Genomic DNA, 57671 nt, shown 5'->3' with positions numbered 1-57671 from the left:
GTCACGGTTTGGAGTGGTGGGAAATCGATCTCACTTGGATGACGATTCGAGTTCTACAAATTCTTGGGTTGGCCAAAAATGTTAAGTTAGCGCCAAAGCAATAGGAATTTATTGTAAATAACCTTACAATCTCAAAGCCCTTCTTCATGAAGTTAAGCGATGAAGAGGGGTTTTGATTTTTAATTTTTTGGATATGGTTACAATAAAAATGCTAAACGATCGCATTGCGTCAATATGTTCGGAACTTTCCAACAAAGCCATCTCCGCATCGAGTTAGAAGCTAATGAAAGTACAATCCGAGATAGCTTGCTCAATACGAGCAAACTGAAACAATGGCTTTTTCCCCAGCGTTTTTCTCCAGGATTGCCAGAAAAATTACATTCAGGATTAGTTTTTACGAGCTGGATAGGACCATTTTCTATCCATCACCAAGTAGAAGTGGTAGATAAAAACTATTTGCGCTTGTTATTGAGTCAGGGAATCGATGGATATCACGAATGGTCTTGGGGAGAGGGATGGGTACAGTCTCGCTTAGAAGGAATTTCTCTGCTGCCGTTAAATTTGGGACAAACTTTAAGTTTGCTTAGATTGCGTGAATTTGTTTTAGGCGTTGAATAAGTCAAGGCGATTTCATTCTGACTCGATCTCATCAAGAAAGAAGTTTCTAGGGACCCAAATATAAAGTCCTCTAAGACTTAGCTATTGCAAAAAAAAATTGGTTATCGCGACCAACAAGTAAATTTCTCTAAAAATTCATGGCTTAAGCAATAAAAAGCTTTAGCACCGGGAGATTGAGGTTCCGTTAAAACGACGGGTTTATATTCTTCAACAGCTCTTGCCACCGCAATGTTAAGCGGAATTTCTGTCTGAAAAATTGCTCGATCGCCAAAATCCTCGCTCAATCTACGTCTGATTTTTTCTCCCATATTACTAGCATGTCCTAAAGAAGTGAAGATAATTCCTAGTAAATTAAGGCGAGAGCGATCGCGATCTTTGAATTGCTGAATTCGACCTTCTAACATGCCAACTCCTATTACTGATAAACATTATATGTAGCTATATTATCGATTTGTTATGTGCTGCAACGCTTGTCCTACAGAAAGTTGGAGTTGGGAAAATTTATTGCGACACAGACATTTAAAATCAATCGAGGTTCGATGCTTTTATCAAGATCTGTTCGTCAGGGAGAATCAGCGAAAGTTTTCGCAAGTCAAGCTTAGCGTTGCAATTTCTATCGATTACTAGAAAAGATAGCCCCTTAAGACGTAGCATAATAGAGATAAAATCTTCACGAGAGTAACCGTAGGGGAGAAAAAATGGCGGTTAAATTACGCAAGCCGATTTTAGTCGCAGGCATCGGCATATCTATCCTACTCTGGCTGTGGGATGGTCTTCACGAAGAAATGCTCGAAGTGGGCGAGTGGGGCATTTTAGGAGCGATCGCGTTGGGAATGGGTTCTTGGATGCTACAACAAAAAGCCTCTCGCAGCAAATCCCTACAGTTACTTTCGCCTCTAAAACGAGAAATCGTCGATCGGGCAATCGCTCAAGCTGAAGCAGCGATCGCAGCTTTGGCAACAGAAGCCCCGGATCGAGATATCTCCTCCTTAAGACAACAAGCCGCTCAATTGCCCGAATCGTTTAAGCGGCAAACATTACGACTAGCGATCGCCGGCGGAAAGAAAGTCGGCAAAACCACCTTAAAACAAATTCTGGAAAGCCAAAAGATTGCCGAAAATCTCCAATGGGTAGAAACAGCCGCTTTCTTATCCGAAACGGATACAACCGATGCTGCCGCCAAAGAAGTTGCCTTAGCGTCTGACTTAGTATTATTCCTAACAAGTGGAGATTTAACCGAGTCAGAACGACAAATCATAGAGCAACTGAGAGGATCCCATCAGCAAATCGTCCTGCTATTTAACAAACAAGACCAATACCTTCCCCAAGAACGGGAAGAAATCTTACAACAATTGCAGCAGCGAGTCAGAGAGATTCTCCCCCTTGAAAATGTTATCGCGATCGCTGCCGCTCCCAACCCAGTGAAAGTTAGACAACATCGAGACGATGGTTCCGTACAAGAATGGATGGAAAACCCACCAGCAGAAATCGGCGCGTTGCGCGATCGCCTCAAGCAAATTCTGATGCAACAAAGAGAACAACTGATCTGGGGAACGACTTGGCGAGAAGCAATGGAGTTGAAGCAACAAGCCAAAACAATTCTCAATGAAGTCAGACGCGATCGCGCCATTCCCGTCATCGAACAATATCAGTGGATTGCCGCTGCCGCCGCCTTTACCAACCCCGTTGCTGCCCTCGATTTATTAGCAACGGCTGCAATTAACGCTCAAATGCTAGTCGATTTGAGCGACATCTACCAGCAAAAATTCTCCCTCTCCCAAGCAAAAGCGGCTTCTGGCACGATTGGCAAGCTGATGGTGCAGTTAGGATTAGTCGAACTGTCTACCCAAACGATCGGCAGCTTACTGAAAAGTAATGCCATAACCTACGTTGCCGGCGGTGCGGTACAGGGAATCAGTGCCGCCTATCTGACTCGCCTGGCAGGGTTAAGTCTGACCGAATATTTCCAAGAACAAGAAATCGGTATCGCTTCAGGAGACGGTTTGAACCCAGAAAAATTGGCACAAAAGCTCAAACAGGTATTCGAGCAAAATCAACGGGGCGCACTTCTACAAGGTTTCGTCAAAGGTGCGCTAGCGCGTTTGTTTCCCGAATCTCCCCAAACGAAAACGGTGGCTTCCTAACGCCAATTTTTTGGGGAATTTTTCTTCGTAGTGCTTGCTACGAACAGAAATCCAGACAGTTTCCTAGCATACTGAAAGTAACCTGAGTTGAGATGCAGCAATTAAGATTGCTCATCAAACCCAGATATTTGCCAGCTTAGCGATCGGCAAATAACGAACTCTGGGTAACGCAATGACCTATACAATCGTGACTGAGTGTATCGCCTGCGATGCTTGCCGTCCTCGATGTCCGACAGAAGCGATCGCGAGAAGAGAAAATCTCTATCAAATCGATCCCTATCTCTGCAATAACTGTCTGGAATATTATCCCGATCCGCTGTGCGTAGTGCTATGTCCGACTCTCCATCCGGTTCCCTTAGAAATCGATCCGTCCTTTAAAATTAAGAGGAAAAAATGTCGTTGGTCGGACAAAGAAAACCTCGCTAGCCCAGAACTATTTTCAAATGGAAAAATAACTGCGATCGCGGCAGCGAGGGTCATTTGGGAAGCTTGCAATCTCCTGGCTCAATCGAGTTCGCTTCCTTGGCTAACCGAACCGGATGGAAAAGTTTCCTACAGCCAGCCATTTCGGTATGGCAAGGGAAAGATCCGCTTCCGCATAGCCGAAAATTTAGAAGACGAATGTCCCAATTCCCTTGGCGGCGACGCAGCTTGGCGAGCGATCGAACTATTTAATCTTAGAGCGGCTTGCATGCACCTCATCTATGCTGCTTGTGCGACGACTTTGGAACGTCCTTGGGAAGAAGCATTCGTCATTGACGACAGACAGATTGAAGCTTATTTAAGATTAGACGAACGTAAAGACCTATCCAGACACGACAAACTAGCCCTAATTAAATTTCTAGCTCGGCAACCCTGCCAACTGCTCGCTTCTATTCGCTTTCCCCAACAGGAGCGCCTCAGAGCCTTTACAGTAGAAGAAAGCCGACTCTGGCACCTACTGAGCATCGAACATCGCTTTCAAGAAGATGCCTTTGGCAACAAACACGTCATCGGGCTTCGGTTTAGGATTAGGGCAGGTCAGTGGGCGAAATATTTCCTCAATCCCCAAGGAGCAAAAGAAAAGACTGCCTTTTATCAATCTGCCATCCTACCTAAATCGCTCTTGGAAAAAGTCATGAGCCTTTGGCAGAAGCACCAAGGAGCGGCTCGCATGATGCTCTGGCTGCTATTTAAACTTCAGCAGGAACCAGAAGAAGCGATCGCTGTTTCAACCCTAATGAAAGTTGGCTATGGCGAGGAGCCAATTGCACCAACTAATAAAAAACGCGATCGTCGCGCGCAGCGCCTACAAACTTTTGAAAACGATTTAGAAGTCTTATACGAACGCGGTTTTAAACCCGTTTTCGATCCGGCAACCTATGCCCCAGAAATCCAGCCGCTTTGGGCTAAATTACTCGATATTCCCGAAGATAGCGAAGCCGATCTCGACTTTTGGATCGATGATGCTAGCAAAGATAGGCGAATCACCGATCCCGCTCCTCGCCGAAAATGGGAGCGGCTGATGAATGCTTACATTCTCAAGTTTGAATTGCCGACGGAATTCGCGCGGGGAATAGCTGAGTTTGAAGCTCAAAAAAAAGAAACTGCCACAGAAAAAGCGAAGCGCAAAATACAGCCCGACCTAACTGGAGAAGCAGTGATAGCCGCTCGCAACAATAAAGGCTGGAGCCAAAGACGTTTGGCAAAGATGATGGGCAAAAGCCAAAGTTGGGTCAGGGATATCGAACACAAGCGCTTTGAAATTAAACCAGCAGATCGAGAGCGATTGAGAGAAATTTTGGGATTGTAGCGACTTTAAGCAACTTTTCGGTAATACAAAAGGATGTAGCAAAAGCTTAGCGCGATCGCAGTTTCATTTCATTGACATAACTCATTGAGGATTGCTATTGCCAGTAACGAACAAATTTCCGAAAACAAAAATCCTTAACGTTATTCTTAGTCAGCTCAACAATGTTGATTTTAGTGACTTTTTCTGCCTAACTATCTTCACCTTAAGCTACAGTAAAAGTACCTAGATAAAATCCCCGCAAGTATACCGCGATCGCTGACGATGACAAGGACGTAAAAATTTTTAAGGTAGACAAGAAAAATTTTCTTGTCATCGCTAAGGATTGTTGTTATAAATTTATTCAGTCAAGCTAAAAAGCTAACAACAATTTTCGGAGACACTTAGAGATGAATTGATAAGTAGAATAGAGATAGGAGTAAACCCTAGAAATTCTTGAAGAAAACCCTATTCTTTACTTTATTTCTTTAAGGAAATCTTCCAGGCGTGCGAACTTCTAAAAAAGTTAGTGGTGGTTTTAAAAATGGTTTGGGCGATCGACAATCGAAACGAGAATTGAAAGTTGAATCAAGTATAAACATCGAAAAACTGTTAGTCGCAATTGATTAATAACTTATTTAAATTAGAGACTCGAACCAACCGACTAACCTGTTATGAACGAGCTAAAAACTTTAAGAAATCAAGACGCAAAGATTAATAGTCAGAAAGAACTAGCTCTTTTAAATAAATTGGGGTGTTGGAATTTTATCCTGCTCCCCGAACAACTCGCGACTACTTAATATGACTAACTGCCGAGTATGAATGGCAATAAGCTACTGACACGATACGCTGCTGGGGAACGGGATTTTAGCAGAATAGATTTACACGGAGTCGATCTAGCGCAGGCAAAACTCAGCGGAGCCAATCTCATTCGAGCCAATCTGTCTGGGGCACTATTAAGAGGTGCTAACTTGAGCGGTGCATTTCTGGTAGTAGCCAGCCTAGATCGAGCCGATCTCCGAGAAGCTTGTCTGATTGTAGCGAATTTGAGCGGAGCCGACCTCAAGGAAGCTAACCTAAGCGGCGCTAACTTGAGCGAAGCCGTCTTGACGGGTGCCGTTTTGCAAAGAGCCAACCTGTCGGGTGCGAAGCTGCGAGGGGCAATTCTCGCAGGAGTAAACCTAGCAGAATCCAATCTACGAGGAGCCAATCTGCAAGGAGCCAATCTCTACGGTGCCGACTTGCGAAGAGCCGATCTCAGGAATGCCGATCTCAGTCGCACCAACCTGCGCGGAGCCAACCTCGAAAGAACGATTATGCCAGATGGTACGATTCATTGGTAACAAGTAAAAAAATGAATGTCGATAACCTATTGAAGCAATATGCAGCCGGAGAAAGAAATTTTGAGGGGGTCGATCTCACGGGAACGTGCCTCTATCGCGCTAGACTGAGAGGAATTAACCTCAAAGGTGCCAACTTAGTTGGAGCTAATCTCAGCGGAGCAGATCTAGTAGAAGCAGATTTGAGCGAAGCTAACTTGATTGGTGCTAACCTGAGCGGAGCTAACTCGATCGGCGCCAACTTCACTCATGCAGATATCATCGGAGCCAATCTCGGCGGAGCCAAACTAGCTGAAGCTAACTTGGCGAAAATTACATTGAACGGCAGCAATTTGAGCGGTGCTAATCTCAGTGGCGCTAATTTAAGCGAGGCATCCCTTAAAGGTGCTAATCTGAGCGGAGCGGTTTTGAGTGCTACTCTGATAGCAGCCAATCTAGCAGGGGCTAACTTAAGTAACGCAAGTTTGGTTGAGGCTAACCTAAGCGGCGCTAATTTAAGAGGAGCCAATCTAGCTGGTGCGAACTTATCCAAAACCAACCTGCACGAAGCCACGCTAGCTGGAGCCAATTTATACGGTGCCAGTCTTGCCGAAGCCGACTTGAGCCAAGCTAATTTGTATGGTACTAATGCTAGCAAGGAAAGTCTTCAGGAAGCTAATCTCCAAGGAGCCACCTTACCGGATGGTACGATCGTATAAAAGTTCAACGGCTAGCAAATTAAGAAATGGTATTAGATCCTGCTGCCAACCCGCAGATCGCTACGCCACTACTCGATGCTTTACGGGTTGAAGTTCAATCCCCGACTGTCCCCTTCTACACGCCAGGACACAAGCGGGGTCGAGGAACGTCAGATAGGATTACCGAACTGTTTGGTCGCCAAATCTTTCAATCGGACTTACCAGACTTGCCCGGACTGAGTTTATTTGCACCCGACGGCGCGATCGCGAAAGCCCAGAATCTAGCAGCAGAAGCCTTTGGAGCCGATCGCACTTGGTTTTTAGTCAATGGCTCAACCTGTGGCGTAATGGCAGCGATCGTGGCAACCTGCGCCCCAGGAGATAAGATTATTCTGCCGCGCAATATCCATCAATCTGCGATCGCGGGACTAATTGTTTCTGGCGCTCATCCCGTCTTTGTCGTGCCAGAATACGATCCGGTTTTGGATTTAACCCACAACGTCGCGCCCGAAACGATTGCCGAGGCACTAGAACAACATGCGGATGCTAAAGCGGTGATGATAGTCTCTCCAACTTACCAAGGCGTTTGTGGAGATATCGCCGCGATCGCGCGACAAGTTCATAATTACGGCATTCCCCTACTGGTTGACGAAGCCCATGGCGCTCATTTTGCCTTCCATCCAGCCCTACCTACTGCGGCGCTAGCAGCGGGGGCAGATTTGGCGATACAATCGACTCACAAAACTCTATCTGCCATGACTCAGGCATCGATGTTGCATCTCAAAGGTTCGCGCATCGATCCGGGAAGAGTCAGCAAAGCGCTACAACTATTACAGTCCAGCAGCCCCAGCAATCTCCTCTTAGCTTCTTTAGATGCCGCCAGACAACAAATGGCAACCCAAGGCAAAGCTTTGCTGGAACGCACTATTCGGTTAGCTGACGAAGCGCGATCGCGTATCGAGCAAATTCCTGGATTATCAGTTCTACAGCCAAAACCAACGAGAACGCTGGGTTTTTACGCCCTCGATCCCACCCGCCTGACAGTTACCGTCTCTGGCTTGGGCATCGATGGTTTTACGGCTGACGAAATCTTCTACGAGCAATTAGGAGTTACTGCCGAACTGCCAACCCTACAACATCTCACTTTTATTATTACTTTGGGAAATACAGCCGAAGATGGCGATCGCTTGGTCGATGCATTTAAGCATTTATCTGAGGAATGCAGAAGCAAGGGCACGGGAAAGATTGAAGAACAAAGCTTTCAAAAATTCGCTCCTCCCCCAAACTCCATGCCTGTATTATCCCCCCGCGCTGCTTTCTTTTCTCCTACCGAAACCGTACCCATTGCTCAAGCAGTTGGTCGCATCAGTGCGGAAACGATTTGTCCCTATCCGCCGGGAATTCCGATCCTGTTGCCCGGAGAAGCGATTACAGAAGATGCGATCGCGTCGTTACAAAAGATTGTTGATGCTGGCGGGTTCGTTAGCGGTTGTGCGGATGCTAGCTTGCAGACGTTACGGGTTATTAGCCAGTAACCAGTAATTAGGAGCGTACCTAGTTTAAATCTTAGCTCTTGCATTCTTGACGACTCCCCACGCCTCCACTACGCTTCGCTTCGTTAAAGGCGGGGATTGCGGTTCCCAGTCATGCATCATCAAAAGGAAGCGGATCGACTTCTTCTACATAATCTACTCCTCTGTCCTGGTTTCTCCTGAATATCTTGCATCGTTACATTAGCTTCTTTCTGAGCTTTAAGCAAATTGTATCCCTTAGACATAAAGAAATTTATTCACCGCTGTAAATCCCATTTAATCCTATTTCCGTCGATATAATACTCAGTCGTTTTAGTCATTGCCACTCAGAAATCTGTTGACTTTTTGAGTATATTGAGAAGATTGGAATCTATCTGTAATTTAAATCAATCGGGAAGTCGCAATCGTATAATATTTAAGGATTACCAACAAAACCAAATAGTTTGGCAAATCCGCCCAATATTGCGATAATTAACGCTACGAATACACCGCGATTGATAAAATCGACGCTATCAATTCGTTTGCTTAATCCATCGACTTTTTCATCAAGGGCATTAATTTTTCCGGTTAATTTGTCTTCCGATCCGGTTAGCTTCTCTTCTAGTCTGGCTTGCCCTATTTCCATCCTGTTAAGCCGTTCGTCCATCTTGTCGAATTTTGCCTCGAACTTTGCATCCATCTTGTCCAGTTTCTGGTTAATTTGTTCGAGAGCTTTGCTGAGTTCGGTCGTAATTTGTATCGGTGTGTCGGGCATGAGCGCCAAACTCCTATTAAATGCAAAAATCTTGCTTAATTATCTGCGAGATTGTTTCTGGGCGGCTAAAAATGCAATTGCACGAAAAAGAGTCGTGGCTGAAAAGAAAATCGATATAATCTCGCAGCATTTGACAGGAATTAAAAATAATTCTGAGAGATTTGCTAAAGATCCCGACATAACGCGATCGAAGTTGGGCAGTTCTTTTTTAAAGTAAGGAACTTGATAGATAAGCGATTCTCATTCGATTCCTTCTCGATAGGCTGTTTGGGAAGATTCTCCTTTTAAGAGGTTAATATCAATGCTGACATATATTCCGCAAGCCATTTGCGATCGCGGATGGGCGTGAGAACAGCCGAAATATCATGAGTTAGATCGATAAATTCTCTATCTCCTTTGATACAGTAACAAAACGCCATCGGTAAAATTCGCATTGAATTAATCGGTTGCTCGGCTAGCCAAGTTCCACAAATGGAATTGTAAAAATTTATAATGGAAAGCTGGACTCTAATACTAATCGATCGCAATCTAACCGCTTCTCAACCATGACCAATTCTCAGCGTCGCTACCACATCACCACTTTTGGCTGTCAGATGAATAAAGCTGACTCGGAACGCATGGCAGGGATTTTGGAGGAGATGGGTTTTGCGCGATCCGAAGATCCCAATGAGGCAGATCTCATTCTCTACAATACTTGTACGATTCGGGACAATGCCGAACAAAAAGTCTATTCTTACCTCGGCAGACAGGCAAAACGCAAGCACGAACAACCAGACTTAACCTTAATCGTCGCAGGTTGCGTTGCTCAGCAGGAGGGCGAACAATTATTGCGGCGCGTTCCCGAACTGGATCTGGTCATGGGCCCCCAGCACGTCAATCGCTTGCACGACTTGCTAGAAGAGGTATTCGCAGGCAGTCAGGTTGTGGCTACCGAACCCGTCCACATTATGGAAGATATTACCAAACCGCGTCGGGAAAGCGCTGTAACTGCCTGGGTGAATGTCATTTATGGGTGTAACGAACGCTGTACCTATTGCGTCGTCCCCAGCGTTAGAGGAGTAGAACAGTCGCGCACGCCAGAGGCAATTCGCGCTGAAATAGAAGAATTGGCAAGGCAGGGCTACAAGGAAGTGACGCTGCTGGGGCAAAATATCGACGCATACGGACGCGATTTGCCAGGAGTGACGGAAACGGGAAGGCACCAACATACTCTGACCGATTTGCTTTACTACGTCCATGACGTGCCGGGAATCGAACGCATTCGCTTTGCTACTAGCCATCCCCGTTACTTTACCGAAAGGCTGATAAAGGCTTGTCAAGAGTTACCTAAAGTCTGCGAGCATTTTCATATTCCTTTCCAGTCGGGAGATAATGAAATTCTCAAAGCGATGAAGCGCGGTTATACCCACCAGAGATATCGCCAGATTATCGAGAAAATTCGCGAGTGCATGCCCGATGCGTCTATCAGTGCCGATGCGATCGTCGGTTTCCCTGGGGAGACAGAAGAACAGTTTGAGAATACGTTACAATTAGTAGAAGATCTTGGCTTCGACCAATTGAATACGGCAGCTTATTCTCCTCGTCCCGGTACGCCTGCTGCTATCTGGGAAAATCAAATTAGCGAGGAAGTGAAAAGCGATCGCTTGCAACGACTCAATCACCTAGTCGCAACTAAAGCTGCCGAAAGAACCCGGCGCTATCTCGGACGCATTGAAGAGGTTCTCGTAGAAGACCAAAATCCCAAAGATTCGACTCAAGTGATGGGACGAACGAGAGGCAATCGCCTCACCTTTTTCACTGGCAATATCCAACAATTGAAAGGCAAGTTGGTGAAAGTGAAAATTACAGAAGCTCGTGCCTTTAGTTTGTCAGGCGAAATAGTTTCTGGGAATTCCAATTAATCGATTTTGCCTTTTAGATCGTTCGATCGCGGTAGTTTTGACCGAGAAAAGCAAGGCGCGATCGACTCGCCTATCAAATCCAATTAAATAACCAGAAAACTTGTAAGAGCAGGTTTTGCTCTCAAGTTCCATAGTTTGGAACTGTTTACTAATATCAAATCCGGATGAACGACTACAATAATCAGTAGTGCGACCGACAGGAGTCGCTTTTCGGGACGTATGCGCTTACGCGCACGCTACGCGAACGCACTACATATTACGACTAATTAAACGGATTTGATATCAACCCGCCCCTACGAATCTCCTGACACCAATGTGAAAAAAGATTACAACAAGTATAAACTTGGTTCCTAGCCGAGCAATGCTTTCCCAATCCAAAATCTAAAGTCCAAAATCCAAAATAGGATGACATCGCTTGCTCGAATCATAAGAAATGTATAACAATACAAATTAGTTACAAAAATTTAGAAAAATTTAAAATTTGGAAGAATCATGGCGGTTGACGATCGTAAACGGCGTATCATGGAGCATTTAGCAATGAGTTCGGATGGAATGAAATTCCTGTCCCCGAAAAAAAGTCCCGTAACTCCTGCTACATCGGCTCCACCACCCCCACCTCCTATCCCCACTCCAACTCCAGCTCCCGTACCGAGTACAGCCAAAGCGGGCGATCGCAAAAAGCGAATAATGGATCATATCGCTCGCAGCAGTGCGGATTTTGGCGATTTTTCTCTAGATGAGAAAGAGCGCAAAATGCAAATTCTAGAACATCTTCGCAAGAGTATCAGTTAGGGGGCAAGAGCAGCATCTCAATTTTGCTCTTTGGCAGAGCTGACTTGGCTCTGCTCTTAGATTCTTAATTGATAATTGTGATAATTGACCTAGCCGCGCCAAATCTGCTGGAGAACGGTTTCCGGTTCGATATCGGCAACTTTCTTCGTTGGAGATTGAATGCCGATGCTGCGCTCCGAATTGGGTGGCAGGAGTTTAGTTGCATCTGTAGAACCAAATAAGGCGATTGTATAAGTACCGACTGCCACCGATAAGTGCATCGGCACGCTGTCAGTACACACCATCAAATTAGCACCGGCGACGATCGCAGCTAACTTACCAAGATCTGGAGGAGACACTACTTTAAGATTAGGACGATTTTCCGTCATCGCCGTCACCCATCGCTCGTTTTCAGAGTCTCGAAGCAAAACAATGGGTAAGTCGGGTTGCTTTTGCTGGATATCTTCGACAATCTTTCGCCATTTTGCGACGGGATAGGCGTTATCACTTCCTTCGGAACTATCGTAAATGAGAATATAACCGCTCTCTTTGATATCTAAGCGTTTCTGTTCTGCTTCTGCCCAATCGATATCTTCTTTAGGCAACGTGACTTTAAGTTCCGGGCAAGAGGATTGAATCCCTAACGCTTGCAGCAGATCGTGATACTTGTGGGCAGCATACTGCTCGCTTTTGAGAGGAACGGAGTCAGATAAAAACCAGGAAGCATTATTTTTATAGCCTATCCGAATCGGGATGCCATTGAGCCAGAGCAACAGTCCTATCGTCCAACGCTGGCTGAAACTCAAGGCCATATCGTACTCGCGATCGCGGATTATCCCCAACAGATTCAGATAATCCGCCAAGCCGTTACGATCTCTATAGTCGAAGACGAGGACTTCATTAACATAAGGGCAAACTCGATAAGCCGCTTTAGCACAAGGCTCTATCATTACATCGATCGCGGCTTTGGGATATTGTTTTTTGAGGTCTTCCAGGGTAGGAAAAAACAGAATTTGCTCGCTAATTCCCCCAGGAACAAGAGCTATTATTCTCATCTTTCGATCTTTAGTTTAGACATCTGTCGGGTCGATCGCAACATGACAACATTCATTGTAAAGGAAGATATACCTAAACCGTTGGTTTATTCACAACAAATTCTAGATCTTCGATATAGATAATATAGGAGTACAGCCATCTATGTCTCTTCCAATCGACGAAAGTAAGTCTAAATCGATCGCGCTTTCCTCTGATAATTTAGATTGAGTAATCGATATCCAAACGACTATGTATTTCTTGATTCCCGCTGCCGGAATGGGAAAACGGATGGGAAGCGATCGCAATAAACTTCTGCTAACCTTACTGGGCAAACCCCTACTGGCGTGGACGCTATCAGCAGCCGAAGCCTCGCGTCAAATCAGTTGGATCGGCATCATCGGACAACCCGATAATTTTGCCGACTTTAAGGCAATTATCGCCGAGCTTGCCCTCACCAAGCCCGTCGAACTGATCAAAGGGGGAGAAACCCGTCAGGAATCGGTCAATAATGGCTTGCAAGCATTGCCCCCATCGGCAGAACGGGTATTGATTCACGATGGGGCGAGGTGTTTGGCAACGCCAGAATTGTTCGATCGCTGTGCGGAAGCTTTGTTAACCTGTCAAGGCTTAATTGCTGCTATTCCGGTCAAAGATACGATTAAAATCGTCGATAAGACTAATTTAATTAAAGATACGCCCGAACGCCGTTATTTATGGGCAGCTCAAACCCCGCAAGGTTTTAAAGTACAACTTCTCAAAGAATGTCACGAAAAAGGACGCAAACTCGGTTGGGAAGTCACTGACGATGCCGCATTGTTTGAGCGGTGCCACTTCCCCGTCCAGATTGTGGAGGGGGAAGAAACAAATCTGAAAGTAACGACTCCCATCGATCTCGCGATCGCCGAATTTATTCTTCGCCAACGTCTATTCAGTAATCAGTAATCAGTAATCAGTTACCAGTAGAGGCGCAATGTTTTGCATCTGCTAGACAAAGGACAAATGACGAATGACCAACGACCAATCTAAAGTATCGGTTATCGTACCCATTTATAACGGCGAGGCGGATTTACCCGGTTTAATTGAATGCTTGAGGGCGCAAACCTATCCGCGCGATCGCGTCGAGTATCTCTTAGTAGACAATAACAGCAGCGATCGCACGGGACAAATCCTAGCAACCGCTGCCGCTCAAACCTCTACCGAAAAAATCAACCTTCAAGTTTTGACGGAAGATAAGATTCAAAGTTCCTATGCTGCGAGAAATAAAGCCATAAGAATCGCCCAAGGAGAAATTATCGCTTTTACAGACGCGGACTGTCGCCCCCAACCCGATTGGCTAGAAAAGCTCGTCATTCCTTTTGCCGATCCAATCGTAGGAATCGTTGTTGGCGAACTGGTGGCTTTGCCGGGTAATACGATCCTAGAACAATATGCCGAGCGATACGAACTCATGTCGCAAAAGTTTCTCGTCGAACATCCTTTTTGTTCCTACGGTCAAACGGCTAACATAGCTATACGCAGAGAGATTTTTGAACGGGTGGGTTTATTTCGCCCTTACCTAACTACTGGGGGAGATGCCGATATTTGCTGGCGCATCCAAAAACAGACAGGCTGGAAATTAGAATTTGCACCCCAGGCAATTGTCCGCCATCGACATCGTGCGAATCTGCGAGAGTTCAAAAGTCAGTGGCGGCGATACGGTACGTCCAATCGCTATCTACACGAACTGCATGGTGTCTCTCTCATGCGAGAATTGACTTTCAGGGAATCGTTGTACCGACTCAGTCGCTGGTTGCTTAAAGAGTTGCCAAGAGATAGCGCTAAATTAGTTATTGGCAAAGCGAAGGCGATCGAGCTTATCAAAACGCCCATCGATCTCATTGGTTTTCAAGCTAGAACGGCAGGACAAAAACAAGCCCAATTATCAGAGCAAGCCAAAACAATCGAGTGGCTTTGATCGGCTATGTTTTAGAGCTTGCACTTTATATATTGATATATTGTATGTAATAGACCTGTTATGAAAATGTCACACAAAAGGAGAAAGGGGAAAGGGAAAATTATCTCCTTCCCCTTTCTCCCTTACTCCTTTCCCTACTTCTGCAAGAAGTCTAATAAAGCGATCGGTAGCCAGCTGACCGCTTGAAGCCATTTACTTGTTAGGCTGAGGAGTCATGCGCAGATAAGACTTAATTTCAGTAACTCCTTTGGGGAATTTGGCTTTCGCTTCTTCAGTTGGGATGGAAGGTACGACAACGCAATCATCTCCATCTTTCCAGTTAGCTGGAGTCGCGACTTGATAATTATCTGTTAATTGTAAAGAATCAATGACCCGAAGAATCTCATCGAAGTTACGACCCGTGCTAGCGGGATAAGTAATTGTTAAGCGCAGTTTTTTATTGGGGTCGATGATAAAGACAGAACGAACTGTCAAGTTATCGAGAGAGTTGGGATGGATCATCCCGTAAAGGTTAGAAACCTTGCGATCGGGGTCGGCAATAATCGGATAATTCACCGTAGCATTCTGGGTTTCGTTAATATCTTTAATCCACCCCCTATGGGACTCTGCATCATCAACGCTCAAAGCCAGGATCTTAACATTGCGCTTATCAAATTCTGGCTTAAGTTTGGCAACAGCCCCCAATTCGGTAGTGCAAACTGGGGTATAGTCTGCGGGGTGGGAGAAGAGAACGACCCAACTGTCTCCTGCCCATTCGTAGAATGAAATAGTTCCTTCGCTAGAATCTTGTGTGAAGTTTGGTACTGTATCGCCTAATTGGAGAGCCATAGTCTTAATTCCCATAAAACTTAGATAGGGACAATTTTCGATCTTGCCACAAAAGATGCATTTTCATATCAGATTTTAGGGATTTATAATAATTCACTGTTGACATTCCGCGATCGATGACCTCAAATTGCGGTACGATCGAGGGTGCAGCGGAACGAAAACTCCCTGAAATTGAGAGCGATTGAAAGAACCCATGAGATCGGTCAGACGCGCCAGCCTATTTGGGGTCTTCAATTCTCAATTTCATTGTCATAAAAATATATTCGCCATGATATAAATTTTTTAAATCCGATCTGCTGTACTCGCTCGGCGCGTGAATTTCTACATTGCCGCTCAATTTAAGAAAATCTACTCTTTCAGGAGGAACAAACTTAAATGAAACGCTTGGTTCGCATTCTAGCCTTACTAACTTTAATAGTTAGTTGCTTATTAACCCTACCAGCAACTCCCGCATTTGCAGGGCAACCTAAGCTCAATGCTGTTGATGCGATGCTGACTACCGAGTTTGGGAAAAAGATCGACCTCAACAACAGCGATATTCGTGACTTTCGGGATTTGCGCGGATTTTACCCCAATCTAGCGGGTAAGATCATCAAAAACTCTCCCTATAACAAGGTAGAGGATGTTCTCAGCATTCCCGGACTGTCCGAACGCCAAAAAGAACGCCTGCAAGCTAACTTGGATAATTTTATCGTGACCCCACCTTCAAAAGAATTCAATGAAGGTGGCGATCGCATCAATCCTGGCGTTTACTAAAAACCCCATGAACTAGGTAACTTGTCTCTCAACCCACTCCGTAAGGAGTGGGTTTTTTTAAGATGAATAACTCATTCTTCAATCATCTCCTATCTACCCGGCTGAAACGACGCAACTTATTGCTAGGGGCTGGCGTTCTGGGAGGTTTAGCCATTACCAATCGATCGCGCTATCTTATTGCCCAGCCCAAGTATTCCGATTATCCCTTCAGTTTGGGCGTGGCGTCTGGAGAACCCGATTCTAATAGCGTCGTCCTCTGGACGCGACTCGCACCGAATCCCCGCCGGGGAAATGCCCTGCCATCGGCAGACATTCCCCTGCAATGGCAAGTGGCAACCGATGAAAAAATGCGTCGCGTCGTCGCCAAAGGCGTGGTCTCGGCAACTCCCGAATGGGCGCACTCGGTTCGCGTTGTTGTAGAAGGACTGGAAAGCGATCGCTGGTACTGGTATCAGTTTAGAACAGGAAACGAAGTTAGCCCTGTCGGTCGTACCCGCACTTGTCCCGCACCGACAGCTTCAAGCGAACGCCTGTCTTTTGCCTTTGCCTCCTGCCAAAACTACGAACACGGCTATTTCAATGCCTATCGTCACATGAGCGAGGAGGAAATCGATTTTGTTATTCATCTGGGCGACTATATTTACGAAGGTGGAGGCGCGCCTCGTCCGGATGATGTAAGAAGCCATGGGAGTCCCGAACCGATGGATTTAGAGGGGTATCGGCGGCATTACGCCCTCTATAGAAGCGATCGCGATCTCCAAGAAGCCCATCGATTATTTCCTTTTATTTGCACCTGGGACGACCACGAAGTCGATAATGACTATGCCAACTTGGAATCGCAAGATTTTGATGAAATAGCAGCGTTCGCCAAACGTCGCGCGGCAGCTTACCAAGCTTACTACGAACATTTACCCTTCCGTCCCGCTTCTCGTCCTCAAGGCGATCGCATGCAACTCTATCGACGTTTTAGCTGGGGCAATCTAGCATTATTTCATGTTTTGGATACGCGACAGTATCGAGACGACCAAGCCTGCGACGAAAATGGTGATGGCGGCGGTCAGGTTGTAGAGTGTCAAGAACGATTAGCCGAAGCGCGATCGCTTCTCGGTCAACCTCAAGAACAATGGTTGCTCGATGGTTTAACCAATTCATCCGCCCATTGGGATATTATTGCCCAGCAATATCTAGTCGCGCAACTCAAGCAGCAAAAAGACGGTCGAGAAGGTTACTGGAGCGACGGTTGGGATGGCTATGCAGCCAATCGAAAGCGGATTCTCGACCATATTGCCCAACAGCGCCCGTCCAATCCGATTTTTATCGGCGGCGACATCCATTCGTTTTGGGTTAGCGAACTCAAGCCAGACTTTCAAGATCCCGCCTCTCCTACAGTCGCCTGCGAGTTCGTCGGTACGTCGATTAGTTCAAATGGCGTTCCCTACGAGCAATTTGCGTCTGTTTTGCCGGAGAATCCTCATATTAAGTTTTTTGAAAGTCGGTTGCGAGGTTACGTTAAATGTGCTGTATCGCGTCAGGAGTGGCGCAGCGACTTGCGGGTAGTAGACACGGTCAAGCAGCAAGATAGCAAAGTTAGCACGCTGGCGACATTCATAGTGGAGGATGGAAATCCTCAAGTTCGGCAGTTAGAACCTTCATAGAAACAGAAAGGTTAAAGGAGAAAGGGAAAAAGTCTATAGAAGTTTTCCCTTTACTTTTTTCCCAAGCGAAAGTTTCCCATGGGTGGGAATTAAATCTTGCGATCGAAAGCAAGGGGTCTAGTAAATTAGAGAATTTCCGGCGAATTGTTAAACTCCGGCGTGACCCAAAGCTAAACCGGTGACCAGCATTCCCAATACCAAGAAAGGTTGAGCGCTGGCTTGATATTTAACGTCGTTTTTGAGAGGATCGCGCAGGAAATACATGTCCTGAAAAGTAATTTGCGGGATAATTAACAACAGCAAAATAGTGGCATAAAGATTCTCATGGATGTAGATCAGGTATGCTGCTATTGCAGCTTGGAAAAGATCGATCGTTAAGACGCAAATCCAAGCAGCCGCCGTCACGCCAAACATGACGGGAAGCGATTTTAATCCCAACTGGCGATCGCCTTCTATACTCTTAAAATCATTAACGACAGCAATTCCCAGTCCGGCAAAACTATAAATCAAGGTCAAAATGACGATTGTCCAGTTCAGGTCGCCAAACAAAGCGTGACCCGTCCACCAAGGCAGGGCGATGTAACTCGAACCAAGGGCATAAGTTCCCAACCAGCCATTTTGTTTGAGTTTTAGAGGGGGAGCCGAATAGATATAAGCTAGCAAAGCTCCGCCAATGGCAATACAAGTGATGGTTGGAAATTCATGACCCGCCCATACATCGAGAACGTAAGCCAAACCGATCCCGCCTAGGAGAAGGACGATTATCTGGGCGATAACCTGGGAAAGAGGAATTGCTCCCGATGGAATGGGACGATAAGGTTCGTTAATAGCATCGATTTCGCGATCGTAGTATTCATTAACTGTCTGCGTATAGCCTGTCATGAAAGGTCCTGATAGAACCATACACACAGCAATTTTTAGAAGATTTTCGAGCGACCACGTATATTCGCCAGAAGAAGCCGCACCGCAAATTACCCCCCAGATCAGGGGAATCCAGGTGATCGGCTTCATCAATTGCAGTCGAATTTTCCAGATCGAAGTTTCGCCGGGGGCAGCCCCTTTCATGCCCAGTAGCTGTCTGGTTTTGGCGCCGCGATCGCCATTGGTCGGGAGTTTTACGCGATCGCTCGGATTAGACACAGAAGAGTCAGACATAAGCCAGTCAAAAGTCAAGAGTTACAACTGAAATTAGAAGGAAATCACGAGATACCCGCTTTGATATTTGGCTCCTCGAACGGGTTGACCTCTCAGTGGCGACGGCAAATCGATATTCCGTCGCTGGTCGCCTGCCTCTATAGTAATCTCTGGTCCGTATTGCGTTAGCTTGACCTGCTTTTTATCAAAGCCGGGCAGAAAAACGCGAACTTGACGGGCAGCGAGATCGACAGTCATGGGTTGGGGCACCTGACTCACCGTTTGAAAATCTGGTAAGGCTTCGATTAGCGGTTGCCAATCATCGCCTGCGCGACTGGGAATAGCATTCACACCGAGGGGAGCGAATTCAGTCGCTATGGCTTCGGACGCTTCAGCTTGGTTGAGCAGCACGCCGCTGACCGTCAATCCAACTTGCTGGGCGCTTCCCCAGAGATATTTTGCCGCTGCGATCGCGATTGGATCTGCTGTGGTCACCAGATAAGCCGTCACCCGTTTGGGATTGGCCAAAGCAGCTTTTCCTTCTTCTAATAAATTATTGGCGCGATCGCTCGGTTCTTTAGCAAGATCGTCCGCACTCCAGGACACGTTAAGAATGGCGCTGGTAATGGGTTGAATGAAAGGAGCAAGCACTTTCCCCACGTCGGAATCGCCCAACACCTTACGAAAACGACGGACGTACCAGCTTAAAACTTCTGGTATTCCCATCATTCTCAGAGTATTGTTATCTCCCGGTCCGTCATAGACAATGACATCGTAGCGATCGCTTTTGTCGTACTCGCGAATGGCATTAAGGGCGAGGGCGCTATCCATGCCCGGCAAGATCCCCAATTCTTGTCCGTAGACGTTTTTTAGAGTCGGAGAGCGCAAGTACTTCGCCTCTAGCTCTTTGATCTGTTCCCAGCTCTGCTCTAACATAATCGTTGAGAATAGCTGAACCACCGATAGGTTTGGGGTAATTTCTGCGGGAGAATTGCTGGTAGTTTCCCCTAACAATAAGCCCAGGGTAGGGCCGGGATCTTGCCCTACCAACAAGACTCGCTTTCCACTACTGGCAAATTTTTTCGCAGCAGCGATCGCCATAGTAGTACGACCGCTACCGCCTTTCCCTAAAAAAGTAAGAATTAGAGACATTTTGACGCTCTTTGGACTGTTGGTATTCGCTATTTAGCTTTAATCGACTGGTTTGATTTCGTCTTCAAAAAACCAAGTTGCTGTATTGTCCTCAAATTCCACTATAGCTCCAACACCGCTACCATCAGTCATTTTGAACTCTTTTATAGTTCCGACTTTGCCCAGTTTGTTGGCGATGTCCGTTGATACGCGATCTCTGAGGCGATAAACCTTAACTTTTTGCCCGATTTCCATTCCTAGTTAATTTACGTTTAATTAATTCAATGAACCATTCCTCAGTTTACCGGAATCCGCGTTCTTCTATGAGGCTTGCCGGCGATTCGGATGAGAAATTTCTCTTAACTAAAATCTTGCACCATTCTCAACAACTGCTGTTGTCATTAATTTCTGGGACGATCGAAAAAGTCTTCTAAACAAGTCCCAATAAGAATTTCAGTCGATTTTCATCAAGTTGAGTTTTGAGCCTAGAACTAAAGTTCTAGGCGTTGATGCCAAAGGTGCAAGTCGCGGAGAGGTAATACCATTTTTCATCCATTAATGACACAGATAGTCGATCGCCCTCACCCCAACCCCTCTCCNCTATTTGGGAGAGGGGAGAAGAATGTCGATCGCGAAAACCTGAAAATTGGTATAAACTAAATCTCAGCCTATTCCAGTCTAAGCACGAGTTATTGTATAATCTTCGCCATTAACTTGGTCTTGTTGCGCCAAGCAAAAACCTTTTCCCAAAGCAATGCAGCGGGAACTTTAATAGCTAGCAAGCATCATTGAGTAGAATTGAGCTTGTAGGTCGCAATCTGAGGGAACCAACAATTGTTGCATTCGGTGCGAGGATTTGTCCGCAAAGCAGGTAAATTGAGGCGCAGGCTGCCGTTTAACGCCCAGTGGCAGGCCCAGTTTGACTTGCTCAGAACCTTGGTGCGGCGCGATCTAGAGGCGCGGTACAAAGGTTCGATTCTCGGTAATTTGTGGCCCCTGTTAAATCAGCTATCGCAGTTGTTAATTTATACCTATGTTTTCTCGATCGTGCTAAAGGTAAAGCTGAGTCTTAGAGGATTGCCAGAAAACAACCTCACCTTTGGTTTGTGGCTATTTGCTGGCTTACTGCCATGGATTGCGTTTACAGGGGGGTTGACTCAGGCAGCAGGTTCGGTGGTAGGGCAGCCCAATTTAGTCAAAAAAGTGGTATTTCCTTTAGCTTTACTGCCGCTGGTACCAATTCTTTCAATGTTCGTTGAAAGTTCTTTTGGCTTAATGCTATTGATTATTTTCGTGGCAGTAACGAGTCATACTTTACATACGACTTTGGCATTACTACCGTTGATTTGGCTGACGCAGTTATCGTTAACGGCGGGATTGGGGTATTTGAGTGCAGGACTAACCGTGTTTTTGCGCGATATCCCGCAGACATTAGGAGTTATTTTAAACATTTGGATGTATCTAACGCCTATTATTTATCCAGCCTCAGCAATTCCCCAGGAATGGCGAAGTTGGGTGTTTTGGTTAAATCCTATGACGGCTATAGCAGAGGTGTATCGCGATTTAATTTTAGTAGGAGAAGTGAAGCACTGGGGCGAGTGGGGGGTCGCTTCTGCAATCTCTGCGATTGTTTTTTGTTGCGGATTTTTGGTATATAAAAAGTTGCGTCCGGCATTCGCTGATGTATTGTAGTTGCTTGTAAGTAGCAGCAGTGTGATGAGTGAAATTGCAATTACCCTAAAAAATGTCTCCAAGTGCTACAAAAGATACGCGCGTCCGGTAGATCGTTTGAAAGAAATTCTACTGCCCGGAAAAAGTCGGGCAGACGAGTTTTGGGCGCTGCGGGATATTAACTTGGAGATTCACAAAGGGCAAACAGTAGGAATTGTCGGGCGTAATGGTTCCGGAAAAAGTACTTTATTGCAAATCATAGCTGGTACGCTGACCCCAACAACGGGTGAGGTTAACGTATGCGGTCGCGTATCAGCCTTGCTGGAATTGGGTAGCGGGTTTAATCCAGAATTCACCGGACGGCAAAACGTGTTCTTTAACGGACGGCTGTTGGGGTTAAGCCAAAAAGAAATCGAAGATAAGTTTGACGAGATAGCCGGGTTTGCTGATATTGGGGATTTTATCGACGAACCCGTTAAGACCTACTCAAGCGGAATGTTCGTCCGTTTGGCCTTTGCTGTGGCAATTAACGTCAACCCGGAAATCTTAATCGTAGATGAAGCTTTGGCAGTAGGAGATGGAGTTTTTATCCATCGCTGCATGGCAAGTATTAAGGCTTTTCAAGATTCAGGAGGAACAATTTTATTTGTTTCTCATGAGATGGGTACAGTCTCTCGCCTTTGTTCGCAAGCTATCTGGATTAATGATGGAAATATAGTTGAAATAGGAGAACCAGATGATATTAGCAGGCATTATCAAGCCTGGATGTACGAGCAAATTAATGACTACCAGAAAAAGCATAATGAAGTTGGTAATAGATTAGTCGAACCAATTGAAACGCGAGACCCCCTCGAAAACCTAGAAAATATTAAGGATCGAACTTCACAAAAGCTCAAAGTAAATCCTTTTAATGAAAAAGCTTATCGAGAATACCACAATATAGAACGTTTTGGAACTGGTCGCGCAGAAATTATCAGTTTTGAAGTTTTAGATAATAGCAACAAAAAAGTTGGATTTGTATATCCGAAAGATCGGATTAAACTTGTCGTTAAAGTGTTAACTTACGATCGCATTCAAAAACCCATAGTTGGCATCATGTTATATGACAGATTAAGAACAGCTATTACTGGGTTTAATACCTATCAATATCAGCACCACCTATATAGTTTATTACCCGAACAACTACTAACTGTAGAATTTAGCCTAGAGTGGCCGGAAATTCAGGGTGGTAATTATGTTTTAGAACCTGCCATTGCCGATGGCAGTCAAGAAAATCATGAAATGCTGGATTGGTTGCAGTTTCCACTAAACATTATCTCGGGTGCAACCGATTTAACCTTTGGCGTTTTTCGCTTATCATCTGTGAATATTTCCCATCAAATTACGGTATCTCAATCCCCGACAGAAAATTATCTAGAAACAACTCGAGCGGAAACCAGAAAAGTATAGTTATTTTAAAGATCTTAAGTGGATATAAAACTAATATGAATTATTCTCCTACAATTGGCGCTTGTTCGTGCTGCGGTCACACAAAGTTTACTTTCTCTACAGTTTTGTGGCAATCTTTAATTGATGAATGGCGACTCGCAAATTATGAAGTTGAATATATCAATCGCCAGCAAGGTTTAAAATGCGAAAACTGTCAATCTAGCCTGAGAACAATGGCATTAGCGAGCGCCATTATGAAATGTTTTGGCTATGAGGGATTATTTCAGGATTTCGTATTAACCGAGCAAGCACAAAAGCTGAAAGTTTTAGAAATTAATGAGGCTGGTCAATTAACCCGTTATTTAGCAAAAATACCTGAGCATGTTCTGACCAGTTATCCAGAAATAGATATGATTCAAATGCCATTTCAAGATGGTTCTTTTGACTTAGTGGTTCATTCCGATACTCTAGAGCATGTTAAGTATCCGATAAAAGCTTTATCTGAGTGCTATAGAGTGCTAAAGCCAGGAAAATTTCTGGCTTTTACTATACCAATGGTAGTGGATAGACTAACAAGCTCTAGAGAAGGTTTATCGCCTAGTTATCATGCAGGTGCGGAAGATATTAATAGCGTCTTAGTTTATACCGAGTATGGCAGCGATGCCTGGAAGCATGTAATTAAAGCAGGATTTAACGAGTGTCGCATTTTTTCTCTGGAGTATCCATCAGCTCAAGTGCTGGTAGGAGTAAAATTGGTAAGTGCGTATATCGATAATGTAGACGAACAATTGAGAGTGTTTGAGACAACTTTACTATCTCAAAGACAGGCGTTACAAACTCAATTGAAGCAAGCCCAAGATCGAATAGAATTGCTTCGGGATAACGAACAACGATCGCACTCTCAGCAGCAACAAACGCAAGCCGAATTAGAACAAGCGCGATCGCAACTGCAACAAACGCAAACCGAACTAGAACGACTGCAATTGCAGCTACAACTAAACCAAGCCGAATCAAAGCAAGCACAATTGCAATTGCAATTGCAACTACAACAAACGCAAGCCGAATTAGAACAAGCGCGATCGCAACTACAACAAACTCAAGCCAACTTAGAGCAAATGCGATCGCAACTACAACGAACCAGAATACAACTAGAGCAATCGCAAACTACCGTTCGTGCCATGCAAACTAGCAAATTTTGGCAATTGCGATCGCGATGGTTCGATCTCCGACATGCCCTCGGTATTGTAGATGATGACAGACCACTGCTAAAAAGTATTTTTTCGCAAAAAAAGCTCGCAAATAAGGCAAAAACAGAAACAGCTAACTCTGCTGTCAGTGATTCGCTGACAACAGTTGCTCCCCGGTTGGAAGACGTACAACCTTCTGTAGAAGCCTTGGCAGAGATTCCGCAAACTGACGATCTCAACTACCAAAAATGGCTGAACAAAAATTACCCTACTAAAGCTACATTACGCAAGATGGCTGAGGTTGTGGAAATATTTGCCTACAAGCCAATTATCAGTTTGGTGATGCCTGTTTATAACACGCCAGAACGATACCTTAGAGAAGCGATCGAGTCGGTACTAAGTCAAGTATATCCCTATTGGGAGTTATGTATCGCTGATGATGCCTCCGAGGACAATCGAGTCAGAGAAATTCTAGAGGAGTACTCAGCCAAAGATTCGCGGATAAAGGTTGTTTTCAGAACAGAAAACGGTCATATCTCTCGCTGTTCTAACTCAGCCCTAGAACTTGCTACTGGTGATTTTATCGCTTTGCTTGACCATGACGATCTACTCGCCCCACATGCTTTGTATGAAGTAGCTTTGCTGCTCAACAAACACCCAGAAGCAGATATGATTTATTCTGATGAAGATAAAATTGACGATTCTGGTAAATTGCAAGAACCTTTCTTTAAACCAGATTGGTGTCCCGATACCTTTTTATCGGGGATGTACACCTGTCATTTAGGTGTCTATCGCCGAGAGTTAGTCAACGCGATCGGAGGTTTTAGAGTTGGTTATGAAGGCAGTCAGGACTACGATTTAGTTCTTAGACTAACAGAAAAAACAGAAAATATCTTTCACATCCCCAAAATACTTTACCATTGGAGAATTCATTCTGAATCTGCCGCTAGTGTAGCGGATGTCAAACCGTATGCTGTTGTCGCAGCAGAAAAAGCATTAGCAGATGCGCTTCAAAGAAGAGGCGAACCAGGAAGAGTTATACGAGCTAAACATCTGGTAGGAAAATACACAATTCGATATGAGATAACTGACTATCAGCTTGTCAGTATCATTATTCCTACAAAAGACTTAGGTGAAACCTTGGATAGATGCTTGACATCTATTTTCGCCAAGAGTGTTTATCCAAATTACGAAGTAATTCTCATCGATAACGGCAGTCAGGAAGAATATACCGCTAAGGTAATTGCCAAGTGGCAAGAAAAGGAAACTAACAGGTTTAGTTGTTATCGACTTGATGTACCTTTTAATTTCTCCAAAATTAATAATTACGCTGTCGAGCAAGCCAAAGGAGACTATTTACTATTCTTAAATAATGATATCGAGGTCATTACCCCCGATTGGATTAATGCAATGGTCGAACAAGCTCAAAGACCTTCTATCGGTGCTGTGGGAGCTTTACTTTTATATCCAGATAACACTGTTCAACACGCTGGTGTAGTTCTAGGTCTTGGGGGAGTTGCTGGTCACAGTCATAAATATTACTTAGCAAGTTCATCTGGGTATTTCCATCGACTTTTAACTATCAATAATTATTCTGCTGTGACAGCAGCTTGTTTAATGTGCAGGCGCGAAGTTTTTGAAGCAGTTGGAGGTTTTGAGGAGCAACTAGCAGTTGCATTTAACGATGTTGACCTCTGCTTGAAAATACTTGAGAGAGGTTACAGGAATATCTATCTCCCCCATGTAAAACTTTATCATTACGAGTCAAAAACCAGAGGATATGAAGATACGCCACAAAAGCAGGCTAGATTCATCCAAGAAATAGACTACATGAAGAAAAAATGGCAACGCCTTCTAGAGTGCGATCCTTGCTACAATCCTAACTTGACCAAAAACCGCGAGGATTTCAGCATAGATGTGTAACCAATACATCAATTAAAAATCTTTCGATACTTATCAGCGAATTTAATTTTTTTTCTGATCGATAAATGTCATAGCAACGAATATTTTACCAATGCAAATTGTTGCTATTTTTCAAAAACTCGATCGCCTAAAATATCTCTTGGCACGGCGAGGAACGCGAAAACTATTAAGATATCTCTATCAACGTGGGATATCTAATGTTAAGTCAAGAAGAGATTATCAAAAATGGATAAAGCAAAATCGCCTCACAAATGAAGATATTGCAGCAGCTAGGACAGAAATAGAAACATGGCAAATACGACCCAAATTTTCTGTAATAATACCTGTCTACAATGTAGAGGCAAAATGGTTAAAAAAAGCTATTGACTCCGTTCGCAAGCAAATCTACCCCAATTGGGAATTATGTATTGCTGATGACGCTTCTTCAAAACCTCACATTCGCGAAATCCTCACTCATTACACTCAAATTGATGAACGAATAAAAGTTACATTTCGCATAGAAAATGGACAAATTTCAGCCGCTAGTAACTCCGCATTGGAGTTGGTAACTGGAGATTATATTGCTCTTTTAGACCATGATGATGAATTAACAATTGATGCTCTATTTGAAAACGCTAAGTTAATTAATGCTCATCCAGATGCAGATTTTATCTACAGCGATGAAGATAAAATAGATGCTCGCGGCAACCGTTTTAATCCAGTTTTCAAACCGGATTGGTCGCCGGAGTATTTTTATTCCACAATGTATACTTGTCATCTCAGTGTCGTTAGAACTAGCCTTATTCGGGAAATTGGCGGTTTTCGCAGCGAATATGATGGTTCGCAAGATTACGACCTAATATTGCGAATTGTAGAAAAGACCAACAATATCTACCATATTCCCAAAATTCTCTATCACTGGCGTAATATAACCGTTTCTGCTGCTTCTGGTTCGTTAGCTAAACCGTGGGCATTTGCAGCTGGAAAAAAAGCTTTAGAAGCGATGCTAGAACGCAGTCTGTATCCGGGACACGTAGAGGAAACAGCCAATCCAGGTATTTATAGAGTACGACGGGATATTATCGGACATCCTCTGGTAAGCATTATCATTTCTAGTACTGGGAAAACAATAGATACTCCTTCCGGTTTCCGGTGTTTATTGAAAAATTGCATCGATAGTATCGAGCAGTTGAGTAGCTATCGCAACTATGAAATTATTGTGGTTGATGGATCCGAGCTTCCAGAGTCCGCGCTAGAAACAATCTCATCTGCAAATTCATCTCTAGTGCGCTGTACCGAACTGTTTAACTTCTCTATAGGAATTAACCAAGGCGCAGCTAAAGCCAGAGGAGAATTTTTGCTGTTACTAAACGATGATACCGAGATTATAACCCCAGACTGGTTAGAGTCGATGTTGGAGTTGGCACAACAGAAAGAAATTGGCGCAGTCGGGGCAAAACTTTTATCTTCTGATGGCTACATACGGCATACAGGAATAATTCTTCTCGAAGGAAATCCTTGCTATGCTTTCTATGGATTTGACAGCGCTCATTCGGGATACCATTGTTCCAATATTGTTAACAGAAACTACTTAGCTGTTACAGGTGCTTGTTTGATGATGCGACGCGAACTATTTCAACAGTTGGGAGGGATGGATGAGAATTTTCCTCTTAACTACAACGACGTCGATTTATGTTTAGCTGCTCATCAGGCAGGCTATCGCAATGTAGTTACCCCTTATACCCAACTCATTTGCTATGAATCGGCTAGCAAAAAGAATGGTTTAAAAACTGGCGAGTTAGAGCAATTAAAAACTAAATGGAAACACTATTTAAATGGTTTGATGCGAGATCCTTATTACAATCCCAATCTATCTAAGCGCGTTCCAAATTTCGAAATATTTTAAATGTATTAGAAAGAATAAGATTTAACTGAATTCTGCAATTCTATGCACGCATTTTATTTTTTAATAGTTAATTATAACTCAACTAAATTAATAGATGATTTAATTCAATCTATTTTTCAAATTAAAGATATACTATACCAGATTATTATTGTTAATAATTCACCAGAAGACAGGTCTATCGATCTTCTAAAAAATGAATACATTTTTATTTTAGATGCTCCTAAAAATTTGGGTTTTGGTAGCGCTTGTAACTTAGGATTAAATTGGATTTATACTCAAAATCAGCAAGCAATTGTTTGGCTGATCAATCCAGATGCTTATCTTTTAGAAAATGAGTTCGAGAAAATCATCCAATTTTTTAATGGCTATTCAGAAGTTTCAATTCTTGGTACAATTATCTACAACTCTGTAGATAAGGTTTGGTTTGCTGGCGGTCGTTTTATTCCTAAAATTGGAGCGATTATTAAAGAAGATCTTGTATCAAATACAAACTCAGCTTATGTTCCTTGTGATTGGGTTTCGGGATGTAGTTTAATAATTAATCTTCGCAACTTTAGTGAATGTCCTCAATTCGATCCAGCTTACTTTCTCTACTACGAAGATTTTGATTTTTGTAGACGCTATACTACTCAAGGACATTTAATTGCCATTACAAAACAATTTGGCGTAATTCATCGACCTTCTTCAATTACCGATCGCAATCCTTTTAAGAAAATTAAACATAGTACCTATAGTTATTTATTAACCCTAGAAAGGTATACTAACAAGCTAGTTTTTGTTCTCAAATTAATTCGGCTTACTTTTAATGCTTTTGTTTTGATATTTATTAAACCGAAAAAAGCCTTAGGTAAAGTAGCTGGGATATTGAATTATTTTATGCGATCGCATAATAGTTCGCTATAAAATGATAAACGGCACTCTCTTTTTTTAAAACATTAAAAATAAAAAATGAGCGATTTATTAGTAAATTTAGCCGTTGTTTTTTCAAAGCCTACAGGAATAAGTAATTATGCGAGAAACCTTTTTCTATATCTAAAAACCCTTAACCCTACTTTATTAACCGCTCAAAAATACTCTGAATTTAACTGCTACCTCATCCCCGATAATTTGTCTCCCGCTTACGGAACAAAAGGACATTTTCGTCGCCTTCTGTGGACTCAGTTTCATTTGCCGCCAATCTATAAAAAACTGCAATCTAAACTATTATTTTCCCCAATCCCAGAAGCTCCTATTTATACTGACTGTCGTTTTATCGTAATGGTTCACGATCTGATTCCATTACGCTTTCCTAAGCGTTTTTCCCCCCTCACTCCCTATTTCCGTTACTACATTCCTCAAGTACTCGATCGCACCGAACATATCATTTGCAATTCTGTAGCCACTGCTAAAGACATTACTGAGTTTTACCGGATTTCCTCAGCGAAAATTACGCCGATCCTTCTCGCCTACGACGCGAATCATTTTCGGAAGCTAAATCTGCCTAGTAAGGATGAGCAACCGCCTTACTTTCTCTATCTCGGTCGTCACGATCCTTACAAAAATTTACACCGCCTCATCGATGCTTTTGCGAAAATTCTCGATCGCGACTGTCAACTCTGGCTAGCAGGATCGCCTGACAAACGCTATACGCCAAAATTGCAAGCAAAAGCCGAGGAATTGGGTTTAAGCGATCGCATCAAATTCCTCGATTACGTTCCCTACGAACAGCTACCAATCTTACTGAATCAAGCATTAGCGTTAGTTTTTCCTTCGCTTTGGGAAGGATTTGGGCTTCCAGTACTCGAAGCGATGGGTTGCGGCACTCCCGTCATTACGTCCAATCTCTCCTCTTTACCGGAAGTAGCTGGAGATGCAGCACTGTTAATCGATCCCTACAACGTTGAAGAGATTGCAGCGGCAATGGCAAGCGTGGCAGAGGATTCTGGATTGCGATCGCGCTTGAGTACACTGAGTCTAGAAAGAGCCAGCCAATTTAGCTGGGCAAAAACGGGACGAGCGACTGTAGAAGTTCTTCAGAGATATCTTTAAGATCGAAACAACCGCTCTTGTAATGAATTTCCTGTCCGAGCGAAAAGTCTTCTAAAGAAGACCGATAGGAGTTTCAGCCTATTTTAATCGAGTTGGGCTTTGAGCCTAGAACTTTAGTTAGGCGCACACTTCCAAGTTCGGGGAGTTGAAAGAAATGATTTCACATCAAGACCATCAAACTGCTTTGCCAATCAAGCGCGAGATCGCGCTAATCTATGCTTTCTCTTTCCTTATTGCCATACTCATGGCGGATGGAAAACATGAAAATTGGTATTAACTCCGAAGCGAGACGTTAAATCGTTCCACTAATGCCTCTCGGATTTTGTTGTGGACGGGTTCGACTTCCGCGTCAGTGAGAGTGCGATCGCTGGCTCGATACGCCAAACTAAAGGCTAAACTCCGCTGCCCGTCAGGCACATTTTCGCCGCGATATTCATCGAATAGTTCGACCTTATCTAATAAACCGCCAGCTGCTTTTTTCATTGCCATCTCTAGCTCGACAACCGATACTTTGACCGGAGCAAAGAATGCCAGATCCCGTTCGAGGGCGGGATAGGTCGAATAGGGACGGAAGTGAGGGGTCTGCAAGTCTTCGCGAGCAAGCGCTCCTAGCAAAACGCTGCAACTCATCTCAAAACCATAAACGGCATCGAGCAAACCGCGTTTCTGCCTGAGTTGGGGATGCAGTTGTCCGAACGTTCCTAAGCGCTTGCCGCCCAACCACAAAGAAGCAGTGCGCCCTGGGTGCAAGCGATCGTCTTTTCGATCGGGTTGGTATTCTACTGCTAAACCCAGGCGATCGAAGACGCTCTCTAGTATGCCTTTGGCTTCATACCAAGTCATGGGCGCTGGTTTGCCGCTTCGGCTCCAGCGACCTTCGCTTATCAGATCGCCACCGAGGATTCCGGCGATTGAGTCGGCTTCTTGCACGCCATCTTCGGATCGCGAGAAGATGCGACCGATTTCAAAAGCATTCAACGCCCCATTGCCCTGAGACTGGTTGTACTCGAAGGCATCGATCAGTCCGTCCAGTAAATTCGTCCGCAAGGCAGAATACTCGACAAACAGAGGATTGGCGAGGACGACCTCATCTTTTTCTGGCTTGACGAGAGAATACTGAACCACTTCGGTCAGTCCCACGGCTCGGAAAGCCTCTCTTAGCTGCCGTTGCGCCCGATCTTCAAAAGAAAGACCGCCCGGTTCGGTTTTATCGGGAAGCTTATCGATAAAGCGATCGTAACCGAACAGGCGAGCGACCTCTTCGATTAAGTCGATTTCCCTTTCCAAATCTCGACAGCGGTAGGGAGGAACCGTAACCGTCCAAACCTTGTCTTTTGTGGAGGCGAGTTCTAGCTGACAGCCCAAATCGGTCAGAATTCGCTCGACATCTTCGGCTTCGATTTGACCGATCGCATTGTCTCGTTTAACAGCACCCAAAACCTGATGGATGCGAGCGAGACGCAGTTGGATCGGCTGACTCGTTGTATTCTCGCGCCCATCGGCGACGGTTTGAGCAATGGGCGTACCGCCAGCTAACTCGACAATCAACGCGATCGCTCTGTGACAGGCGATGTCTAATTCGGCTTGGTTAACGCCTCGCTCGTAACGGGCTGAAGACTCGGTACGCAAGCTTTGAGCGCGGGAAGAACGGCGCGTCGCCACGGGATCGAATAAGGCAGCTTCTAGAATAATGTTCTGGGTTCCTGAATGAACCTCTGTCTCTTCTCCCCCCATGACTCCCGCCAAGGCGACGGGGCGATCGTTAGCTGTAATCAATAAATTTTGCGGTTTGAGCGAACGAGTTTGACCGTCTAAGGTTTTTAGCGATTCGTTCTCCCTGGCAAAGCGCACGCCAATGGTGAGGCTATCTCCGCCGGCCAAGGCTTGGGTGCGATCGCGATCGAAGGCATGTAGCGGTTGTCCCCATTCCAGAAGAATATAGTTAGTCGCGTCAACTACATTATTAATCGGTCGCACGCCTGCGGCTTGCAGTCGCCGTTGCAACCATTCGGGAGAGGCGGCAATTTTTACCCCTTCGATGACAGTGCCGATGTAAGCTGGACAAGCTTGTTTGTCGGCAACTTTGAGGCTGAGAATCCCTTCTCCTGCTGGAATAGAAATCGGAGCAACTTTGGGAAGGTGTAGCGAAGCCCCCGTCAAGGCGGCGACTTCCCGCGCGACTCCTACCATGCTTAAGGCATCGGCGCGGTTAGCTGTCGGGGAAATATCGATAATGACATCATCTAACCCCAGCAAGGGGCGAACGTCGCCGCCCAATTTTAGATTTTCTTGGGAGAAAATATGAATGCCTGCCGACTCTTTTTCTAAGCCCAACTCAGCTAGAGAGCAAATCATCCCTTCCGAACGAACTCCTCGCAGCTTAGTCGGGCGAATCTTTAGGTCAACCGCAGGTAAATAGGTGTTGACTGTCGCGACTGGAACGTAAATATCTGCCCGTGCGTTGGGCGCGCCGCAGACGATGTTTAAGAGAGTTGGTTGACCGATATCTACCTGACAGACGCTCAATTTATCGGCGTTTGGATGGGGTTGGCGTTCGACTATTTTGCCGATGACAACGCCATCGGCTAATTGACGGCGATCTTCAATTTCTTCTACTTCTAAGCCAGCAATGGTTAGCGTTTCGGCTAACTCCTCAGGGGCGAGAGTGACATCTACTAATTCCCGCAGCCAGTTGACAGAAATCCGCATCGATTCGTTGCTTTTACTTACCTCGGCTTGACTATTTTACCCGATCGCGTAATTTTCATCCGGTCGTTTTCTTTTCCAGTCCTGGATTGCCTTAAATAATAGCGCTCATATTTCGAGTATGCCACAATTGAGTGATGGCACTTCGGGAAGCGATCGCGATCGAGAAGTTTATCTATATGCTAGTTTTTGTCATCCCCCTCAAGAGTCCGCAAGTTTCAAGGTCTTGGGAGCGCGTCTGCCAGTTATTTGAGAGAACTGTCAGATCGGCGTGCAATCAAACTTCGCCTAATTTTCACGTTATCGTTGTCTGCCACGAAAAACCAAACATTGAATTCACTCATCCGAAAATTACCTATCTTGAAGTCGATTTTCCCTTACCTAAAGAAACCAATCCAGTCGCGAGAGGAGATACCGATAAAGGACGAAAAATTTTAAAAGGTTTGATTTATGCCGCGCAGTTTTCTCCCTCTCATACAATGGCGGTTGATGCGGACGATTGCGTCAGCCAGCATTTAGCTGAATTTGTCGAGCAATACCCTCAAAACAATGGTTGGTATGTTTCTAGGGGATATAAATATCAAGAAAATACTTCCTATGTTTATTTAACAAGAAAGAATTTTTATCGAATGTGCGGAACGAGTAATATTTTAAGATATGATTTGAATTTTTTACCAGAAAATCCCGAATACAATCGAGGTTATGGCTACTATAAATATTACATTCTTCACGCTAGAGTTCGCGATGTTTTAACAGAAAAAGGGATGCCGCTTGCTCCCTTACCTTTTGCAGGCGCGATATATATATTAGGATATGGAGATAACGTCTATGGCAACGCCAAGAATTTTTCTTTTAATTTTTTCAATCGTAGAAAATTAACGAAATCGATTCGAGAAGAATTTTGTTTATCTAGTATCGTCTAGTCTAACTGAGATATATTAGAGAATTTTTTGAATAAATTCCTAAAAGGATATCCCTCAAGCAAGACCATGGTTAGAGCAAAAAAACTAAAACTCAAAACCTCTCAAGTATTTACAGAACTGTTTGGCGATCTCAGGGAAACTAGAGAAAAACCCCTCGATCTCAAAGAGAAACTAGCCGAGAAACGAAAAGCCAAAGAGGAGCGCAAAAAACTTTTGGGGATCGTTGGGATTGCGATCGCTTTTGCAATTGTTGTCGGTCTGCCATTGGTACTGCTAATAGGAACGAGACCTGCCGCGATCGTGGCTACGGGAATTCCCTCCTTGCTTTTATGCTATAACTATCCTCGTTTAGCCCTCTGGGGATTTCTCATCTACATGCCCTTCAGCGGAACCATCACCTATTGGATAGGGGGAGGGAATGCTCTATTTCAGTTGAGTAAAGATGCAATTTACGTTCCTGCTCTCATTGCTTTGGTCGTACAGTGCAAGCGCAAGCGACTGCCAATCCTAATTCCCAAACAATTGCTTCCCACCCTGGGTCTCCTGTTATTTAGCTGCTTGCTCACCTTATTTTTGGTCAACGGCATGCAGGAATTGCTTCCTTACTGCCAGGATTTAGGTCCAAACGAGCGATATGCTGTGGATGCAGCAGGCAACTATATCTTAAACGAGAGAGGGTTGGTGGTTCTAAACCCCTGCAAAGAAGGAAGTCCTTTTTTCCAGGGAGTTTTGGGACTTAAGGTGCTACTCGGTTATGTGCCGCTTATCTTTTGCACCTACTATCTCATTAACGACAAAAAGAAGCTACTGCTTCTCGGTCGCATCCTCGTCATGCTGGCGATTGCCTGTTGCCTTCTGGGGCTGGCACAATATTGGATGTTGAAAACGGGACAGTGCGTTGGAACGAGAAATTTGATGGGAAACGATCTCTTCAAACCGACCGTCGAGGCTAAATGTTTAGTCGGTGGCGCTCTCCTCTACAGCCCGCAAGTGGGACAGATTCGCTTGCCGGGAACTTTTGTGTCTCCCTGGCATTGGGCTTGGTTTTTAGTAGCCAATGCGGGCATCTGCTTTGCGACTGCGTTTAGCGATACCTCTTTCATTTGGCGGGTAGCTGGTTTGACGGGGATGGGATTGGTGTTTGTCAATGCCGTAGTCAGCGGTCAACGTCTGGCACTGGCAGCAGTTCCAGTCTTGATTGCAGTTTTGCTCGTTCTTACCGGACAGATAGCCAATTTGAAGCGATTTATTCCGATTGGCGTGGGACTTACGCTCGTTTTATTTCTCTTTTTCTCTTTCTTGAACCCAGATTTTATCCAGGAGAGGATTGACAGTTTTGTCGGTCGTTGGAATACCTCGCCTCCTCAGCAATTTATTCAGCAGCAATTTCAATATGCTCTAGCCAACCAAACAGGAATTTTAGGCAGGGGATTAGGCAAAGCGACTAACTCTACGCGCGTTTTCGGTCCGGTATCGCTAGTAGAAACTTTTCATCCCAAACTGCTCTTTGAAATCGGATGGCCCGGACTGATTGCGTTTATGGTCTTCATCACTCACTTGACGATACTCTCTTTTAAGAGCTATCGTTCTGTACGCGATCGCGCTTTGTACAGTTTTGGTTCTAGTTTCTGGGTTTTTATGTTAGCGATCGGCTATTTTCCCTACTGGTATCCCCTAGATACCGACCCGGTAGCAGTGTATTACTGGTTGTTTGCCGGAGTGCTGTTCAAATTGCCAGAAATCGATAAACAAGAACGAGAAAAATTGAAAGCTGCCAAAGGGAAAAATTCTTCCCGCAGCAAAAACAAAAAGTCGAACCTACGTAAAAAGAAACTTTCTGCTGCCTAGAACAGCTACTTTATATAATTCAGATGGTTTTTCCTTCAATCTCCGTCATTATTCCAACTTATCGGCGAGAAGAACCTCTCCAAGAAACGCTAGAGGACGTTCTCAAACAAGACTATCCTGCCTTTGAAGTTCTGGTTATCGATCAAACGCCAACTCATACCCCCACCGTTGAAGCTTATTTAGAACAACTGGCAGAAAGTGGAAAGATTCGCTGGTTTCGCGTCAATTGGGCGAGTTTGCCAGGGGCAAGAAACTACGGCGTGCGGCGAGCGACTGGAGAGATTATTCTGTTTATCGATGACGATGTAAAGCTACCAGAGAGATATTTACAAGCTCACGCCCGTAATTACCAAGAACGACCAGAGATTGGGGCAGTCGCGGGACGAGTTTTCGATCGCATGAAATTAGCCGATTCCCAAAAGATAAATCCCAAAGATTCGCCCTACAGCATTGATTATTTGCCGCCTCAAGCAATGGATCCCGGCATTGCTTGGTATTACATCGATTTAGTTCATACCGTGAAACCGCAGCGCGTCATTTCTACCAGAGGCTGTAATATGTCCTTGCGACGAGATATTTTTACCGAACACGGCATCTGGTTTGACGAACGGTTTCGAGGAAGTGCGGTGAGAGAGGAGTCGGACTTTTGCCTGCGATTGCGGCAGACGGGCTATCAGATCTGGTACGACCCAGAAGCTTATCTAGTACATTTAGGGGAAGAAACGGGCGGCTGTCACGATATCAACACGCGATCGCTTCAATACCAGCTTACTTTTTATCACAATCATTTCCTTATGGCGCTCAAAAATCTTACACCCGTCCAACAATTGCGCCTCTACGCCAAACTCTTTGACTGTCACGTTCTCGGCAATCCCCCTTGTAACAAAAGTGGTTCTCCTATTAAAATTCTCACGAGAGGGATTTTCTATAGCTTAGGCTTTCTTGATGCCCTCAGTACCTTGGTAAAATCGCTGTGGGAAAACGGACAAATTTACTCTCGTCAGGATTTAGAGGGATCGGCAGTACCAGTTACGCAGGAAGCAAAAGTTTAAGATGATGAAAGGAAACACCTGTACGAGCGACCGAGCCGCCGGCGGCAAACTGGTTCTTGCAGGCACCTTGCTGCTTGCAGCGGTCTTCGCACCACTACCACTTGCTGCGCAGATCTCGAGCATCGACATCCCATATATGGCATTCTATGACCATCAAGGTACTTATGCCTCCACGATTGGCATCGGCACTCCGGCAGCACAGGCGCTTACTGAAGTCAGTCCACAAACCATTTCGGCTCAGAGATTGACTGGGGAGACTCTGCCAGCTAGCGCCCTGAGTTTTCGCTACTCACCACAGGTCACAATGCAAGTGCGCGCTCGAATTGCCGAGCAGTTTGCAGCACAGTCTCCCGAACAGGCTGCACAGATTCGTCACGAGTTCTCGCAGGCTGATGTGGTCGGCGAATTTCGCCGTTTAATCCAACGCTATGGTTACGATCCCGATAACCTTGCCCACAATATGGCTGCTTTCTTGATCTTGCAGTGGGAAGTGCTTACCGAAACGCAGGCGCAACCGCCTCAGATGAAGGGTGTAGCAGAACAGATTGCGGAGGCGTTGCTCGCTGGCTCAATGCTGCATGGCATGAGCGATGCTGACAAGCAAACTGTCGCCGATTCAATGGCATACCAGGCGCTGATGTCGGTGCTTGTGTTCAACGATCTGAAGCGGCGCGGTGACAGTACCGGCATAGCACAGCTGCGCGAAGGCATCATTCGCAGTGCGCGCGAGCTGGGCTGGGACTTCAATCGCGTCGAACTCACTAGCCGTGGCTTTGTCGCCACACGCTAATCCATGATGTTGATTGATTGACTTGATAAATCTTCTCTAAGACAGGCGATCGAGCGTGCGATATTGAATCGCTTCTGCTAAGTGGTGGCTCTTTAAAGCTTCCTCCCCTGCTAAATCGGCAATCGTGCGCGAGACTTTCAAAATACGATCCATTGCCCTGGCAGACAGTCCCAATTTGCGAATGGCGGCTTCTAACAAGTTACGACTGGGATCGTCTAACTGGCAAAAACGCCGCAGATGAGACGATCGCATTTCGGCATTGCAGCGGACTGCCGGATCGTCTTTCAATCGATGCTGGGCGCGATCGCGGGCTACGATCGCCCTCTCTCTGACCGTTTGGGAATTTTCTCCCGTTTCTCGTCCGGTCATTTCTTCGGGTTTGAGTCGATTAACCGCTACTTGCAGGTCGATTCGATCCATCAAAGGTCCCGAAAGCTTTGCCCAATATTGCTCGCGCGCGCGAGCAGAACAGGTACAAGGCTGAACCGAATCGCCAAAATAACCGCAAGGACAGGGATTGGTACTTGCCACTAGGGTAAATTGCGCCGGAAACGAAACCGATTGACGAGTTCTCGAAATACTGACGTATCCATCTTCTAGTGGCTGGCGCAAGAATTCCAAAACGTTGCGCTTGAACTCAGTTAGCTCGTCCAAGAATAACACGCCTCTGTGTGCCAGGGATATCTCGCCGGGACGGGGAAAGCTGCCGCCGCCGACTAAAGAAGGTCCAGAAGCGGAGTGATGGGGACTGCGAAAGGGACGTTCTCTAATCAGAGACCCTTTATCTTTGAGCAATCCTGCCACCGAATGAATTTGGGAGACTTCAAGGGCTTCGGTAAAACTCAGGGGAGGTAAAATACCGGGCAAACGCTTAGCGAGCATCGTTTTTCCGCTTCCGGGAGGCCCGACGAAAATAAGATTGTGCCCGCCTGCGGCTGCGATTTCGAGGGCGCGACGCGCGTGAGTCTGTCCTTTGACATCTGCTAAGTCTGAAATGAGTTGGGGGGCGCGATCGAATTCCGCTTTAGCATCGAAGGCGACTGGCTTATAGTTTTCCGGTTGGCTGAGAAAGTCCGCCACTTCATAGAGATTTCTAAATCCATAAACCGCGATTCCTTTGACGACGGCAGCTTCTTGGGCGTTATCGGCAGGGACGATTAAGCCTTGAATGCCCATCTTTTGGGCGGCGGCGGCAATGGGCAAAACGCCTGCTACGGGGCGCAAGCTACCGTCGAGCGAAACTTCGCCAAGAAAGAGATAATCCCCCAACAGTTGGGCGTTGGCTTGTTCGGAAGCGGCTAAAATCCCGATGCTGATAGGTAAATCGAAGATCGGTCCTTCTTTGCGCAAGTCGGCAGGGGCGAGATTAACCACAATTTTGCGGACTGGAAAAGCAAATCCCGCATTTTTGATCGCGGCTTTGACTCTCTCCTTAGATTCTTGAACCGCTGCGTCGGGTAAACCCACTAGCGCGATTCCTGGCAGTCCTCCAGAAACATCGACTTCTACCGCTACTTTAACTGCGTCGATCCCAACGATTGACGCACTCCAAACCCTTGCTAACATGTAATTTCCGCTCGATTGCTTGTCTGTATAGTCTTAGTATTCCCCCAGACAAGCGCAGATTATGCGTCTAACGCTGTAGATTCGCGCCAGCTTGCCACCTCGGTTCTCCCGACTCATAGGCGCCAATGTCGGGGGCTTTACCGACAAAATCGTCGGTAAACCCAGAGATAGAGATACCTTTATCGATCGCGGGGGAACCTGGAGGTAAAGTCAAGTCGGCATTTAACCTCGGATCTTTGCCGAGATTTAAGTTGTTTGACTGTTGCTTGGTGTTTATAATCGATGGCTCTCCATAAATATTGTTGCGCAGTTGAACGGATTCGCCGATGATAATCGGACCGAGAAACGTATTGTTGAACACGCGGTCAGATCCCCTTGGGCTACCCGCGACCACGTAGTAACTGTCTTTACCGCCAGTGATGTTCCAGACAGCATTGTGATGGATAGTGCTGTTATAGCTCTCGATATCTAAATAAATGCCGCGCGTTCCCCAGAATTGGCTGAATGCTTGGGTGTCGCGAATCGAATTATGATGGATAGATCCGCCCTCTAGGTTGATATAACAGCAGATGTAAAGTGCGCCGAGGTCGGTGCTAAGCATGCCATAACTAGAGATGTCATTGTAGGCGATTTCAAGGTTTCGTCCCTCGAATCCTGCCGTATGCCAATCAATTGCGATCGCATCGCGACCAGCTCGCTCGATCGTGTTATGGGTAATTTTATGTTGGGTGCCATTGACGCGCACGGGAGCGGCAAACGATACCAAGTAATTGCTGTTGGCAATAACATTGTTGGTTACTGTATGTCCGATTCCTTCCAAAAGAACGCCATTTCCCGAACTCCATTCAAGGATTGAGTTTTTTAGCGTATGCCCGCTTCCCCGCAGTTGGATTCCGGTGTCGTGGGCATGGGACGCAAGAACGAGATTATCGTCGGAGTTGGGAGCCTGTTCAGATTTCGGCAGCGGAGGTAGGGTCATGTGATGGGAAATATACTTGGCGCGAATACCGTCGATAACAATACCCTGGCTGGCATCGCTCGTGGTGATAGTATTGCCAAAAAGCTTGAGATTTTGTACTACGATATGGGAGCGATCCGATAAATCGAAAGCGAAATTTCGCTGTTTGGCTTCTATGGACTCCGGAAGAGTGCCGCCGGGGAGCCAAAAATAGAGAAATTGCTCGTTCCCGTCGTAGTACCATTCACCTTCGCTATCGAGCAAATTTAATTTTCCAGCCAGGTAAAACCAGAACCCGCCTCTCTCCCAAGGAGCAGACATTTCAGCGCTGAGTCTCCCCGGCGAGCTGCTCGTAACCGTACCCGTTCGAGTAACGTACCACTCGTTAGTCCATATCGTGGCACCGACCAACCCTCCGGGCAAATCGGGAAGGTCTTTGTTCTCAAGATCGATCTTTGTGCCACCTCCATCAGTCGTGCAGCAGCTTGCAAGCGTTGGACGGAGAAGATCGCCTCCCAAGTTGGGCCAGCGGGCTTCGGGCATCATTTCACCGTTGGCAAAGAGCTGATTGGCAAAGAATCCGGTATCGCTGTAACCATTGACTGGTAACGCTACCTTGGTTCGGAAAATAGAGTCGCGAAACGGCGACCACCCCAGGACAGGATCGGTGCCAGAAATCGTTACGTCCTCATTGTTGTAGGGCGCAAACGTTATTGGTGCTGCTTGCGTTCCCGAAACGGCAGGGCGAACCGTCTCCCGATAGATTCCAGCTCTTATCAGGCAAGCTTGACCCGGTTTCGCAATGTCGGCGCACTTTTGAATCGTCCGAAACGGGCGATCGCGCGTTCCCGGATTGTCATCCGAACCAGAAAGCGCAACGAAGTACTGACCGTTAGGAGACGATATTTCAGCAGTTAAAGTCGATGAAGGCGCTCGCGTTTGGTTCGTTGTTGATGGAGTATCTGTCGAAGTAGGCGTAGATGAGGGGTAGATATTCGCGCAGAAACCGAGGCTTAACTGAATCGCCAGAAGGAAACCCCATAGGGCATACGTTCGGTTAATTCTCACTTGCATAGCATTCCCTAATATCGCAATAGATCGCCAAGACAGTCGATAAGGTTGGAAAAATTCTTATATCCCATCATTTTAATGCCAGAAGGCAAGCGCTCTAGACTCGATATCTTAGATGTATCCCACCAGCCCGTCATTCAAGCGCTAATCGAGCGATGCTCAAGCAACTGACGGAACAGTTATTGCAGGTTTTGAACTCGATTCGAGTCGTACCGTGGCAGCAGATCGAACAATTGTTTGAAAATTTTCGGGAAATGCTTGTCCCCATCGAGGAGAAATGGTTAGACCCGCAGGAGATGCGATCGTTTGTATCGCGTCAACTCGATGAATGGTATCGACAGATCGAACAAGAGGCGCGACGAACCTCAATGGATTTGGTGCCCCTACAACGAACGATCGCCGACTGGGAACAGAATATTCATCAGTTAGAGAGTAGCTATTTCGAGCAATATTGCCGTTGGCAAATCTTCAAAGAGCGAGAGATTGTCGCTTTATATGAGGATCCCATTCTCGATGAAGTGCGCGATCGCTTTTCTTCTGAAGAACTTTATCAGTTCATACGCGGTCTGATGCTACGGGTATACGATTTACCTCGCTGGAAAGACTTAACCAAACCGACGGTCGTTCTGATAAGCGGTACGTCGGGGTCGGGCAAATCTACACTTTCTACCCACCTAGCTCAGAGTTGCGGGATGCAAAAAGTGTTTTCTACCGATGAAACCGGACGGGCGAATACGAAAGCGATTTTGGACTTCCTTTTCGGTCATCAAGAGGCAGCCAAAGCTTTTCCAGCCCTGTATCAGTCTTCCTTTGAAGGAAGTATGGAATCCTATTACTATCAGGCGATCGTGACCGCGATCGGAGTGGAAGGTTTGGCTAAACGATTGCACAAACAAAACACGTCCGCGTTAATTGAAGGCGTAGGGCTAATGCCAGGAATATTGTCAGAGGAAGTATTTGAGCGTCTCAATATCGATTGGCTCATCTTGCAGGTCGATCGCCAACAACATTGTCAGCATTTTGCTCGTCGGGCGCAAACGGCGACATTGCGGAATGCCAAACGGTATCGGGAGCATTTTGAAATGATTCGACAAATCCAAGAACAGCTCGTCGAGATGGGATTGAAGCATGAATTGACGATTGTCGAAAACAGCAGCTCGATTCAGCAAACCGTGCGTATGGCTACCGAACGGATTAAAAGTCCCTTAACCACTCAGTTTGTAGGGGTTCGCAATCCGATTCGAGAGGAGATGAGCGCACTCTTGGCGATGCAACGACAGCATTTGCCGATCGCAATTCGGTTTGATGTCAAACGCGCGGCACTGAATTTAGGCGTTTTGGAAAGCCAAGTTGTCGAGCTTTTGCATCGCTTTGGATTTGAAGAGGTGCCAAACCGACGGCATCAGTGGATGCGTCGGGCAATCCCTGCTAACTTGGGTTAAGTTATACCAATTTCCCTTCATACCTGCTAGAGATAGTTGAATAGGAAAAGGGGAAAGGGTAAGGGAAGGCAATCATCAGCATCAACCTCCTTCCTGAATACCTCTTGAACCAGTAAGTGATTAGGCGAATGGCTAGATGTGGCGATCGCTAAATCTAGCCGCTACACCATCTATCTAACATCCGAGCTTCTAGCGCTTCTGGATATTCCTGGCAATATTCCTCAAAAGCCGTTTTGGGAAGCTTTTCTGCTTTTTGACGCGCTGTCTCTGCTTGCAGATCCTCGACAATTCCCCAGGCAACCGCGCATTCTCTACTCTTAGCTCCTCTTTGGGCACAAATATTGCGGGCATCTGCGATCGCTTCCTCGATTCTTTTGTCTAGCCAAACGGTTCGAGGTTGCTCGACAAAATTCCCTTTAAGGAGAATATCGGTCATCGAGATCGTACCCAGAAGTTTGCCTTGAACGATCGGGGCGATGTGAATGCCAGTCTTGGCAAATAACTGTGCCACGTATTCTATGCCGAGATCGGGATTGACGACGATACAAGGTTTGGTCATGATTTCGTAAACGCGCACTTGTTTGAGGTCAACTCCCAAAGCAACCACTTTGTAGGTGATATCCGTCTTAGTGACGATCCCGTAAGCATCCTCTTCATCGCGGGGAGTGACGATCAAAGCGCTCAAGCCCTTGTCCTTCATCAGCTCAACAGCCTCAGCTACCGTTGCCGAACCGCGAATGGTAACCACATCTTTAGTCATAATTTCTGCTGCTTTCATAAGGTTGTCTTCCTCATTGCCCGTCTGGTAGAATCCATTCCTGCTTCTTCCTGGCGTTGGTTAGAAATTCGAGTTTAGTGCGATCGCGTTGCATTTCGCCGACACCAGCACCTTGGGGGAAAATCGCTCCCGTCGGACAAGCCATCAAACATTTGCCGCAGGAAGTACAGCTTTGAGAGGTACCCCAAGGTTGATTCATATCGGTAATCACAAAAGAATTGGTTCCTCTTCCTGCCATATCCCAGGTATGAGCGCCTTCGATTTCGTCGCAAACGCGGATACAGCGAGTGCAGAGAACGCAACGGTTGCGATCGATACCAAAGCGAGGGTGAGAAACATCTACCTTGCGATTGGGATAATGATATTCCAAATCGATGTGGTCTACGCCCATTTCAATCGCCAAATCTTGCAATTCGCAATTGCCATTAGCAACGCAGACGGAACAGATGTGATTCCCTTCGGCAAATAGCATCTCTACGATGGTACGGCGATATTTCTGAAGGCGTTTTGTGTTTGTCTGCACCTCCATTCCTTCAGCCACTTTCGTCACGCAAGCCGGCTGAAGTTTATTGCTGCCAGCGATTTCTACCAAGCACAGCCGACAGGCACCCATCCTGGACACGCCTTCTAGATAGCACAGTGTCGGAATGCCAATTCCCGCATCCTCGGCTGCTTCCAAAATAGTCTGTTCTTCCTGGGCGCTGACTAATTGGTCATTAATCGTTAATGTTTTGACTGTCATAACTCTTGCCCTCCGATGGCGATCTCATCATCTTTCCCCGCTATTGTGCTGGGCAGGCAGTTTCTTTCCCTATTAAGATTTTTAGGTCAAAAGTTTGAGGAACTTGTGAGGAGAGGAGCTTATACCAATTTTCAGGTTTTCGCGATATACATTCTTCTCCCCTCTCCCAAATAGGGAGAGGGATTGGGGGTGAGGGCGATCGACTATCTCTGTCATTAATGAATGAAAAATGATATTAGCCAATGAAATTTGTCCTTAGACAAGCTAACAGAAGTTTCTATGAGCGATCGCCCAAACCGTAGCTAATGTTCGTTACCTCCAAACTCAGAGCGTTCGAGCTAGAATTCGGACAACCTAGCTAAGCAGCAACCAAAATGAAAGAGATTATCTATCGAGGCGCTAATTCGCGCGATAGCAAGATTATTGCCGATTATCTTTTGATGGCAGGGGATAGTTTCTTTGAGTTTATACTTGATGACCTAGTGCCCGGTTTTTCGGCCAAACAACTGCTCGCACAAGCGGTAGCTTCACCAGAAGGATTGCGATCGCACAAAAACTGTTACGTTGCCGAACACAATGACAAAATCATCGGTGCTATTAACATTTTTCCAGTTGATGCCCTCAAAGATGAAGATCTGAGGCTGTTTTCTGGCGAGCGATTGGCATATATTACTGATTTTAACGAAGTTCAGGACTGGGGAAGCATGTTTCTTGGCAGTATCGCCGTTGACTTGCCCCATCGAAACCAAGGGATTGGCAGTCGCTTGCTCGACTGGGCATTAGAACGTGCCCGCAGCCAGGGATTTCATCGCCTCAGCTTGCATGTTTGGGCGGATAACGCGATCGCGCGTCGTTTCTATTTGCACCATGGATTTCAAGAAATCGGCGGTGCCGATCTCCTGCCCCATCCTCGCCTAAAGCATACTGACGGCACTATTCTAATGAATCGAGCGGTTTGACCAAGGTCGAATTTAAACTTCTGTACGGGCGGGTCGATCTAAAAAATCTAGGAACTTAGCAACAGCGAATCTAAAAAAAACCGCCCCTATAACTCCCAGTAACTCATGTAGACACTGATAACTGATATGATTTCTTCTCGCGTACTTTGTTTGGGTGAAATTCTCTTCGACTGTCTCGCCGACCAACCCGGTCGAGAACTAGAACGAGTTGAATCCTGGACTCCTTATCCCGGCGGAGCGCCAGCTAACGTAGCCTGCGGGCTGGTGAAACTGGGAACGACAGCGGGTTTTATCGGCTGTGTCGGTCGAGATAAAGCCGGAGACGACTTGGTAGCGTTATTGGAAAGCACTGGAGTAGATACAACGGGAGTCCAACGCCATCCCACCGCACCGACCCGACAAGTATACGTAACTCGCTCGCAAGCAGGAGAGCGGCATTTTGCCGGATTTGGCAACATCGCAACGACCGAGTTTGCCGATACCTGTCTAGCTGCCGATCGCTTGCCAGAGGCGTTATTCGCCGGGGCAGATTATTTGGTGATGGGAACGCTAGAGCTTGCCTATCCCGAAAGCCGACAAGCAATCTATCGCGCCCTAGAATTAGCTAAACAACATCAGGTTAAAGTTTTCGTAGATATTAACTGGCGACCCGTCTTTTGGTTAGATGTAGAAGCAGCTCCCTCTCTCATTTGGGAGGTAGTCAAGCAAGCAGATCTGATTAAATGCTCTGATGATGAGGCGCAATGGCTATTCGAGACCGAGAATCCCAAAGAAATTGCTCAACGAGTAGAGACTGTCAAGGGAGTATTAGTAACGGCAGGAGAACGCGGCTGTAGCTACAGTTTGGGCAATAGTTCGGGAAATTTACCCGTCTTTAAGGTAAACGCAATCGATACTACGGGGGCTGGCGATGGCTTTGTGGCGGGGTTCTTGCATCAGTGCTGCCAGCAGGGAGAGCAGATTTTTCAGAATCCAGAAATGGCAAAGGAAGCCGTTACCTATGCCAGTGCGGTAGGAGCGCTGACGACAACCAAACCGGGCGCGATCGCGGCACAACCAACCGCAGCAGAAGTCGAGGAATTCTTAAGCCAGCAATGATATAAGTAGAGTAGACTATGGCGGCAAGCTTAGATAGTTGAGACTAAAGCAGCATATACAAGAGATCTAATGAACCAACGAATCTATCTACCCTTCGCGGATAGTCGATGGCGCATGAAGATGGGGTTAAAACCTCTCAAACTTGAAGACTGGATTGAAATTGACGAGCGGTTTACTGCTTATCTCGCACGCAAACAAGAGCTTTTAGAGCATCACTATCGCGAAGTCTTTGCCAGTCTTCCAGGCAGCGAGCGATCGCAAAAAGAAGTTCTAAACTTATTACTAGATTATCTCCCCAAACACTTTCCCAGCCATTATCAGCGCCAAGGCGATCGGATCGAAAGTTTGCTGGTGCAGCAAAGCTGGAACGTTGCCGATTTTGAGACAAATCCCCTCGATCTAGCAGGACGATTGGTGCAAGAGGATCTGTGTCTGATGCAACCTAGCCCGGATGGATATATCTTAGTTGCTGCATCTGTTTGTTTTCCCTTTCATTGGCGATTGCCAGATAAGCTGGGACAGCCACTCGCTCGAATCCATCAACCCGTTCCCGAATATGCCCAAAAGCTCGAAGAGCCAGTCAACAATTTTTTCATGCGCCTAAAAACAGATTGCCCCGGATATCGCTTGAATTGGGGCATTGTCGATACGCCAGATCTGTCTTTGGCACGCCCTAGAAATCCCAGTCGCTCGGATGCACCCTTTACAGTTGATAGTCTAGGAGAGAAACTCTGGCTGAGAGTGGAACGCCAAACCGTGCGACGGCTTGAAACGAGCAATTGCGTTCTCTTTACCATTCGGACTTACATTTATCCACTCTCAATCTTAGAAAGTTATCCGGCGATCGCGCGAAATTTGTCGGCAGCCATTCAACAAATGCCGCTAGCAATGCAGCGTTACAAGGATATACTTCCCGTGCGAGAGGTGCTGCTCGATTATTTGGGCAAAATCTACCGCTTCGTGCCATAGAAATAGGTAGCTGCGATCGGTTATTATACCGTGGGGGCATCTGCTAGATTGCAGTAGGGGCGGCTGTAACTGAGGGGAGATTCTAGGGAGTGTTGCCCTAAAAAGTCTGGGTTGCTCATGACTCGTTCGGTGCTGCCGTCATAGACAACTCGTCCTTGACTTAACACGACTGTGCGATCGCACAATTCTAATGCTAAATCCAAATCGTGGGTCGCAATTAGTTGAGTCAGCGATAAATTTTGCAACAAATTAATCAAATGGCGACGAGAACGGGGATCGAGTTGAGCCGAGGGCTCGTCTAAGACTAACACCTGGGGCTGCATCGCTAATACGCCCGCGATCGCAACTCGTTTTTTTTCTCCTCCTGATAAATTATCTGGATTTTTATGCCCGTAGTCGTTTATATCTAAATCAACGGCTGCCATCGCTTCTCTGACTCGCGATCGCAATTGTGTCCCCCGCACGCCTTGATTTTTTGGACCGAACGCCACATCTTCCCATACAGTTGTCATAAATAGTTGATCGTCGGGATTTTGAAAGACCAGCCCCACAAAGTTCCGAATTTTGGTCAAATTCTCAGCATTTACCTGCCACCTGCCGATCTTCACCCCTCCTTGTTGGGGTAATAAAATTCCATTTAAGTGTAGCTGCAAAGTAGATTTTCCCGAACCATTAGCACCGATTAATGCTACTCGTTCGTTTGCTTGAATTGACAAATTAATGTTCTTAAGCGCTTGCGTTCCATCAGGATAGGTATAGCTTAGGTTTTCAATTAAGATTGGATTGTGGTGCATTGTTGGAAATGCCAAAGCAAATTGACTAGAATTTACCGAGAAATTTAAAGTGAAATTATTAATCTTGCTTGAAATTTTAGTCATAATTAAGTTTATTTTAACAAAAAAAATCTTATTTTTGGCAAAGTAAAATATCTCGATATACTCTAATCGAATGATTCAGAATTCCGAACTAAAGTGAAGCGTCTTGAGAGAATCATTTTTTTTGAAATGTTTCCTTGAATTTTAAATCTTTTTGGGAATATTTAATCATCTAAAAAATCTATTAAAGATCTGAAAAGTTTCTTTTGTCATTCCCAGTGCAGTGAAAGGTAACCAAGAATCTGGATTGTTTACCTAGAAATTAGACCGGTTGCAGAAGTTTTTTTATCTCACGCCAAGGCGAGGAGTGGGTGGCGAACCTGCGTCGCCACAAAGAAGTCCATCGATTAAATTTTTCGATTAGTTTAAATAAAAAATCTGCCCGCAAATTACCAGAATCCCGGTAAAAATCAAAGCTAAAAAATCCCATTTCCTCAGCGGTGGCAGCGTTTCAGTTGTCGATAATCCTCGATAGCCGCGTGCCAGCATTGCCTGATAAATTCGTTCTCCCCGTTCGTAAGTACGGATAAAGAGAGAACCGATAATATGACCGAGAACCAAGCGAGTTGCCGAATTATTCGCCATTAAATTTCGCGCGATCGCAGCCTGACGCATGGTGTTAAATTCGGTAATTAAAACGCCCAAGTAGCGATACATCGATGCCATAATCGCCACCAGCAAAGGCGGCATTCGCAAGGCAATAAAAGCTTGGAGAAGATCTGGAATAGAAGTCGTCAGAATTAGAACATTGAGTATCAATAAAGATAGCAATACCTTAAGAGTGACGCTTCCCAAAACCGTCAGCCCGACTGTGGTAATCTGCAAATATCCCCAAGACCAGATTACGGTGCCGCCACCGCGAAACAGCGTTCCCAATAAAACGACAACGACAAAAGCAAACTCAACGGCAACTCGCTTGAGTAATGCCACTAAGGTAGCTTGACTCACTAAGATGAGTCCCCATATGCCAATGCCATAAATTGCCCACGTCCACCAACGTCCGTTAGGGGTGAGGGCAATGGCAAAAACGCTTAGCAGGATGCACAGCAATCGCGTCTGAGGGGCTAGCGAATGCCAAGGCGTATGCTGATGGCTATCAGTGTCGAGGCGAAAAGCAACGACGTGCAGGAGGATCATTGCTCTCAATCCTCTGGAGATGGGGAAGGTTCGTCTAGAGTATTGGTTGGGGCAGAACGACGAACTACCAACTTGCCCACTCCCCAAGCCAAGCCAAAGGTAACTAAGGTTCCTACCAACCCAGCCAAAGAAGTTGCGACTCCCTCCGGCACGCCTCTGAGGGCATATTCTTCAAAAATGGCATAAAAAGGCAACTTACGGGCGGGAGCATCTTCAGTGGCTTTGCGATCGAATTTTAAATCTTGAGAAACGCGGTCTAAGCCATCGGGATCGGGACTGGCGAAAGGCGAGAGGAAAACCGCTACCAGCAAAGCAATTCCCAAACCAGCAATAACAAAGGCTCGATTGCGTTTTCGTTGAAAATTATTTGCCATAGAGGGCCAATCCTGAAATTAATTAATGGAGCGAGTAAGGACGAGATAACGATTGCTGGGTTCGACGAGGTGGATCGTAAAATAGATCGGGACGCGATCGCCAGACAAAACTTACTGCCACTACTGTAATCAAAGCTTCTCCAATACCGATTACCACGTGCCAAGACATCATAGCAGCCAAGGCAACTGCCAAAGGCACGGTTCCCGATAAAGCGAGTTGGAATGACGCGATCGCAGCAGCAACGACCACGCTTGCCCAGCTTGCTACCGCTATTCCCACTAACATTCCCCGCCAGCTGTTGCGACCGATGGCAAAGCGAATCGCTTTATAGAGATAGTAACCGCCAAAGGTGCCAACCAACCCCATGTTGAAAATATTAGCGCCTAACACCGTCAGACCGCCGTCTTGAAATAGAACCGCTTGGACGATAAATACAACTGACATAACTAGAGTTCCCGCCCAAGGACCAAGTAACGCGCCAGCTAGAGTGCCGCCCAATAAGTGACCCGACGTACCGCCAGGAATGGGGAAATTAATCATTTGGGCAGCGAAAATAAACGCCGCACAAACGCCCATTAAAGGAACTGCCCGTTCTTGATAGTCAGCTTGCACTTGCTTGAGTGCGATCGCAATTAGACCGATGGAAACGATCCAGGTCAAGAGGCTGATTGGTAAACTCAAAAAGCCATCCGGAATGTGCAGGGCTAAATGAGGCTGTAGCGCCCAGTGTAACCAACTTGAAGACAACACCTGAGAAAATAGATTGGCTGTAGCCATAGTCAGAGATTGCAAAGCCTTTATTTTTAGTCTTCTCACTTTTGTAAAGCCTTATCAATCCCCCTAGAGAGGATTTTTAGAACATCTTTAGATTCATTACAGATTTTTGCTTTTCAAAGGCAGGGACTTTCATGTTAGTAATTAATAATGAGGATTACTATAGATAAAAACGTTTTTTCAAAACACAACGCATGAGAGATCTGGATCGGGAAAAAACTATTCAAGCACTCAACAGAATTATGGAATTTGAATTGGCTGGCGTCGTCCGCTATACGCACTACTCTTTAATGGTGACGGGTCCCAATCGCATCCCGATCGTGCAATTTTTTCAACAGCAAGCGAATGAATCTCTGCTTCACGCACAACAGGTAGGAGAAATTTTAACCGGGTTAGAAGGACATCCCAGTCTCAAAATTGCTCCCATTGAAGAAAGTTACGAACACAGTTTGCAGACGATTTTAACTGAGAGCCTCAATCATGAAAAGAAATCTCTGGAATTGTATAAAGACTTATTAGATACGGTAGAAAATGCCAGTATTTATTTAGAAGAATTTGCTAGAGGAATGATTGGGCAAGAAGAATTGCACAATATTGAAATCAGAAAGATGTTGCGCGATTTTGTATAATTCAAGTCAGAATGCTGACGGCTAACTGAATGATGAATTTAAGTGCTGCCTTGCCGACCTTTGTTGTCACGTTGCGAGAAGGGTTTGAAGCTGCTTTAGTAGTGGGAATCGTTCTAGCTTGTTTGAGTAAAGCGCATCAGACTCAACTCAATCGCTGGGTATATCAAGGCATCGGCGGAGGAATCGTGGCAAGCGTCATGGTAGGATTTCTTCTAGCGGGAGTGCTTCGGGAAATAAATTCCCATCAAAGTCCTTACACGCCAGTCATCAGAGAAGTTTTGGCAGGTGTTTTTGGTCTGGTTGCGATCGCGATGCTCAGTTGGATGCTGATTTGGATGACGCAACAAGCTAAGTCAGTTAAATCTGATGTCGAAGGCGCAATTCAGACAGCTTTAGCACAAAACGATAGCGCCGGAAAGGCAATTTTTCTTCTCGTTTTTATTGCCGTCTTACGAGAAGGTTTTGAAACGGTTTTATTTATTCTTGCTAAGTTTCAGGAAGGATTTATTCTGCCTGCCACGGGAGCCATAACTGGATTGCTAGTCGCTGCCGGACTGGGCATATTATTGTTTAAATGGGGAGTTAAGATTAACATTCGCCTATTTTTTCAGGTGATGGGAATTTTACTGTTGTTAATTGTCGGCGGTTTGGTTATTGGTATGCTCAAGCACGTCGATGCGTCAGTAGCGCTACTGATGCAAATAGATTGGCGCTTCGCTAATTGGTGTATTGTACCCGGAGAGTCTTGTCTTTTGGGACCGCTGGTTTGGGACACTTCAGAATTTCTTCCCGATCGCGAGTTTCCAGGGATTATCCTCAAATCCTTATTTGGCTACCGACAAAAGCTTTATTTAGGACAAGCGATCGCCTATTTACTCTTTATGGGACTTGTCGGCGGAGCCTATTTTCATAGTTTAACTGGGCGATCGGTTTTAGGGAAAAACTCTGAAAAGACAGTCGAGAAAGCAAGTTAACCGATTTTGAATTTTCGATTCGTGCTACAGCAATCCGATTTGAATTGTAAGAAATAATGCGAAAGCTCGCAAATAGTTAGACGCGAGCGAGACGCTCGCACTACAGCTTATTTTATAATTCCTATCTTTCCCGTCTCAATCGCGATTAGTAACTTATACCATTTCTAAAAAAGAACGCTACAGATGCTCAAGGAAAAAGCCTTACACAGAGGACAGTTGACTAATTGCGAACTGATAATTGCGAACCGACGCAGACTCCTACGAAGTGGAGGAGCATCGGTGAATTGGTATTAGATGCCTTACAGCTTATTTTACGACAGATTAGGCATGCGAACTAATTTCAGCTTCAGCCCATCGGGATCGGTAAAATAGACGGCTGGGCTTCGGCTCATATCAAATCCGGATGAACGATCGCAATAAGCAGTAGTGCGACCAACAGGAGTCGCGAGGGGGACTCCCTACTAGGACTACTGACTTCGATCTGCGATCGCTTTCTTGGCTAGTTCGATCTGCCGTCGCTTTTCTTGTTGGCGCGATCGCTTTTCCTCAGTAAGGCTGTCAATACAGTAAGGACAAGAAATCCCCTCCTCGTAAGCTGGAGAGGCTTTATCTTCGTCGGAGATAGGATGTCCGCAGCTACAACACATATCATAGCTGCCGATTTCTAAACCGTGTTTCACTGCAATGCGTTCGTCAAAAACGAAACATTCGCCCTCCCACAAACTCTTTTCGGCTGGAACTTCCTCTAAATACCTTAAAATGCCGCCTTTGAGGTGATAAACTTCCTGAAAGCCTTGTTGCAGGAGAAAAGACGAGGCTTTCTCGCAACGAATTCCCCCCGTACAGAAAAGTGCCACTTTTTTATGCTGACTGGGATCGAGGCGAGCGCGAACGTATTCGGGAAATTCTCGAAAGGAGTGAGTTTGGGGATCGATCGCGCCTTTAAAGGTACCAATCTTAACTTCGTAGGCATTGCGAGTATCGATAACGAGAACGTCTGGATCGGAGATTAAGGAATTCCATTCCTGCGGGCTGACATAGATGCCGACGCGATCGTTGGGATCGACTTCCGGTACTCCCAGCGTAACGATTTCTCGCTTGAGACGGACTTTCATGCGCTCGAATGGAGGAGTTTCAGCCTGGGATTCTTTGTGTTCCAAATTGGCTAAACGCTCGTCCGATCGCAAAAAAGAGAGCGTTGAATCAATGCCCTCACGAGACCCCGCGATCGTGCCGTTAATTCCTTCTAAGGCAAGTAGAATCGTTCCTTTAATGCCATGCGCCTGGCAATGAGCAAGCAGCGGGGCTTGTTTGGCAGCAAAATCGGGCAATCTGACAAATTTGTAGAAAGTAGCAACGATTTGAGTCATTTGATTTTGGATTTTGGATTTTGGATTGGGGATTGGTTAGTAGTTAGTGATTAGTTTTTTCCCTGTTCTCCAGTCTTCCTTGTCTCCTTGTCCCCCCGTCTCCTTGTCTCCCCGTCCTCCTTCTTTTATCGTAGAGTAAAGTTTGTCTTCGACGGTTGCTAAAGCGATCGCTTTGGTAAAACTATTGATATTTTTTGAAATTTAGGTGTATACTGATAAAGGTGCGTAAATAGCGAGGGGGTATAGCTCAGTTGGTAGAGCGCCTGCTTTGCAAGCAGGATGTCAGCGGTTCGAGTCCGCTTACCTCCATTAAAAAAACATTATTAGATATACTCGAAAAACCTGGCAAGTTTTCGCAAACACGAATGCCTGGTCTATTTTAGCAATCCCTTCGCAAATGTGGCAGAGAACGTTTAGACTATTGGTAATTTGTTTAAATCAACTCTAGAACATACGACAGAAGAGAAAGCATGAAGCAACGTGGCGTAACCATCTGGTTTACCGGTTTGAGTGGTGCTGGCAAAACCACCATTACCAGAGCATTAGAACAGAAACTGCGCGAACAAGACTATCCGGTAGAAATCTTAGACGGAGATGTGGTGCGCGAAAACTTAACTAAAGGGTTGGGGTTCTCGAAAGAAGATCGAGATGAGAATATTCGTAGAATTGGGTTTGTTGCTAACCTGCTGACTCGTCATGGAGTGATAGTTTTAGTCTCAGCGATTTCCCCCTATCGAGAAATTCGAGAAGAGGTCAAACAACGCATTGGAGATTTCGTTGAAGTATTCGTTAACGCTCCCTTGGCAGTGTGCGAAGATCGAGATGTTAAGGGGCTATACAAACGAGCAAGAAATGGGGAAATTAAATCATTTACCGGAATTGACGACCCTTACGAACCTCCCCTCAATCCCGAAGTCGAATGTCGCACCGACCAAGAAACGATAGAAGAAAGCCTTGCTAAGGTTTGGCAAAAACTTGAAGAAATGGGCTATCTTCGTAAAGCGGTGACGGTATAAACAGTCGTCGGTAAGGGCAAGGCACGCCTTGCCCGTGTAGTTTTTGGTGAATCATGTTCTCAACGATCGAGTTTTCTAATCCCTGGCTAGTTGCTGTTGGACTGAATACAGTATTACTAGCGATCGCATTCCTAGCTCCCAAAAAATTACTGACTCCAGCTGGATATTTAAACGCCTGGTTTTTAGGCGTTCTGATTTGGGGAACGCTGGGATGGCAAGGATATGCGATCGTCATGTTCTACTTCCTAGTCGGTTCGGGTCTAACCTATGTCGGCATGGCGCAAAAGGAAGCAGAAGGCATTGCAGAAGAACGTTCTGGCACGCGAGGACCGGGGAATCTTTGGAGTTCGGCATTGACAGGAACCATCTGCGCTGTGGCAAGCTTATTTGTAGATACGCCGATTCGAGAGCTATTATTACTAGGCTACGTTGCCAGCTTCGCGACTAAACTCTCCGATACCACGGCAACCGAAATCGGAAAAGCCTATGGAAGAAGAACTTTTCTGATTACTACCCTACAACCAGTCGCACGGGGAACAGAGGGAGCAATTAGCTTAGAAGGAACGATCTCAGGGATTGTCGCCTCTGGGGCGATCGCAACTTTGAGTTGGGGAATCGGTCTGATCGATCCTATCGGGATAGCTTTGTGTGTCGTTGCTGCTTTTGTCGCGACCAGTGTAGAAAGTCTGATCGGCGCAACGATAGAATCTAAATTGAGTTGGTTGACCCATGATGTTGTCAATTTTCTCAATACTTTAATTGGCGCGATCGTGGCGATATTAACGGCTTCAATTTTTTTGATTAATTTACAAACTAATTAATTTAATATAATCTCCGCTCAAACCGATTTGGGATCGAACCAACTCGGATCGAGATAATTAATCCGCGCATAGGGTTCTAAAGCCGTCAGAACGCGATCGCCATAACTGCGATAATTGACCCGATTATCCAGCAGAGTGACAATTCCCTGAGACTCGCGCAAAGGCATGACGGCGCGTTGAATTTCTCTTAAAGCCGTAGGCAGAAGATAAAGACGAAACCAATCTTGACGCTGACGCTTATAATACGCTACTCGCCCCGCTACGAGGGGATTTTCTAGGGAAGGAATGGGTAAAGTGGCAACGATGAGAAGTTGGGGAGTAGGAAATCGTTCTTGATTGTCGCACCAAAATTGCCAGCCAGACACTAAAATGCCGTTTTCTGCTGGGGTTGTCTTCTCAACCCGAACTCTAGAGCCAAATTCAGCCGCCATAGTCGCCCCTACTCGCGCTTTTAAAGGGACATCTTCAACCAACACGACGATGAGTTTTTTAGTGCGATCGCAATATCTTACCAAGGTGCGGACTTCTTGCATTAGCGCCCCCTGAAATTCAGGCGTATTAGGCAGGGGAAAACGTTCTGGTACGTACAATTGAATGTATTCATTCTGTCGGTTGGGAAGGAATTTCAGGCACAGCAGATCTCCCAACCCCAATTGCTGGCGGTAAACGGGGGCATTTTTATCGCTATCTAAAAAACTGCCAATTAAAACGACTGGCTGTTGCTCCCAAACTTGACTCAGGACGCTAGCAACCTCTATAGGCGCAACGTGTAGCGTAAAATGTCTGCTGTCCCTGTCGATAGATGCCCACATCATCTGTCCTTTCGTTTGCCACCGATGCCAAAATCGCGCGAAGGAGGGAATTAAGGACGATTGCGTCGCTAAAGTTGACAATAAGCGTCGCAAGCTTTCTGTTTCGGCATCTTCTATGAGATAGCAACCATAAGGATTTTTGGGGCGAGCAAAGATAGCTTTGGTCAGTTGGACTCTGACATCTCGAATGAAGTCTGCGTGGCGGGGATAGCTTTGTACGAGATCGTCCCAGTGCCAATCTTCGATCGCGGCACTCAGGCATTCTCTGGCCCATTCTTCTAAGTCATCGGCGCGATCGATTACGGTAAGAATATTTTGAGGAAAGTGCCCTAAATTTTCCAAGCGATCTGCCAGCCAAGCTTGAGGCGAAGTCAGCATCAGTCCTCCAAACCCTTCCAACCAGCGATCGACCGTGCGAATTTCTTTGTGAGTTTGCAACCATTCCTGAAGTTGAGGGATTTCGACCTGTAATAAGTGTTGTTGGACTGATTTAGGCACAACCAGAAGCACTGGAGTATCGCTTAGCAGCGCGGGGGTTAGATAGCTGAGACAATATTGGGTTACAGGACTCCCCGTTTGGATGAGTGCGGGACGTTGCAGTCGCAAGGCACGAGAAATTATCCTTGCCATGGTTAAATGGTGAGGCCAGTTTGACTTTCCCCGTTCTCGGAGAAAGGAAAGCAGCGACGAATGAACTTCAGCCTCTAGGAGTGGTGCCATGGCAGTATGGACAAATCATAAGGGAACGCTAAAGGAGCTATAGTCTAGCATAAAAAATTTTTGGAAAGGCTTTGTGTTAAAGAGCGGTCTTTAGAAGTCGGAAATCGGAATTGACAATTGAAATGTCGCAATAGAACAGCACCACCTAAAATAAAATTCATGCAGTATCAAATCTCACTCCCAGAAATTCCTCCTTGCGCCTGGAAACGTCCCATCGGTTTAGGTTGGGACAAGCCCTACACCGTTCGCTACGCTAGCAATCTCGACGATGGTCCTTGGCATGGAATGCCTTTGGGCGGATTCGGTGCGGGGTGTATCGGTCGTTCTAGTCGAGGCGACTTTAACCTCTGGCACCTCGACGGCGGCGAACACGTTTTTCGCTCTCTTCCTGCCTGTCAATTCAGTGTCTTTGAACAACCAGAAAACGGAGAGGCGCAAGCTTATGCCATGTGTACCGAACCGCCAGAGGACGGGACTTTATCTCGGTGGTTATGGTATCCGAAAGAAAAAGGAACTTACCATGCCCTCTACCCCCGCAGTTGGTATGAATATAAAGGAATCTTTCAATCGGAACTCGTTTGCGAGCAATTTTCTCCTATTTGTGCGAGCAACTATCAGGAAACAAGCTACCCCGTTGCTATTTTTGAATGGACGGCACACAACCCAACCGATAAACCCATCACCCTCAGTATTATGCTGACTTGGCAGAATACAGTTGGTTGGTTTTCCAATGCCATTAAGTCTCCCACCATACAAGTGCGAGATGATGGCAGTCCCGAATATGAATACCAACCCCGTTGGGGCGACAGTACGGGGAATTTCAATCAATGGATTGTCGATAATTTTCGCGTTGGTTGCTTGCTCAACCGCATCCGACTCCATGAAGACGAGATTGGCGAGGGAGAAGGACAAATCTGTTTTGCCAGCATTACCAATCCTACGATAGAAGCTTCCTATCTCAGTCGCTGGAATCCTGACGGCGATGGTTCCGAGGTCTGGGATTGCTTTGCCGCGAACGGATCTTTACCCGACACAGAAGACGAAACGCCTGCCGAACCGGGAGAGCAAATTGCTGCTGCTATGGCAATTCGCTTTACCGTTCGTCCCGGCAAAACTCGCAAGATTCCCTTTATTTTGGCGTGGGAT

At 45.8% G+C, this 57671-nt stretch carries 55 protein-coding genes and 1 tRNA gene (2 of these 56 only partly in view); 35 read left to right on the top strand and 21 right to left on the bottom strand.

Features of this window, described 5'->3' with window-relative positions; genetic code table 11:
- Together NIES593_RS01810 and NIES593_RS01805 are read left to right on the top strand one after the other, a co-directional pair.
- A protein-coding gene (locus tag NIES593_RS01810) for an acyl-CoA desaturase (RefSeq protein ID WP_073597933.1) crosses the window boundary here: on the top strand, positions 1-104 show its final stretch. The gene continues 715 nt to the left of window position 1, outside the view; only the last 104 of its 819 coding nucleotides appear in the window; its start codon lies beyond the left edge, outside the window; its stop codon occupies positions 102-104.
- 130 nt (positions 105-234) lie between these two features.
- On the top strand, positions 235-618 hold the full coding sequence (locus tag NIES593_RS01805) for a hypothetical protein (RefSeq protein WP_073597932.1): 384 nt from the start codon (positions 235-237) through the stop codon (positions 616-618).
- Between the two features lie 101 nt (positions 619-719).
- Here NIES593_RS01805 and NIES593_RS01800 read toward each other — a convergent pair whose 3' ends face one another.
- Positions 720-1022 (bottom strand): ParA family protein, encoded by a 303-nt coding sequence (locus NIES593_RS01800; RefSeq protein WP_175561007.1) that lies wholly within the window; start codon positions 1020-1022, stop codon positions 720-722.
- A 294-nt stretch (positions 1023-1316) separates the two neighbouring features.
- Between NIES593_RS01800 and NIES593_RS01795 the strand changes: the two genes are divergently transcribed.
- From NIES593_RS01795 to NIES593_RS01775, 5 genes are all read left to right on the top strand, one after another.
- The gene (locus NIES593_RS01795; protein ID WP_073597931.1) at positions 1317-2762 is read left to right on the top strand and encodes a YcjF family protein; all 1446 of its coding nucleotides are present in this window, start codon (positions 1317-1319) and stop codon (positions 2760-2762) included.
- Positions 2763-2934: 172 nt separating this feature from the next.
- Entirely contained in the window at positions 2935-4554 is a 1620-nt protein-coding gene (locus tag NIES593_RS01790) for a helix-turn-helix domain-containing protein (RefSeq protein WP_073597930.1), read from the top strand.
- 794 nt (positions 4555-5348) lie between these two features.
- A complete protein-coding gene (locus tag NIES593_RS01785) occupies positions 5349-5873 on the top strand; it encodes a pentapeptide repeat-containing protein (protein WP_073597929.1) in 525 nt (174 codons plus the stop codon).
- Between the two features lie 11 nt (positions 5874-5884).
- Entirely contained in the window at positions 5885-6568 is a 684-nt protein-coding gene (locus NIES593_RS01780; protein ID WP_073597928.1) for a pentapeptide repeat-containing protein, read from the top strand.
- Positions 6569-6594: 26 nt separating this feature from the next.
- Complete coding sequence (locus NIES593_RS01775) at positions 6595-8082, top strand: aminotransferase class I/II-fold pyridoxal phosphate-dependent enzyme (RefSeq protein WP_073597927.1); 1488 nt, start codon at positions 6595-6597, stop codon at positions 8080-8082.
- A gap of 412 nt (positions 8083-8494) precedes the next feature.
- Here the strand turns inward: NIES593_RS01775 and NIES593_RS01770 are convergent, their stop codons facing one another.
- Together NIES593_RS01770 and NIES593_RS23880 are read right to left on the bottom strand one after the other, a co-directional pair.
- Positions 8495-8833, bottom strand: coding sequence for a hemolytic enterotoxin (locus NIES593_RS01770; protein ID WP_073597926.1), 339 nt, complete (start codon positions 8831-8833; stop codon positions 8495-8497).
- Between the two features lie 284 nt (positions 8834-9117).
- Positions 9118-9267, bottom strand: coding sequence for a hypothetical protein (locus tag NIES593_RS23880; RefSeq protein ID WP_175561006.1), 150 nt, complete (start codon positions 9265-9267; stop codon positions 9118-9120).
- A 111-nt stretch (positions 9268-9378) separates the two neighbouring features.
- On the opposite strand from NIES593_RS23880, the gene miaB reads away from it, so the two are divergent.
- Positions 9379-10734, top strand: coding sequence for a tRNA (N6-isopentenyl adenosine(37)-C2)-methylthiotransferase MiaB (gene miaB, locus NIES593_RS01760; protein WP_073597924.1), 1356 nt, complete (start codon positions 9379-9381; stop codon positions 10732-10734).
- A 492-nt stretch (positions 10735-11226) separates the two neighbouring features.
- Positions 11227-11526: a hypothetical protein gene (locus NIES593_RS01755; protein ID WP_073597923.1), complete on the top strand. Its 300-nt coding sequence runs from the start codon at positions 11227-11229 to the stop codon at positions 11524-11526.
- An 89-nt stretch (positions 11527-11615) separates the two neighbouring features.
- Here NIES593_RS01755 and NIES593_RS01750 read toward each other — a convergent pair whose 3' ends face one another.
- Positions 11616-12560: a glycosyltransferase family 9 protein gene (locus NIES593_RS01750; RefSeq protein ID WP_073597922.1), complete on the bottom strand. Its 945-nt coding sequence runs from the start codon at positions 12558-12560 to the stop codon at positions 11616-11618.
- A 229-nt stretch (positions 12561-12789) separates the two neighbouring features.
- Between NIES593_RS01750 and ispD the strand changes: the two genes are divergently transcribed.
- Together ispD and NIES593_RS01740 are read left to right on the top strand one after the other, a co-directional pair.
- A complete protein-coding gene (gene ispD, locus NIES593_RS01745; RefSeq protein ID WP_073597921.1) occupies positions 12790-13482 on the top strand; it encodes a 2-C-methyl-D-erythritol 4-phosphate cytidylyltransferase in 693 nt (230 codons plus the stop codon).
- A 64-nt stretch (positions 13483-13546) separates the two neighbouring features.
- Complete coding sequence (locus NIES593_RS01740; RefSeq protein ID WP_073597920.1) at positions 13547-14494, top strand: glycosyltransferase family 2 protein; 948 nt, start codon at positions 13547-13549, stop codon at positions 14492-14494.
- A 69-nt stretch (positions 14495-14563) separates the two neighbouring features.
- On the opposite strand, the gene NIES593_RS25055 is transcribed toward NIES593_RS01740, so the two are convergent.
- The gene (locus NIES593_RS25055; protein WP_281250690.1) at positions 14564-14686 is read right to left on the bottom strand and encodes a hypothetical protein; all 123 of its coding nucleotides are present in this window, start codon (positions 14684-14686) and stop codon (positions 14564-14566) included.
- Positions 14687-15322: a peroxiredoxin gene (locus tag NIES593_RS01735; RefSeq protein WP_015141842.1), complete on the bottom strand. Its 636-nt coding sequence runs from the start codon at positions 15320-15322 to the stop codon at positions 14687-14689. It lies immediately after the preceding gene.
- 375 nt (positions 15323-15697) lie between these two features.
- On the opposite strand from NIES593_RS01735, the gene psbU reads away from it, so the two are divergent.
- Together psbU and NIES593_RS01725 are read left to right on the top strand one after the other, a co-directional pair.
- Positions 15698-16078 carry a photosystem II complex extrinsic protein PsbU gene (psbU, locus tag NIES593_RS01730; protein ID WP_073597919.1) on the top strand — a complete coding sequence of 127 codons (381 nt, stop codon included), beginning with the start codon at positions 15698-15700 and terminating at the stop codon, positions 16076-16078.
- 62 nt (positions 16079-16140) lie between these two features.
- Positions 16141-17733, top strand: coding sequence for an alkaline phosphatase D family protein (locus NIES593_RS01725; RefSeq protein ID WP_073597918.1), 1593 nt, complete (start codon positions 16141-16143; stop codon positions 17731-17733).
- Positions 17734-17880: 147 nt separating this feature from the next.
- Here the strand turns inward: NIES593_RS01725 and chlG are convergent, their stop codons facing one another.
- The 3 genes from chlG to petP are packed head-to-tail and all read right to left on the bottom strand — an operon-like array spanning position 17881 to position 20253.
- A complete protein-coding gene (gene chlG, locus NIES593_RS01720; RefSeq protein WP_073597917.1) occupies positions 17881-18888 on the bottom strand; it encodes a chlorophyll synthase ChlG in 1008 nt (335 codons plus the stop codon).
- Between the two features lie 33 nt (positions 18889-18921).
- On the bottom strand, positions 18922-20019 hold the full coding sequence (locus tag NIES593_RS01715) for a Get3/ArsA fold putative tail anchor-mediating ATPase NosAFP (RefSeq protein WP_073597916.1): 1098 nt from the start codon (positions 20017-20019) through the stop codon (positions 18922-18924).
- 39 nt (positions 20020-20058) lie between these two features.
- Positions 20059-20253, bottom strand: coding sequence for a cytochrome b6f subunit PetP (petP, locus tag NIES593_RS01710; RefSeq protein ID WP_015141837.1), 195 nt, complete (start codon positions 20251-20253; stop codon positions 20059-20061).
- A 29-nt stretch (positions 20254-20282) separates the two neighbouring features.
- On the opposite strand from petP, the gene NIES593_RS23875 reads away from it, so the two are divergent.
- The 8 genes from NIES593_RS23875 to NIES593_RS25050 all read left to right on the top strand — a co-directional run bounded on the left by NIES593_RS23875 (position 20283) and on the right by NIES593_RS25050 (position 30397).
- Positions 20283-20432, top strand: a complete 150-nt coding sequence (locus NIES593_RS23875; protein ID WP_175561005.1) for a hypothetical protein — start codon at positions 20283-20285, stop codon at positions 20430-20432.
- A gap of 412 nt (positions 20433-20844) precedes the next feature.
- Positions 20845-21690, top strand: a complete 846-nt coding sequence (locus NIES593_RS01705; protein ID WP_073597915.1) for an ABC transporter permease — start codon at positions 20845-20847, stop codon at positions 21688-21690.
- Positions 21691-21714: 24 nt separating this feature from the next.
- Positions 21715-23118, top strand: coding sequence for an ABC transporter ATP-binding protein (locus NIES593_RS01700; protein WP_073597914.1), 1404 nt, complete (start codon positions 21715-21717; stop codon positions 23116-23118).
- 35 nt (positions 23119-23153) lie between these two features.
- On the top strand, positions 23154-26207 hold the full coding sequence (locus NIES593_RS24480; protein ID WP_083602273.1) for a glycosyltransferase: 3054 nt from the start codon (positions 23154-23156) through the stop codon (positions 26205-26207).
- 91 nt (positions 26208-26298) lie between these two features.
- Entirely contained in the window at positions 26299-28092 is a 1794-nt protein-coding gene (locus NIES593_RS01685) for a glycosyltransferase family 2 protein (RefSeq protein ID WP_073597913.1), read from the top strand.
- Positions 28093-28134: 42 nt separating this feature from the next.
- Positions 28135-28995 carry a glycosyltransferase family 2 protein gene (locus NIES593_RS01680; protein WP_073597912.1) on the top strand — a complete coding sequence of 287 codons (861 nt, stop codon included), beginning with the start codon at positions 28135-28137 and terminating at the stop codon, positions 28993-28995.
- A 45-nt stretch (positions 28996-29040) separates the two neighbouring features.
- The gene (locus NIES593_RS01675) at positions 29041-30120 is read left to right on the top strand and encodes a glycosyltransferase family 4 protein (RefSeq protein WP_073597911.1); all 1080 of its coding nucleotides are present in this window, start codon (positions 29041-29043) and stop codon (positions 30118-30120) included.
- 154 nt (positions 30121-30274) lie between these two features.
- On the top strand, positions 30275-30397 hold the full coding sequence (locus NIES593_RS25050) for a hypothetical protein (protein ID WP_281250689.1): 123 nt from the start codon (positions 30275-30277) through the stop codon (positions 30395-30397).
- On the opposite strand, the gene pheT is transcribed toward NIES593_RS25050, so the two are convergent.
- Entirely contained in the window at positions 30394-32829 is a 2436-nt protein-coding gene (gene pheT, locus NIES593_RS01670) for a phenylalanine--tRNA ligase subunit beta (RefSeq protein ID WP_073597910.1), read from the bottom strand. The genes NIES593_RS25050 and pheT overlap by 4 nt on opposite strands.
- A 134-nt stretch (positions 32830-32963) precedes the next feature.
- Here pheT and NIES593_RS01665 point away from each other — a divergent pair, with 134 nt between their 5' ends.
- The 4 genes from NIES593_RS01665 to NIES593_RS01650 all read left to right on the top strand — a co-directional run bounded on the left by NIES593_RS01665 (position 32964) and on the right by NIES593_RS01650 (position 37439).
- Complete coding sequence (locus NIES593_RS01665) at positions 32964-33749, top strand: hypothetical protein (RefSeq protein ID WP_083602271.1); 786 nt, start codon at positions 32964-32966, stop codon at positions 33747-33749.
- 66 nt (positions 33750-33815) lie between these two features.
- Positions 33816-35597 (top strand): hormogonium polysaccharide biosynthesis protein HpsL, encoded by a 1782-nt coding sequence (gene hpsL, locus NIES593_RS01660; protein WP_139253602.1) that lies wholly within the window; start codon positions 33816-33818, stop codon positions 35595-35597.
- A gap of 23 nt (positions 35598-35620) precedes the next feature.
- On the top strand, positions 35621-36649 hold the full coding sequence (hpsN, locus tag NIES593_RS01655) for a hormogonium polysaccharide biosynthesis glycosyltransferase HpsN (RefSeq protein ID WP_073597909.1): 1029 nt from the start codon (positions 35621-35623) through the stop codon (positions 36647-36649).
- 1 nt (position 36650) lies between these two features.
- Positions 36651-37439, top strand: a complete 789-nt coding sequence (locus tag NIES593_RS01650) for a DUF6683 family protein (protein ID WP_073597908.1) — start codon at positions 36651-36653, stop codon at positions 37437-37439.
- 36 nt (positions 37440-37475) lie between these two features.
- Here NIES593_RS01650 and NIES593_RS01645 read toward each other — a convergent pair whose 3' ends face one another.
- Both NIES593_RS01645 and NIES593_RS01640 read right to left on the bottom strand, forming a co-directional pair.
- Positions 37476-39005 (bottom strand): YifB family Mg chelatase-like AAA ATPase, encoded by a 1530-nt coding sequence (locus tag NIES593_RS01645; RefSeq protein WP_073597907.1) that lies wholly within the window; start codon positions 39003-39005, stop codon positions 37476-37478.
- Positions 39006-39072: 67 nt separating this feature from the next.
- Positions 39073-41031 (bottom strand): right-handed parallel beta-helix repeat-containing protein, encoded by a 1959-nt coding sequence (locus NIES593_RS01640; protein WP_175561004.1) that lies wholly within the window; start codon positions 41029-41031, stop codon positions 39073-39075.
- A gap of 158 nt (positions 41032-41189) precedes the next feature.
- Between NIES593_RS01640 and NIES593_RS01635 the strand changes: the two genes are divergently transcribed.
- A complete protein-coding gene (locus NIES593_RS01635; RefSeq protein WP_073597905.1) occupies positions 41190-42476 on the top strand; it encodes a hypothetical protein in 1287 nt (428 codons plus the stop codon).
- A gap of 154 nt (positions 42477-42630) precedes the next feature.
- Here the strand turns inward: NIES593_RS01635 and NIES593_RS01630 are convergent, their stop codons facing one another.
- The 3 genes from NIES593_RS01630 to NIES593_RS25045 form a co-directional block, all read right to left on the bottom strand.
- Positions 42631-43254, bottom strand: a complete 624-nt coding sequence (locus NIES593_RS01630; protein ID WP_073597904.1) for a CP12 domain-containing protein — start codon at positions 43252-43254, stop codon at positions 42631-42633.
- 13 nt (positions 43255-43267) lie between these two features.
- Entirely contained in the window at positions 43268-43996 is a 729-nt protein-coding gene (hoxU, locus tag NIES593_RS01625) for a bidirectional hydrogenase complex protein HoxU (RefSeq protein WP_073597903.1), read from the bottom strand.
- Between the two features lie 81 nt (positions 43997-44077).
- Complete coding sequence (locus NIES593_RS25045) at positions 44078-44212, bottom strand: hypothetical protein (RefSeq protein ID WP_281250688.1); 135 nt, start codon at positions 44210-44212, stop codon at positions 44078-44080.
- 158 nt (positions 44213-44370) lie between these two features.
- On the opposite strand from NIES593_RS25045, the gene NIES593_RS01620 reads away from it, so the two are divergent.
- From NIES593_RS01620 to NIES593_RS01610, 3 genes are all read left to right on the top strand, one after another.
- Positions 44371-44955, top strand: coding sequence for a GNAT family N-acetyltransferase (locus NIES593_RS01620; protein WP_073597902.1), 585 nt, complete (start codon positions 44371-44373; stop codon positions 44953-44955).
- A 126-nt stretch (positions 44956-45081) separates the two neighbouring features.
- Complete coding sequence (locus tag NIES593_RS01615) at positions 45082-46053, top strand: carbohydrate kinase family protein (protein ID WP_073597901.1); 972 nt, start codon at positions 45082-45084, stop codon at positions 46051-46053.
- Positions 46054-46122: 69 nt separating this feature from the next.
- Positions 46123-47022 carry a heme-dependent oxidative N-demethylase family protein gene (locus NIES593_RS01610; RefSeq protein WP_073597900.1) on the top strand — a complete coding sequence of 300 codons (900 nt, stop codon included), beginning with the start codon at positions 46123-46125 and terminating at the stop codon, positions 47020-47022.
- A 23-nt stretch (positions 47023-47045) separates the two neighbouring features.
- On the opposite strand, the gene NIES593_RS01605 is transcribed toward NIES593_RS01610, so the two are convergent.
- From NIES593_RS01605 to NIES593_RS01590, 4 genes are all read right to left on the bottom strand, one after another.
- On the bottom strand, positions 47046-47816 hold the full coding sequence (locus NIES593_RS01605; protein ID WP_073598049.1) for an energy-coupling factor ABC transporter ATP-binding protein: 771 nt from the start codon (positions 47814-47816) through the stop codon (positions 47046-47048).
- Positions 47817-48257: 441 nt separating this feature from the next.
- Positions 48258-49034, bottom strand: coding sequence for a cobalt ECF transporter T component CbiQ (gene cbiQ, locus NIES593_RS01600; protein WP_139253601.1), 777 nt, complete (start codon positions 49032-49034; stop codon positions 48258-48260).
- A gap of 5 nt (positions 49035-49039) precedes the next feature.
- Positions 49040-49408 carry a PDGLE domain-containing protein gene (locus NIES593_RS01595; RefSeq protein WP_073597899.1) on the bottom strand — a complete coding sequence of 123 codons (369 nt, stop codon included), beginning with the start codon at positions 49406-49408 and terminating at the stop codon, positions 49040-49042.
- A 22-nt stretch (positions 49409-49430) separates the two neighbouring features.
- Entirely contained in the window at positions 49431-50186 is a 756-nt protein-coding gene (locus tag NIES593_RS01590; RefSeq protein WP_073597898.1) for an energy-coupling factor ABC transporter permease, read from the bottom strand.
- A 191-nt stretch (positions 50187-50377) separates the two neighbouring features.
- Here NIES593_RS01590 and NIES593_RS01585 point away from each other — a divergent pair, with 191 nt between their 5' ends.
- Both NIES593_RS01585 and NIES593_RS01580 read left to right on the top strand, forming a co-directional pair.
- On the top strand, positions 50378-50812 hold the full coding sequence (locus NIES593_RS01585) for a ferritin-like domain-containing protein (RefSeq protein ID WP_015141811.1): 435 nt from the start codon (positions 50378-50380) through the stop codon (positions 50810-50812).
- A 32-nt stretch (positions 50813-50844) separates the two neighbouring features.
- Complete coding sequence (locus NIES593_RS01580; RefSeq protein WP_073597897.1) at positions 50845-51786, top strand: FTR1 family iron permease; 942 nt, start codon at positions 50845-50847, stop codon at positions 51784-51786.
- A gap of 467 nt (positions 51787-52253) precedes the next feature.
- Here NIES593_RS01580 and trhO read toward each other — a convergent pair whose 3' ends face one another.
- Positions 52254-53156 carry an oxygen-dependent tRNA uridine(34) hydroxylase TrhO gene (trhO, locus tag NIES593_RS01575; RefSeq protein ID WP_139253600.1) on the bottom strand — a complete coding sequence of 301 codons (903 nt, stop codon included), beginning with the start codon at positions 53154-53156 and terminating at the stop codon, positions 52254-52256.
- 236 nt (positions 53157-53392) lie between these two features.
- On the opposite strand from trhO, the gene NIES593_RS01570 reads away from it, so the two are divergent.
- From NIES593_RS01570 to NIES593_RS01560, 3 genes are all read left to right on the top strand, one after another.
- Positions 53393-53465, top strand: a tRNA-Ala gene (locus NIES593_RS01570).
- 128 nt (positions 53466-53593) lie between these two features.
- Positions 53594-54172, top strand: a complete 579-nt coding sequence (gene cysC, locus NIES593_RS01565) for an adenylyl-sulfate kinase (RefSeq protein ID WP_281250694.1) — start codon at positions 53594-53596, stop codon at positions 54170-54172.
- Between the two features lie 53 nt (positions 54173-54225).
- Positions 54226-54993 carry a TIGR00297 family protein gene (locus NIES593_RS01560; protein ID WP_073597895.1) on the top strand — a complete coding sequence of 256 codons (768 nt, stop codon included), beginning with the start codon at positions 54226-54228 and terminating at the stop codon, positions 54991-54993.
- A 17-nt stretch (positions 54994-55010) separates the two neighbouring features.
- On the opposite strand, the gene NIES593_RS01555 is transcribed toward NIES593_RS01560, so the two are convergent.
- Positions 55011-56525: a helicase C-terminal domain-containing protein gene (locus tag NIES593_RS01555; RefSeq protein ID WP_073597894.1), complete on the bottom strand. Its 1515-nt coding sequence runs from the start codon at positions 56523-56525 to the stop codon at positions 55011-55013.
- A gap of 159 nt (positions 56526-56684) precedes the next feature.
- On the opposite strand from NIES593_RS01555, the gene NIES593_RS01550 reads away from it, so the two are divergent.
- Positions 56685-57671 carry the 5' end (the start) of a GH116 family glycosyl hydrolase gene (locus tag NIES593_RS01550; RefSeq protein ID WP_073597893.1) on the top strand. It continues 1440 nt past the right edge of the window, so 987 of the gene's 2427 nt are visible here — the first part of the coding sequence; it begins with the start codon at positions 56685-56687; the stop codon falls past the right edge of the window.

Origin of the sequence: Hydrococcus rivularis NIES-593 (assembly GCF_001904635.1) — a bacterium.
Lineage (GTDB): Bacteria > Cyanobacteriota > Cyanobacteriia > Cyanobacteriales > Microcystaceae > Hydrococcus > Hydrococcus rivularis.
The sequence above is the reverse complement of the archived record's forward strand: the minus strand, read 5'-3'. Positions and strand labels throughout refer to the sequence as shown.

Excerpts from the sequence above, each read along its gene's own strand:
- NIES593_RS01805 (WP_073597932.1), top strand. The coding sequence starts at position 235 with ATGTTCGGAACTTTCCAACAAAGCCATCTCCGCATCGAGTTAGAAGCT.
- NIES593_RS01800 (WP_175561007.1), bottom strand. The coding sequence starts at position 1,022 with ATGTTAGAAGGTCGAATTCAGCAATTCAAAGATCGCGATCGCTCTCGC.
- NIES593_RS01795 (WP_073597931.1), top strand. The coding sequence starts at position 1,317 with ATGGCGGTTAAATTACGCAAGCCGATTTTAGTCGCAGGCATCGGCATA.
- NIES593_RS01790 (WP_073597930.1), top strand. The coding sequence starts at position 2,935 with ATGACCTATACAATCGTGACTGAGTGTATCGCCTGCGATGCTTGCCGT.
- NIES593_RS01785 (WP_073597929.1), top strand. The coding sequence starts at position 5,349 with ATGAATGGCAATAAGCTACTGACACGATACGCTGCTGGGGAACGGGAT.
- NIES593_RS01780 (WP_073597928.1), top strand. The coding sequence starts at position 5,885 with ATGAATGTCGATAACCTATTGAAGCAATATGCAGCCGGAGAAAGAAAT.
- NIES593_RS01775 (WP_073597927.1), top strand. The coding sequence starts at position 6,595 with ATGGTATTAGATCCTGCTGCCAACCCGCAGATCGCTACGCCACTACTC.
- NIES593_RS01770 (WP_073597926.1), bottom strand. The coding sequence starts at position 8,833 with ATGCCCGACACACCGATACAAATTACGACCGAACTCAGCAAAGCTCTC.
- NIES593_RS23880 (WP_175561006.1), bottom strand. The coding sequence starts at position 9,267 with ATGCGAATTTTACCGATGGCGTTTTGTTACTGTATCAAAGGAGATAGA.
- miaB (WP_073597924.1), top strand. The coding sequence starts at position 9,379 with ATGACCAATTCTCAGCGTCGCTACCACATCACCACTTTTGGCTGTCAG.
- NIES593_RS01755 (WP_073597923.1), top strand. The coding sequence starts at position 11,227 with ATGGCGGTTGACGATCGTAAACGGCGTATCATGGAGCATTTAGCAATG.
- NIES593_RS01750 (WP_073597922.1), bottom strand. The coding sequence starts at position 12,560 with ATGAGAATAATAGCTCTTGTTCCTGGGGGAATTAGCGAGCAAATTCTG.
- ispD (WP_073597921.1), top strand. The coding sequence starts at position 12,790 with ATGTATTTCTTGATTCCCGCTGCCGGAATGGGAAAACGGATGGGAAGC.
- NIES593_RS01740 (WP_073597920.1), top strand. The coding sequence starts at position 13,547 with ATGACCAACGACCAATCTAAAGTATCGGTTATCGTACCCATTTATAAC.
- NIES593_RS25055 (WP_281250690.1), bottom strand. The coding sequence starts at position 14,686 with ATGGCTTCAAGCGGTCAGCTGGCTACCGATCGCTTTATTAGACTTCTT.
- NIES593_RS01735 (WP_015141842.1), bottom strand. The coding sequence starts at position 15,322 with ATGGCTCTCCAATTAGGCGATACAGTACCAAACTTCACACAAGATTCT.
- psbU (WP_073597919.1), top strand. The coding sequence starts at position 15,698 with ATGAAACGCTTGGTTCGCATTCTAGCCTTACTAACTTTAATAGTTAGT.
- NIES593_RS01725 (WP_073597918.1), top strand. The coding sequence starts at position 16,141 with ATGAATAACTCATTCTTCAATCATCTCCTATCTACCCGGCTGAAACGA.
- chlG (WP_073597917.1), bottom strand. The coding sequence starts at position 18,888 with ATGTCTGACTCTTCTGTGTCTAATCCGAGCGATCGCGTAAAACTCCCG.
- NIES593_RS01715 (WP_073597916.1), bottom strand. The coding sequence starts at position 20,019 with ATGTCTCTAATTCTTACTTTTTTAGGGAAAGGCGGTAGCGGTCGTACT.
- petP (WP_015141837.1), bottom strand. The coding sequence starts at position 20,253 with ATGGAAATCGGGCAAAAAGTTAAGGTTTATCGCCTCAGAGATCGCGTA.
- NIES593_RS23875 (WP_175561005.1), top strand. The coding sequence starts at position 20,283 with ATGAACCATTCCTCAGTTTACCGGAATCCGCGTTCTTCTATGAGGCTT.
- NIES593_RS01700 (WP_073597914.1), top strand. The coding sequence starts at position 21,715 with ATGAGTGAAATTGCAATTACCCTAAAAAATGTCTCCAAGTGCTACAAA.
- NIES593_RS24480 (WP_083602273.1), top strand. The coding sequence starts at position 23,154 with ATGAATTATTCTCCTACAATTGGCGCTTGTTCGTGCTGCGGTCACACA.
- NIES593_RS01685 (WP_073597913.1), top strand. The coding sequence starts at position 26,299 with ATGCAAATTGTTGCTATTTTTCAAAAACTCGATCGCCTAAAATATCTC.
- NIES593_RS01680 (WP_073597912.1), top strand. The coding sequence starts at position 28,135 with ATGCACGCATTTTATTTTTTAATAGTTAATTATAACTCAACTAAATTA.
- NIES593_RS01675 (WP_073597911.1), top strand. The coding sequence starts at position 29,041 with ATGAGCGATTTATTAGTAAATTTAGCCGTTGTTTTTTCAAAGCCTACA.
- NIES593_RS25050 (WP_281250689.1), top strand. The coding sequence starts at position 30,275 with ATGATTTCACATCAAGACCATCAAACTGCTTTGCCAATCAAGCGCGAG.
- pheT (WP_073597910.1), bottom strand. The coding sequence starts at position 32,829 with ATGCGGATTTCTGTCAACTGGCTGCGGGAATTAGTAGATGTCACTCTC.
- NIES593_RS01665 (WP_083602271.1), top strand. The coding sequence starts at position 32,964 with ATGGCACTTCGGGAAGCGATCGCGATCGAGAAGTTTATCTATATGCTA.
- hpsL (WP_139253602.1), top strand. The coding sequence starts at position 33,816 with ATGGTTAGAGCAAAAAAACTAAAACTCAAAACCTCTCAAGTATTTACA.
- hpsN (WP_073597909.1), top strand. The coding sequence starts at position 35,621 with ATGGTTTTTCCTTCAATCTCCGTCATTATTCCAACTTATCGGCGAGAA.
- NIES593_RS01650 (WP_073597908.1), top strand. The coding sequence starts at position 36,651 with ATGATGAAAGGAAACACCTGTACGAGCGACCGAGCCGCCGGCGGCAAA.
- NIES593_RS01645 (WP_073597907.1), bottom strand. The coding sequence starts at position 39,005 with ATGTTAGCAAGGGTTTGGAGTGCGTCAATCGTTGGGATCGACGCAGTT.
- NIES593_RS01635 (WP_073597905.1), top strand. The coding sequence starts at position 41,190 with ATGCTCAAGCAACTGACGGAACAGTTATTGCAGGTTTTGAACTCGATT.
- NIES593_RS01630 (WP_073597904.1), bottom strand. The coding sequence starts at position 43,254 with ATGAAAGCAGCAGAAATTATGACTAAAGATGTGGTTACCATTCGCGGT.
- hoxU (WP_073597903.1), bottom strand. The coding sequence starts at position 43,996 with ATGACAGTCAAAACATTAACGATTAATGACCAATTAGTCAGCGCCCAG.
- NIES593_RS25045 (WP_281250688.1), bottom strand. The coding sequence starts at position 44,212 with ATGACAGAGATAGTCGATCGCCCTCACCCCCAATCCCTCTCCCTATTT.
- NIES593_RS01620 (WP_073597902.1), top strand. The coding sequence starts at position 44,371 with ATGAAAGAGATTATCTATCGAGGCGCTAATTCGCGCGATAGCAAGATT.
- NIES593_RS01615 (WP_073597901.1), top strand. The coding sequence starts at position 45,082 with ATGATTTCTTCTCGCGTACTTTGTTTGGGTGAAATTCTCTTCGACTGT.
- NIES593_RS01610 (WP_073597900.1), top strand. The coding sequence starts at position 46,123 with ATGAACCAACGAATCTATCTACCCTTCGCGGATAGTCGATGGCGCATG.
- NIES593_RS01605 (WP_073598049.1), bottom strand. The coding sequence starts at position 47,816 with ATGCACCACAATCCAATCTTAATTGAAAACCTAAGCTATACCTATCCT.
- cbiQ (WP_139253601.1), bottom strand. The coding sequence starts at position 49,034 with ATGATCCTCCTGCACGTCGTTGCTTTTCGCCTCGACACTGATAGCCAT.
- NIES593_RS01595 (WP_073597899.1), bottom strand. The coding sequence starts at position 49,408 with ATGGCAAATAATTTTCAACGAAAACGCAATCGAGCCTTTGTTATTGCT.
- NIES593_RS01590 (WP_073597898.1), bottom strand. The coding sequence starts at position 50,186 with ATGGCTACAGCCAATCTATTTTCTCAGGTGTTGTCTTCAAGTTGGTTA.
- NIES593_RS01585 (WP_015141811.1), top strand. The coding sequence starts at position 50,378 with ATGAGAGATCTGGATCGGGAAAAAACTATTCAAGCACTCAACAGAATT.
- NIES593_RS01580 (WP_073597897.1), top strand. The coding sequence starts at position 50,845 with ATGAATTTAAGTGCTGCCTTGCCGACCTTTGTTGTCACGTTGCGAGAA.
- trhO (WP_139253600.1), bottom strand. The coding sequence starts at position 53,156 with ATGACTCAAATCGTTGCTACTTTCTACAAATTTGTCAGATTGCCCGAT.
- NIES593_RS01560 (WP_073597895.1), top strand. The coding sequence starts at position 54,226 with ATGTTCTCAACGATCGAGTTTTCTAATCCCTGGCTAGTTGCTGTTGGA.
- NIES593_RS01555 (WP_073597894.1), bottom strand. The coding sequence starts at position 56,525 with ATGGCACCACTCCTAGAGGCTGAAGTTCATTCGTCGCTGCTTTCCTTT.